This is a genomic window from Mesorhizobium sp. M0894 (assembly GCF_040319725.1).
In the GTDB taxonomy this organism is placed as follows: Bacteria; Pseudomonadota; Alphaproteobacteria; order Rhizobiales; family Rhizobiaceae; genus Mesorhizobium.
Window position 1 is genome coordinate 395,986 of record NZ_JAMYOG010000002.1, and the last position, 57,671, is coordinate 453,656.

Annotated in this window: 49 protein-coding genes (2 of these 49 only partly in view); 18 read left to right on the plus strand and 31 right to left on the minus strand. The window is 62.7% G+C overall.

The window, feature by feature from the left end; genetic code table 11:
- From urtC to urtA, 3 genes are all read right to left on the minus strand, one after another.
- Window positions 1–978, minus strand: partial view of an urea ABC transporter permease subunit UrtC gene (gene urtC / locus NKH91_RS05285; protein WP_352844128.1) — the 5' portion only. 255 nt of this gene lie to the left of the window's left edge; 978 of the gene's 1,233 nt are visible here — the first part of the coding sequence; its start codon is at window positions 976–978; its stop codon lies beyond the left edge, outside the window.
- Window positions 975–2,591 (minus strand): urea ABC transporter permease subunit UrtB, encoded by a 1,617-nt coding sequence (urtB, locus tag NKH91_RS05290; protein ID WP_352494573.1) that lies wholly within the window; start codon window positions 2,589–2,591, stop codon window positions 975–977. The genes urtC and urtB overlap by 4 nt, the downstream gene beginning before the upstream one ends.
- A 100-nt stretch (window positions 2,592–2,691) precedes the next feature.
- Window positions 2,692–4,002: an urea ABC transporter substrate-binding protein gene (gene urtA / locus NKH91_RS05295; RefSeq protein WP_352448748.1), complete on the minus strand. Its 1,311-nt coding sequence runs from the start codon at window positions 4,000–4,002 to the stop codon at window positions 2,692–2,694.
- A gap of 301 nt (window positions 4,003–4,303) precedes the next feature.
- On the opposite strand from urtA, the gene NKH91_RS05300 reads away from it, so the two are divergent.
- On the plus strand, window positions 4,304–4,699 hold the full coding sequence (locus NKH91_RS05300) for a hypothetical protein (protein ID WP_352844130.1): 396 nt from the start codon (window positions 4,304–4,306) through the stop codon (window positions 4,697–4,699).
- Window positions 4,700–4,749: 50 nt separating this feature from the next.
- Here the strand turns inward: NKH91_RS05300 and NKH91_RS05305 are convergent, their stop codons facing one another.
- Window positions 4,750–5,460: a purine-nucleoside phosphorylase gene (locus NKH91_RS05305; RefSeq protein WP_352844132.1), complete on the minus strand. Its 711-nt coding sequence runs from the start codon at window positions 5,458–5,460 to the stop codon at window positions 4,750–4,752.
- An 83-nt stretch (window positions 5,461–5,543) separates the two neighbouring features.
- Window positions 5,544–8,117: a cell cycle histidine kinase CckA gene (cckA, locus tag NKH91_RS05310; protein ID WP_352844134.1), complete on the minus strand. Its 2,574-nt coding sequence runs from the start codon at window positions 8,115–8,117 to the stop codon at window positions 5,544–5,546.
- A 202-nt stretch (window positions 8,118–8,319) separates the two neighbouring features.
- On the opposite strand from cckA, the gene NKH91_RS05315 reads away from it, so the two are divergent.
- Window positions 8,320–9,072 carry a hypothetical protein gene (locus NKH91_RS05315; RefSeq protein ID WP_352482239.1) on the plus strand — a complete coding sequence of 251 codons (753 nt, stop codon included), beginning with the start codon at window positions 8,320–8,322 and terminating at the stop codon, window positions 9,070–9,072.
- Between the two features lie 85 nt (window positions 9,073–9,157).
- On the opposite strand, the gene dksA is transcribed toward NKH91_RS05315, so the two are convergent.
- Window positions 9,158–9,574 carry an RNA polymerase-binding protein DksA gene (dksA, locus tag NKH91_RS05320; RefSeq protein WP_023717816.1) on the minus strand — a complete coding sequence of 139 codons (417 nt, stop codon included), beginning with the start codon at window positions 9,572–9,574 and terminating at the stop codon, window positions 9,158–9,160.
- Between the two features lie 259 nt (window positions 9,575–9,833).
- On the opposite strand from dksA, the gene NKH91_RS05325 reads away from it, so the two are divergent.
- The 4 genes from NKH91_RS05325 (at window position 9,834) to NKH91_RS05340 (ending at window position 13,613) form a co-directional block, all read left to right on the plus strand.
- On the plus strand, window positions 9,834–10,337 hold the full coding sequence (locus NKH91_RS05325; protein ID WP_352844136.1) for a SixA phosphatase family protein: 504 nt from the start codon (window positions 9,834–9,836) through the stop codon (window positions 10,335–10,337).
- Between the two features lie 64 nt (window positions 10,338–10,401).
- A complete protein-coding gene (locus tag NKH91_RS05330) occupies window positions 10,402–11,880 on the plus strand; it encodes a YcjX family GTP-binding protein (RefSeq protein ID WP_352844138.1) in 1,479 nt (492 codons plus the stop codon).
- Window positions 11,877–12,971, plus strand: a complete 1,095-nt coding sequence (locus NKH91_RS05335; RefSeq protein ID WP_352482235.1) for a YcjF family protein — start codon at window positions 11,877–11,879, stop codon at window positions 12,969–12,971. Before NKH91_RS05330 ends, NKH91_RS05335 begins: the two co-directional genes overlap by 4 nt.
- Before the next feature lie 87 nt (window positions 12,972–13,058).
- Complete coding sequence (locus tag NKH91_RS05340) at window positions 13,059–13,613, plus strand: hypothetical protein (protein WP_352844140.1); 555 nt, start codon at window positions 13,059–13,061, stop codon at window positions 13,611–13,613.
- A 62-nt stretch (window positions 13,614–13,675) separates the two neighbouring features.
- Here the strand turns inward: NKH91_RS05340 and NKH91_RS05345 are convergent, their stop codons facing one another.
- The gene (locus NKH91_RS05345; RefSeq protein WP_352844142.1) at window positions 13,676–13,942 is read right to left on the minus strand and encodes a hypothetical protein; all 267 of its coding nucleotides are present in this window, start codon (window positions 13,940–13,942) and stop codon (window positions 13,676–13,678) included.
- Between the two features lie 230 nt (window positions 13,943–14,172).
- On the opposite strand from NKH91_RS05345, the gene NKH91_RS05350 reads away from it, so the two are divergent.
- Window positions 14,173–16,008, plus strand: coding sequence for a monovalent cation:proton antiporter-2 (CPA2) family protein (locus tag NKH91_RS05350; RefSeq protein ID WP_352844144.1), 1,836 nt, complete (start codon window positions 14,173–14,175; stop codon window positions 16,006–16,008).
- 20 nt (window positions 16,009–16,028) lie between these two features.
- A complete protein-coding gene (locus tag NKH91_RS05355; protein WP_031193615.1) occupies window positions 16,029–16,577 on the plus strand; it encodes a DUF924 family protein in 549 nt (182 codons plus the stop codon).
- A gap of 25 nt (window positions 16,578–16,602) precedes the next feature.
- On the opposite strand, the gene folK is transcribed toward NKH91_RS05355, so the two are convergent.
- The 3 genes from folK to folP are packed head-to-tail and all read right to left on the minus strand — an operon-like array spanning window position 16,603 to window position 18,316.
- The gene (gene folK / locus NKH91_RS05360) at window positions 16,603–17,124 is read right to left on the minus strand and encodes a 2-amino-4-hydroxy-6-hydroxymethyldihydropteridine diphosphokinase (RefSeq protein ID WP_023717824.1); all 522 of its coding nucleotides are present in this window, start codon (window positions 17,122–17,124) and stop codon (window positions 16,603–16,605) included.
- A complete protein-coding gene (gene folB, locus NKH91_RS05365) occupies window positions 17,108–17,467 on the minus strand; it encodes a dihydroneopterin aldolase (RefSeq protein ID WP_023717825.1) in 360 nt (119 codons plus the stop codon). Before folB ends, folK begins: the two co-directional genes overlap by 17 nt.
- 3 nt (window positions 17,468–17,470) lie before the next feature.
- The gene (gene folP / locus NKH91_RS05370) at window positions 17,471–18,316 is read right to left on the minus strand and encodes a dihydropteroate synthase (RefSeq protein WP_023717826.1); all 846 of its coding nucleotides are present in this window, start codon (window positions 18,314–18,316) and stop codon (window positions 17,471–17,473) included.
- A 96-nt stretch (window positions 18,317–18,412) separates the two neighbouring features.
- Here folP and NKH91_RS05375 point away from each other — a divergent pair, with 96 nt between their 5' ends.
- Window positions 18,413–19,030, plus strand: coding sequence for a DUF922 domain-containing Zn-dependent protease (locus NKH91_RS05375; protein ID WP_352844146.1), 618 nt, complete (start codon window positions 18,413–18,415; stop codon window positions 19,028–19,030).
- A gap of 201 nt (window positions 19,031–19,231) precedes the next feature.
- Entirely contained in the window at window positions 19,232–20,713 is a 1,482-nt protein-coding gene (locus NKH91_RS05380) for an MDR family MFS transporter (protein WP_352883684.1), read from the plus strand.
- Window positions 20,714–20,739: 26 nt separating this feature from the next.
- Here NKH91_RS05380 and NKH91_RS05385 read toward each other — a convergent pair whose 3' ends face one another.
- From NKH91_RS05385 to NKH91_RS05395, 3 genes are all read right to left on the minus strand, one after another.
- Entirely contained in the window at window positions 20,740–21,768 is a 1,029-nt protein-coding gene (locus NKH91_RS05385) for an NAD(P)/FAD-dependent oxidoreductase (RefSeq protein WP_023717829.1), read from the minus strand.
- Between the two features lie 82 nt (window positions 21,769–21,850).
- Entirely contained in the window at window positions 21,851–22,171 is a 321-nt protein-coding gene (locus tag NKH91_RS05390; RefSeq protein WP_006334837.1) for a 2Fe-2S iron-sulfur cluster-binding protein, read from the minus strand.
- 97 nt (window positions 22,172–22,268) lie between these two features.
- Entirely contained in the window at window positions 22,269–22,637 is a 369-nt protein-coding gene (locus NKH91_RS05395; protein ID WP_023717831.1) for an Hpt domain-containing protein, read from the minus strand.
- A gap of 285 nt (window positions 22,638–22,922) precedes the next feature.
- On the opposite strand from NKH91_RS05395, the gene NKH91_RS05400 reads away from it, so the two are divergent.
- Entirely contained in the window at window positions 22,923–29,309 is a 6,387-nt protein-coding gene (locus NKH91_RS05400; protein WP_352844148.1) for an apolipoprotein A-IV repeat region-like domain-containing protein, read from the plus strand.
- A gap of 319 nt (window positions 29,310–29,628) precedes the next feature.
- On the opposite strand, the gene NKH91_RS05405 is transcribed toward NKH91_RS05400, so the two are convergent.
- The 5 genes from NKH91_RS05405 to NKH91_RS05425 all read right to left on the minus strand — a co-directional run bounded on the left by NKH91_RS05405 (window position 29,629) and on the right by NKH91_RS05425 (window position 34,576).
- Complete coding sequence (locus NKH91_RS05405) at window positions 29,629–30,156, minus strand: c-type cytochrome (RefSeq protein ID WP_502895844.1); 528 nt, start codon at window positions 30,154–30,156, stop codon at window positions 29,629–29,631.
- A gap of 334 nt (window positions 30,157–30,490) precedes the next feature.
- Window positions 30,491–31,057 (minus strand): ABC-type transport auxiliary lipoprotein family protein, encoded by a 567-nt coding sequence (locus tag NKH91_RS05410; RefSeq protein ID WP_502895843.1) that lies wholly within the window; start codon window positions 31,055–31,057, stop codon window positions 30,491–30,493.
- 127 nt (window positions 31,058–31,184) lie between these two features.
- A complete protein-coding gene (locus NKH91_RS05415; protein WP_023720067.1) occupies window positions 31,185–32,558 on the minus strand; it encodes an MlaD family protein in 1,374 nt (457 codons plus the stop codon).
- Between the two features lie 13 nt (window positions 32,559–32,571).
- The gene (locus NKH91_RS05420; protein WP_023720068.1) at window positions 32,572–33,390 is read right to left on the minus strand and encodes an ABC transporter ATP-binding protein; all 819 of its coding nucleotides are present in this window, start codon (window positions 33,388–33,390) and stop codon (window positions 32,572–32,574) included.
- Window position 33,391: 1 nt separating this feature from the next.
- On the minus strand, window positions 33,392–34,576 hold the full coding sequence (locus NKH91_RS05425; RefSeq protein WP_023720069.1) for an ABC transporter permease: 1,185 nt from the start codon (window positions 34,574–34,576) through the stop codon (window positions 33,392–33,394).
- 78 nt (window positions 34,577–34,654) lie between these two features.
- Here NKH91_RS05425 and dgcA point away from each other — a divergent pair, with 78 nt between their 5' ends.
- On the plus strand, window positions 34,655–35,638 hold the full coding sequence (gene dgcA, locus NKH91_RS05430) for an N-acetyl-D-Glu racemase DgcA (protein ID WP_352494569.1): 984 nt from the start codon (window positions 34,655–34,657) through the stop codon (window positions 35,636–35,638).
- Here dgcA and NKH91_RS05435 read toward each other — a convergent pair.
- Together NKH91_RS05435 and NKH91_RS05440 are read right to left on the minus strand one after the other, a co-directional pair.
- Window positions 35,609–36,826: an MFS transporter gene (locus NKH91_RS05435; RefSeq protein WP_352844150.1), complete on the minus strand. Its 1,218-nt coding sequence runs from the start codon at window positions 36,824–36,826 to the stop codon at window positions 35,609–35,611. The genes dgcA and NKH91_RS05435 overlap by 30 nt on opposite strands.
- A gap of 128 nt (window positions 36,827–36,954) precedes the next feature.
- Window positions 36,955–37,743: a UDP-2,3-diacylglucosamine diphosphatase gene (locus NKH91_RS05440; RefSeq protein ID WP_502896861.1), complete on the minus strand. Its 789-nt coding sequence runs from the start codon at window positions 37,741–37,743 to the stop codon at window positions 36,955–36,957.
- Between the two features lie 153 nt (window positions 37,744–37,896).
- Between NKH91_RS05440 and NKH91_RS05445 the strand changes: the two genes are divergently transcribed.
- Together NKH91_RS05445 and NKH91_RS05450 are read left to right on the plus strand one after the other, a co-directional pair.
- Window positions 37,897–38,676, plus strand: coding sequence for an SDR family oxidoreductase (locus tag NKH91_RS05445; protein ID WP_352844152.1), 780 nt, complete (start codon window positions 37,897–37,899; stop codon window positions 38,674–38,676).
- A 174-nt stretch (window positions 38,677–38,850) separates the two neighbouring features.
- On the plus strand, window positions 38,851–41,175 hold the full coding sequence (locus NKH91_RS05450) for an NADP-dependent malic enzyme (RefSeq protein WP_352844154.1): 2,325 nt from the start codon (window positions 38,851–38,853) through the stop codon (window positions 41,173–41,175).
- A 12-nt stretch (window positions 41,176–41,187) separates the two neighbouring features.
- Here NKH91_RS05450 and NKH91_RS05455 read toward each other — a convergent pair whose 3' ends face one another.
- Window positions 41,188–41,808, minus strand: a complete 621-nt coding sequence (locus NKH91_RS05455; RefSeq protein WP_051409694.1) for a DUF1287 domain-containing protein — start codon at window positions 41,806–41,808, stop codon at window positions 41,188–41,190.
- Between the two features lie 37 nt (window positions 41,809–41,845).
- Here NKH91_RS05455 and NKH91_RS05460 point away from each other — a divergent pair, with 37 nt between their 5' ends.
- On the plus strand, window positions 41,846–41,989 hold the full coding sequence (locus NKH91_RS05460) for a hypothetical protein (protein WP_352844156.1): 144 nt from the start codon (window positions 41,846–41,848) through the stop codon (window positions 41,987–41,989).
- Window positions 41,990–42,074: 85 nt separating this feature from the next.
- Window positions 42,075–43,277 carry a DUF2865 domain-containing protein gene (locus NKH91_RS05465; protein ID WP_352587032.1) on the plus strand — a complete coding sequence of 401 codons (1,203 nt, stop codon included), beginning with the start codon at window positions 42,075–42,077 and terminating at the stop codon, window positions 43,275–43,277.
- Here the strand turns inward: NKH91_RS05465 and gltX are convergent.
- The 5 genes from gltX to NKH91_RS05490 all read right to left on the minus strand — a co-directional run bounded on the left by gltX (window position 43,195) and on the right by NKH91_RS05490 (window position 49,798).
- Window positions 43,195–44,568, minus strand: a complete 1,374-nt coding sequence (gene gltX, locus NKH91_RS05470) for a glutamate--tRNA ligase (protein WP_352482218.1) — start codon at window positions 44,566–44,568, stop codon at window positions 43,195–43,197. The two genes, NKH91_RS05465 and gltX, sit on opposite strands and share 83 nt — an antisense overlap.
- A 133-nt stretch (window positions 44,569–44,701) precedes the next feature.
- A complete protein-coding gene (locus NKH91_RS05475; RefSeq protein WP_352844159.1) occupies window positions 44,702–46,507 on the minus strand; it encodes an ABC transporter ATP-binding protein in 1,806 nt (601 codons plus the stop codon).
- A 389-nt stretch (window positions 46,508–46,896) separates the two neighbouring features.
- Window positions 46,897–47,310 (minus strand): GNAT family N-acetyltransferase, encoded by a 414-nt coding sequence (locus NKH91_RS05480; protein ID WP_352844161.1) that lies wholly within the window; start codon window positions 47,308–47,310, stop codon window positions 46,897–46,899.
- A gap of 26 nt (window positions 47,311–47,336) precedes the next feature.
- The gene (locus NKH91_RS05485; RefSeq protein WP_352844163.1) at window positions 47,337–49,019 is read right to left on the minus strand and encodes an NAD+ synthase; all 1,683 of its coding nucleotides are present in this window, start codon (window positions 49,017–49,019) and stop codon (window positions 47,337–47,339) included.
- A 65-nt stretch (window positions 49,020–49,084) separates the two neighbouring features.
- Window positions 49,085–49,798 carry a DNA-3-methyladenine glycosylase I gene (locus NKH91_RS05490; RefSeq protein WP_023720085.1) on the minus strand — a complete coding sequence of 238 codons (714 nt, stop codon included), beginning with the start codon at window positions 49,796–49,798 and terminating at the stop codon, window positions 49,085–49,087.
- 84 nt (window positions 49,799–49,882) lie between these two features.
- Between NKH91_RS05490 and NKH91_RS05495 the strand changes: the two genes are divergently transcribed.
- Together NKH91_RS05495 and NKH91_RS05500 are read left to right on the plus strand one after the other, a co-directional pair.
- A complete protein-coding gene (locus NKH91_RS05495) occupies window positions 49,883–50,446 on the plus strand; it encodes a DUF1003 domain-containing protein (protein ID WP_023720086.1) in 564 nt (187 codons plus the stop codon).
- On the plus strand, window positions 50,443–51,030 hold the full coding sequence (locus NKH91_RS05500) for a DedA family protein (RefSeq protein ID WP_023720087.1): 588 nt from the start codon (window positions 50,443–50,445) through the stop codon (window positions 51,028–51,030). Before NKH91_RS05495 ends, NKH91_RS05500 begins: the two co-directional genes overlap by 4 nt.
- 3 nt (window positions 51,031–51,033) lie before the next feature.
- Here NKH91_RS05500 and NKH91_RS05505 read toward each other — a convergent pair whose 3' ends face one another.
- From NKH91_RS05505 to mfd, 5 genes are all read right to left on the minus strand, one after another.
- Window positions 51,034–51,621, minus strand: coding sequence for a hemerythrin domain-containing protein (locus NKH91_RS05505; protein WP_023720088.1), 588 nt, complete (start codon window positions 51,619–51,621; stop codon window positions 51,034–51,036).
- Between the two features lie 40 nt (window positions 51,622–51,661).
- Entirely contained in the window at window positions 51,662–52,021 is a 360-nt protein-coding gene (locus NKH91_RS05510; protein WP_352844824.1) for a diacylglycerol kinase, read from the minus strand.
- Window positions 52,022–52,097: 76 nt separating this feature from the next.
- Complete coding sequence (locus NKH91_RS05515) at window positions 52,098–52,517, minus strand: GFA family protein (RefSeq protein WP_352482212.1); 420 nt, start codon at window positions 52,515–52,517, stop codon at window positions 52,098–52,100.
- Window positions 52,518–52,664: 147 nt separating this feature from the next.
- Window positions 52,665–54,038 (minus strand): class II 3-deoxy-7-phosphoheptulonate synthase, encoded by a 1,374-nt coding sequence (locus NKH91_RS05520; protein ID WP_352482211.1) that lies wholly within the window; start codon window positions 54,036–54,038, stop codon window positions 52,665–52,667.
- Between the two features lie 179 nt (window positions 54,039–54,217).
- Window positions 54,218–57,671 carry the 3' portion of a transcription-repair coupling factor gene (gene mfd / locus NKH91_RS05525; RefSeq protein ID WP_352495352.1) on the minus strand. The gene runs 47 nt beyond the window's last position, so 3,454 of the gene's 3,501 nt are visible here — the last part of the coding sequence; its start codon lies off the right edge, out of view; the stop codon is at window positions 54,218–54,220.

Genomic DNA, 57,671 nt, shown 5'->3' on the forward strand with positions numbered 1-57,671 from the left:
GAACCAGGACTTACCGGCATTGACCAGAAGCGCGCCAATGATCGGTCCGACGATGGTGCCGCGCCCGCCGACGGCCGCCCACACCACCACCTCGATCGAATTGGACGGCTCGAACTCGCCAGGGTTGATGATGCCGACTTGCGGCACGTAAAGCGCACCGGCGATGCCGGCCATCACCGCCGACACGGTGAAGGCGAACAGTTTGACGTTCTCCGCCCGCCAGCCGAGAAAGCGCGTGCGGCTTTCGGCGTCGCGCACCGCCATCAAAAGCTTGCCGTATTTGGAACCGACGATCGCCCAGGTGACGAAGACGGCAAACGCGAGCATGACGGCGCTGGCCGCGAACAGCGCCGAGCGTGTCATGTCGGCCTGCACGTTGAAGCCTAGAATGTCCTTGAAATCGGTCAGGCCGTTATTGCCGCCGAAACCCATGTCGTTGCGGAAAAAGGCAAGCAGCAGCGCATAGGTCATCGCCTGGGTGATGATCGACAGATAGACGCCGGTGACGCGGCTGCGGAAGGCAAACCAGCCGAAGACGAAGGCGAGCAGGCCGGGCACCGCAAGCACCATGACCGCCGCGAACCAGAAATGGTCGAAGCCATACCAGAACCACGGCAATTCCTTGTAGTTCAGGAACACCATGAAGTCGGGCAGCAGCGGATTGCCGTAGACGCCTCGCGAGCCGATCTGGCGCATCAGGTACATGCCCATCGCATAGCCGCCGAGCGCGAAGAAGGCGCCGTGGCCGAGTGAGAGGATGCCGCAATAGCCCCAGACGAGATCGAGCGCCAAGGCGAGCAGTGCGTAGCAGAGATATTTGCCGGTGAGCGCCACGATATAAGACGGCACGTAGAAGGAACTTGTCGGCGAGACCGCAAGGTTGAGCAGCGGCACGACGATGCCGGCCGCCAGCAGGACGAAGATGGTGATGGCGACGCGACGATCGGCGCCGGCGGCAAAGAAACGTCCCGTGATCATGCTTCCACCGACCTGCCCTTGAGCGCAAACAAGCCGCGCGGGCGTTTCTGGATGAACAGGATGATCAGCACCAGGACGACGATCTTGCCGAGCACCGCTCCGGCATAAGGTTCGAGGAACTTGTTGACGATGCCGAGCGAGAAGGCGCCGACCAGCGTGCCCCAGAGATTGCCGACACCGCCGAAGACGACGACCATGAAGCTGTCGATGATGTAGCCGCGACCGAGATTGGGCGAGACGTTGTCGATCTGGCTGAGCGCGACACCGGCTATGCCGGCAATGCCGGAGCCGAGTGCAAACGTCAGGGCGTCGACCCACGGCGTCCTGATGCCCATCGAGGCGGCCATGCGGCGGTTGGCGGTGACGGCACGCATCTGCAGCCCCCAAGGCGTGCGCTTCATCACGTAGAGCAGCACCGCGAACACGCCAAGCGCGAATACCAGGATCCAGAGCCGGTTCCATGTCACGGCAAGCTGGCCGATATTGAACGAGCCGGACATCCATGACGGGTTGCCTACCTCCTGGTTGGTCGGCCCGAAGATGGTGCGTACGGCCTGCTGCAGGATCAGCGACACACCCCATGTCGCCAGCAGCGTCTCCAGCGGCCGGCCGTAGAGGAAGCGGATCAGCCCGCGCTCGATGACAAGGCCGACGAGCGCCGCCACTAGGAAGGCCAGCGGCAAGGCGATGACCAGCGACCAGTCGAACAGACCGGGAAAGGAATTCCGGATCACCTCCTGCACGACGAAGGTCGTGTAGGCACCGAGCATGACCATCTCGCCATGCGCCATGTTGATGACGCCCATGACGCCGAAGGTGATGGCCAGGCCAATCGCCGCCAGCAGCAGCACCGATCCGAGCGATATGCCGTACCAGATATTCTGGCCGGCATCCCACAGCGCCAGCGTCGAATTGATATTGGCGATCGCAGCCGTCGCCGCGTCCTTCACCGCACCTTCGGAATTGGCCTCTACAGACGTGAGCAGCGACACCGCATCGCGGTCGCCGCGCGCGCCGATGAGAGCGATAGCCGCCAGTTTGTCGGCCTCCGGCCTGTCGGAAACGAGAACCGACGCGGCGCGGGCATGTTCGAGCAGCGCCTTGACGCTTGCCACGCTCTCATTGGCGATGGCGGTGTCGAGCGGCTCGATGTTTGCCGCGTCCGGCGTCTTGAACATGGTGTCGGCGGCGGCAATGCGCACGGCCGGGTCCTTGGAGCCAAGCGTCAGTGTGCCCAGCGCGTCGCGGATGACGCGGCGCAGCGTGTTGTTGACTTTGATCTTGGTGATGTCGGCCTTGGCAGCTTCGCCCGATTTTTCGCCGGTGAGCGCATCGAGCAGCTCAATACCGTCGCCGCTCTCCTTGCCGACAAAGACCAGTGAATCGGCCTTGCGGACGTAAAGGCTGCCCTCCGCAAGCGCGGCAAGCGGCCGTTCGACGGCCGGATCGCCGGAAGCCGCAAGCTCGCGCACGACGGCTTCGATCGCCGGAAAATTGGCGGCAGTGGCGAATTTGGCGATGACGGCGCGCAGATCTGCTTCGCTGGCGTTCGACGGCAGCAGCGCCCCCAGGAGGAGCAGCAGCATCAGGCCAATCGCGCGGATCAGGATCATCGGTTTCTGGTGGCTCTTGGAGGTTGAATGTCGCCTCCGGGCAGGCTGGAGAAGGAGCCCGCCCGGAGGCTTTGCGGTCTGGGAGGACAGACCGGGAGGATTAGTTGGTTCCCTTGCCGCCGCATTTGCCGGTGGCAACGTTGAAGTTGCCGCAGGATAGAGGCGCGCGCCAATCGGAGATCAGGTCCTTGGAATCAGGCAGGTAGTCGGACCACTCGTCGCCCATCACCAGGCCCGGCGTCTGCGAGACGGTTTCGAACTGGCCGTCGGCCTGGATTTCGCCGATCAGCACCGGCTTGGTGATATGATGGTTCGGCATCATGGTCGAATAACCGCCGGTCAGGTTCGGCACCGAGACACCGACCATGGCGTCGATGACTTTGTCCGGATCGGTGGTACCGGCCTTCTCTACCGCCTTCACCCACATGTTGAAGCCGATATAGTGGGCTTCCATTGGGTCGTTGGTGGTGCGCTTGTCGTTCTTGATGAATTTGTGCCAATCGGCGATGAACTTCGCGTTCTCGGGCGTGTCGACGCTCTCGAAATAATTCCAGGCGGCGAGATGGCCGACGAGCGGCGCGGTGTCGAGACCGGCAAGCTCTTCCTCACCAACCGAGAAGGCCATGACCGGAATATCCTCGGCCTTGATGCCCTGATTGCCGAGTTCCTTGTAGAACGGCACGTTGGCGTCGCCGTTGACGGTCGAGACGACAGCGGTCTTCTTGCCAGCCGAGCCGAACTTCTTGATTGCCGAGACTTCGGTCTGCCAGTCGGAGAAGCCGAACGGCGTATAGTTGACCATGATGTCTTCGGCAGCAACGCCCTTCGCCTTCAGATAGGCTTCAAGAATTTTGTTGGTGGTGCGCGGATAGACATAGTCGGTGCCTTCGAGCACCCAGCGCTTCACCGAACCGCCATCCTCGCTCATCAGATAGTCGACCGCGGGAATGGCTTGCTGGTTCGGCGCCGCACCGGTGTAGAACACGTTGCGCTCGCTCTCCTCGCCCTCATATTGAACCGGGTAGAACAGGATGTTGTCGAGTTCGCTGAACACCGGCAGCACCGATTTGCGCGACACCGAGGTCCAGCAGCCGAACACCGCCGCGACCTTGTCCTTCGAGATCAGCTCGCGCGCTTTTTCTGCGAACAGCGGCCAGTTGGAAGCCGGATCGACGACCACCGCCTCGAGCTTCTTGCCGAGCAGGCCACCCTTGGCATTCTGCTCTTCGATGAGCATCAGCATGGCGTCCTTTAGCGTCGTCTCCGAGATCGCCATGGTTCCCGACAGCGAATGGAGGATGCCGACCTTGATGGTGTCGTCGGCCGCCTTGGCGGGAATGCTCATCAGCAGGCCGGCGGTGACCACGCCGGCCGAAAACATTTTTGTTATTGTCGAGAAACTGCCCCTCATACTTTTAAACTCCCAAGCTGGTTAACTGCATCGGAACAGACCATGCAACGGCTGTGCCAATTACCGGAGCAAGATCGGAAGATCTGAGATTTCCCAGCTCTGTCAGTCGGTTAATGTATTAGGCGCAGGAGATGAACCTCGCCTGCCAGGTTCGAACTGAGAAAAGATCACCCGTATCAGCCTAAGTTTTACTCATGTACGGGCCAATGCCCGAATTTTGAGCAGCATCACAAGAGCACTGGCGAGGATTGCAGCGCCGCAGCGAAATGGGGCAAGTTCGAACCCTTAAACGAGCGACGCCATGGCCTTCCGAACGTCTTGCATTTTCATCACCATGCTTCTGCTGGCGACGACGACTGTAGCGCGCGCCGGCTTCAGCGACGGCAAGCTGCCGGACGGCCCCTATCATTGCGAAGTCTATCTGCTTGGCATGTTCCTCAGCCTCGGCGACATCACCATCAAGGGAAACGTCTATAGCGGTCCGGTGAGCTTCGGCACCGCGCGGCAGAGTTATAACTACCAGATGGATGCAGACGGGGTGATCACTTGGCTGGGTCCGCTGGGCGGCTACACCAGCGGCGGCAACTCGATCTCGCTTACGCAAGCGACGCTGGAAAGCGGAACCACCCCCTCCTTCGACGTTATCATGAAGCAGCCGGACGGTGCCTTTACCGCCTCGACCTGCACCAAACGTTGAAAAAAATATGCGCAACCTCGTGAGAATTAGCACCGGAAGGCAGAAAGCCGCTAGCTCTCCGCCGCCACGTCGAGCGCCAGCCGGGTCATATTGGTGAAAAGCCCCTGGCGTTCGGAATAATCGGTCTGCTCGCCGGTTGCCACATTGTCGACGACGGTCAGGATCGACAGTGCCCGGGCACCGAAATCGGCCGCGATGCGGTAGAGCGCGCTGGTTTCCATGTCCACGGCGAGCGCGCCCTGTGCCTGCGCTTCGGCAAAGCGCTCGCGCCCCTGCGGATGATAAAAAATATCGCTGCAGATGGTCAGGCCGGCCCGCTGGTCGATGCCGAGTTCGGCGGCCCGGGTCAACGCCTGGGCCAACAATGCCGGATCGGGGCTGGCGTTGGCACGATAGAGCCCGAAACTCTGAACGCTTTCTGAGCTTTCACCGCGCACCGATTGCGCGATCACCAGACTGCGCAGCGCCAGCTCGGCGGTCAGCCCGCCGCAGGTGCCGGTGCGGATCAGTGTTTTCGCACCATAGAAATCCAGCAGCTCGTGCACGTAGACCAGGAATGACGGGACGCCGATGCCGGTGGACTGGATGCTGATAGGCTTGCCGCGAAACAGGCCGGTAAAACCAAGCGCGCCGCGGCGGCGGTTGACGCAGCGCGGCGCCTCCAGAAAAGTCTGCGCCATCCATTCTGCGCGCTGCGGATCGCCCGGCAGCAGCACCGTGCTTGCGTAGTCGCCCTTGCTGGCCTCGTTGTGTGGCGTCACGGCATGCTTTCCAAAACCCGTCGCCCGTTTCGCCTGCAATCATGGCAGTCTCACGGCATTGCGCAAGCGGAGCATTGGAAGGGTCAGGATTCCAGCATGTCCTTGACGATCGTGGCCAATTGCTTGAGCGAAAACGGCTTGGGCAAAAAGCCGAAATGTGCGTCGGCCGGCAAGTTCTTGGCGAATGCGTCTTCCGCATATCCGGACACGAAGATGAACTTGATGTCGGGCTGCCGCTTGCGCAATTCGCCAAGCAGCGTCGGGCCGTCCATTTCCGGCATCACCACGTCTGAGACCACGATGTCGACCTTGCCGCCGAGCGCTTCGTAGACTTCAAGCGCCTCGACGCCCGACGACGCCTCGTGGACGGTGTAGCCGCGCGACTTTAGTGCACGCATGCCGCCCATGCGTACGGCGTCCTCGTCCTCGACCAGCAGCACCGTGGCCGAGCCCGACAGATCCTTGGCTGAGTCGGCGATCTTGGCAGGTGCGGCCGGCACTTCTCCAGCCTCGCCCGCCTTCCTTGCCTCCGCAATGTGCCGCGGCAGGAAGATGCGGAACAGGGATCCCTTGCCGACTTCGGAATCGCAGAAGATGAAGCCGCCTGTCTGCTTGATGATGCCATAGACCATGGACAGGCCGAGGCCCGTTCCCTTGCCAACCTCCTTTGTCGTGAAGAAGGGCTCAAAGATCTTTTTCAGCACATCAGGCGCGATACCGCTGCCGCTGTCCTCAACCTCGACCAGCACATAGTCGGCCGGAGTAAGTTCGCGATAGGAAAAGGTCTTGCATTCCCCGGCGCTGACGTTGCGGGTGCGAACGGTGAGGTCGCCGCCGGCCGGCATCGCATCGCGCGCATTGACCGCCAGATTGACCACCACTTGCTCGAACTGCCCGATATCGACCCTGACCGGCCACAGGTCGCGGCCATGGTCGATCCTGAGCTTGATATCGTTGCCGACCAGACGGGCAAGCAGCATTCTTAGGTCGGCGAGCACGTCGGTCAGGTTGAGCACTTCCGGCCGCAACGTCTGCTTGCGCGAGAAGGCCAGCAACTGCCGCACCAGCGAGGCCGCCCGGTTGGCATTCTGCTTGATGTTCATGATATCCGGGAACGACGGATCGGACGGCCGGTGGTTGGTCAAAAGCAGGTCCGAAGCCATGATGATGGCGGTCAGCACATTGTTGAAATCATGCGCGATGCCGCCGGCGAGCTGGCCGACCGCCTGCATCTTCTGGCTTTGCGCCATCTGGCCCTCGAGGGCCTTTTGCTCGGTGGTCTCGACGGCATAGACGATGGCCGATTCCTCGGCGCCCTCGCCGCCGGTGCCGTCTGCGACCGCATTGACGTAGAAGCGTATGTGGCGCTCCTCATTGCCGGGCAGCACCGTATCGATCGGCTCGATATCAGCCTGTTGCTGGCGTGCCTTTTCGAACGCCGCGGCGAAAGCCGGCCGGTCGCGCTCGTGGATCACCGTATCCAGCCGCACACGCCGATCGACCGCGTCGCGGTCGACGACCGAGGAAAACAGCGACAGGAACGGCGCATTGGTGCGCAGGATGCGGCCGGCATGGTCGACGCCGGCAATCGCCATCGGCGTCGAGTTGAAGAATCGCGTGAAGCGTATTTCCGAGGCGCGAAGGTCGGCCGAAGCGTCTTCGCCTTGCGTCCGGTTGAGCACGATGGTGCGAGTCGGGCCGTTGAGCCCCTCTCGGCTGGCCGAAACACGATGCATGAAGCGCACCGGCAGCGCCTCACCGGTCATCGTCGTCAGATCGAGATCGATAACGGCATTGCGCGTGGTACCCGCGTCGGCCTTGACCGAACGGACCAGCGCCATGCCGTCGCCGGCGACGATCTCCGGCAGCGTGATGGCGCCGGGGGTGAAGCTGGCCAGGTCGATGCCCAGCCACTCCGCAAGGGTCGCGTTGATATAGGTGACGCGGCCTTCCTGGTCGGCCGAAAAGAAACCGGCCGGCGCGTGGTCGAGGTGATCGATGGCCTTTTGCAGGTCGAGAAAGAACCGCTCCTGCTCGGCCCGTTCCTGCGAGATATCAGCAAGCTGCCAAGCAAGCATGGGCAGCCGCTGGCCTGGCACGCTGAACGCGCGGGCCCGGACGCGGTACCAGCGCGCGCCCGGTTCGGCGCCTGGCCGAATGGACTGCGCGAGCCGAAACTCGCCGTCGCCCGGCTGGCCGTCGCGCAGGCCTGACGCCAGCCGGTATATGGTCACCGAGGCCTCGGGAACGTCTGAAAGCAAACCTTCGACCGTCTTGAGGTCGGCGGCCGATTCGGCACCCGTCATGTCGGCATAGGTCCGGTTGGCGTAGATGATCCGGCCTTTGGTATCGGTGACCAGGAGGCCTTGCGACATCGAATCGACGAAAGCTTTCGACAGTTCGTCGCTTGTCGAGCGCGGCGTGACGTGCACGAAGCCGATCGCAGTGGCGAACAGAAAGCCGACGCCGATCATCGCCAACACGCCAAGCATGCCGAGCAGGAATGGGTCGCCAAGTCGCTCGCGGAAAAGGCCGAAGACGATCGCTGCCCCCGTCAGGACGACGATGAAGACGATGAGCCGGGTGACCGCGCCCGGTCGCGTGTTCTGGTCGACGATAGGTACCGGATAGAAATCGCCGCGCGCTTCCTTGGCCATGTTCCCCCTGCTCGTGAATTCCGGTGTCGGTTGAATCATATTCTCAGGGTCGGGAAAAGGCCCGGCGGCAAATGTCCGCTAAAAAGACGCCGTTCCGCTTCCGGTGTTTCAAGCTGTTCACGAAGCGTGAAAGGCAACTTGCGGTGGCCTGCCGCAACAGTCTAGTGTCGCCTCTCTTCGAAAGCTGATTTTGGGGGAACCAATGCTGCAATGGCTGGATGGCGTGGCGGGTCCTGGTTATGCCGCGGCAATCCTGTGGACGTTTGCAGTACTTGTCCTTCTGCTCATCATTCTTCTCATCATCAGGCTGGTCCGCAGCCTGACCTTCGGAACATTCGTCGCCGGCGGCAGGAACCGCAAGACGCGGCTGGCGGTCATGGATGCCACAGCGGTCGACAGTCACCGGCGGCTGGTGCTGGTGCGCCGCGACGATATCGAGCACCTGCTCTTGATCGGTGGTCCGACCGACGTCGTCGTCGAGCGCGACATCAGGCTCTCGGCGCTGCGCCGCCCGGCATTGACCGGAGATAACAGCCACCAGCCGGCAGCAAGATCGGCTCAGACCACAGCCGCGCCGGTGAGGCAAGCGCCGCCGCAGGCGGCAAGCGTAGCCGCAACCCCTGTCCGAGCCCGCCAGACGGCGACAATGCCGGCAACAATGCCGGCACCGGCGCCGAAACCGGCATCGAACGTCACACCGTTGCCAAATTATGGATCCGTCAACGCCAATGCTTCACGGCATACGCCGCCGCCGGCAAGACAGGACTCCCCGGCAAGATACGAGCCGCCGGCACAGCACGAGTCGATCGACGATGCGCTGATGAAGGAGCTGGAGGTTTCCCTCGACGAGCCACGCTTCAGCCAAACGCCGAGCAAGCCGGTGGCGAAGGCATCGCCCTCTCTCGACGACGAGATGACGAAGCTCCTCGGCGAGTTGTCCAATCAGAAAAGATAGGCTGATAGCGAACGGCCAATGAAAATGGCCGGAAAACCGGCCATTTTGAACGCTTTACCGATGCCGCTCTGTTTTTCCCGCCGACTCAGTCGTCGCGGTACACCTTCTCGCGCCGCTCATGGCGCTCCTGTGCCTCGATCGACAAGGTCGCGATCGGGCGCGCGTCGAGCCGCTTCAGCGCGATCGGCTCGCCTGTTTCCTCGCAATAGCCGTAGGTGCCTTCGTCAAGGCGCTGGAGGGCGGAATCGATCTTCGAGATGAGTTTTCGCTGGCGATCGCGGGCGCGAAGTTCGATGGCGCGGTCGGTTTCCGAGGAAGCCCGATCGGCGAGATCGGGATGGTTGGCGTTTTCCTGCTGCAGGATTTCGAGAGTTTCGCGCGCTTCACGCAAGATGTCGTTCTTCCAGGTGACGAGCTTCAGGCGAAAGTAGGATTTCTGCCGCTCGTTCATGAACGGCTCGTCTTCGGAGGGTACGTAATCGGCGGTAACGATGTCGTTCATTCGACTCACCCAACAAACCCCAAATTTGGCGCCTATATATTCGCGGACCGAAAACTGCACAAGGTCAATCGACGACTGTTTCACGCAATTGTTAGTCCCGGACAAACGGCATCCGCGATGCCCTTTTTGCGAAGAATACGACCGAATTCATACATGATTCGCTATGCTTGAAGGACGCTTGCCATTGCGCACGGAGCTCTTCTGATGGCAAATCCTGCGGCGTATTGACGGGTTCGGTGCCCGGCACAACGGGGATCCGGTGACCAGACTTTACCTGCTGAGGCATGCGAAGGCCGGCTGGGCGCTGCCCGGCGTCGCCGACTTCGACCGCCCGCTCGATACATCTGGCTTCGCCGATGCCGAAGCGATGGGCGTGCTGATGCGTTCTCGCAAATACGTACCGGGCCTCACCCTGTGCTCAAGCGCCAGGCGTGCCCGCCAGACGCTGGAAAGCTTAGCTGGCCATACGGACACGGGCCGGGTGCTGTTCTTTGACGCGCTCTACAACGACGATGCCGCCGCGTACCTCGCTGCCGTCCGGCAGAATGGCGGGCTGGACGCCCTGCTCGTCATTGGCCACAATCCGATGATTGAGGATCTCGCCATGGCGCTCTCAGGCGACGGCAACGAGACCGCGCGGGCCATGCTGAACCACGGCTTCCCGACCTCCGCACTTGCGGTGGTCCGGTTCAACGGCAGTCTTGCGGAGGCTGCGCCTGGCGCCGGCTATCTCGAAGCCTTCCTGACGCCTGCCGATATCTGAGGCCATTTCAAAGCCGCGCCTCAAAGCCTATATCGGTGGCTGACCGGCCCCGCGAGAACAGATTTTGGCATCATCGCTGACGACTTTCACCGACGAGGCGAAGATCGCCTTGGATACGTTGTCAGGCCGCGCTGCCGGGCTTTTCGCTCCGTCGCTGCGTCTTGGCGTGACCGGGCTGTCCCGCGCCGGCAAGACGGTGTTCATCTCGGCCCTTGTGCACAATCTGGTCCATGGCGGACGCTTGCCGCTGTTTGAGGCACAAAAATCGGGGCGCATCGCCAGGGCCTTTCTCGAAGAGCAGCCGGACGACGCCGTACCACGCTTCCAGTACGAGGATCACATCGCGGCTCTTGTCGACGACCGTGTCTGGCCGGACTCGACGCGTGCGATTTCCGAACTGAGGCTCACCATCGAATACGAATCGGCCTCCGGTTGGAGCCGCATGTTTTCCGCCGGCAAATTGTCCGTCGACGTCGTCGATTATCCCGGCGAATGGCTGCTCGACCTGCCGCTGCTCGGCAAGTCCTACGCCGATTTTTCGCGTGAGGCCTTCGAGATGGCCGTGTTGCCGGTGCGTGTCGATCTTTCGCGGGAATGGCAGGCGCTCTCTGCCTCCGTCGACCCCAACGCCGACGCCGACGAGATGACGGCGCGCCGTCTCGCCGAGAGCTTCGCCGCCTACCTCAAGGCCTGCAAGCTTGACGAGCGGGCGCTTTCGACCCTACCGCCCGGCCGCTTCCTGATGCCCGGCGATCTTGAAGGATCGCCGGCGCTGACCTTTGCGCCGCTGCCGAAACTCGGCCTCGGGCGCGCCCGCTACGGATCGCTGCAGGCGATGATGGAGCGGCGCTACGAGGCTTACAAGACGTATGTCGTCAAACCGTTCTTTCGCGAACACATCACGCGCCTCGACCGGCAGATCGTGCTCATCGACGCCTTACAGGCATTGAACGCCGGCCCCGGTGCGATGGCCGATCTGGAACGCGCGGTCACCGAAATCCTGTCCTGTTTCCGGCCCGGCCGGGGCAACTTCCTGACCGACCTGTTTTCAAGACGCATCGACCGCATATTGGTGGCCGCGACCAAGGCCGACCATCTGCACCACGAAAGCCACGACCGGCTGCAGGCGATCGTGCGGCGGCTTGCCGACCGCGCCGTGGCGCGGGCGAATTTCACTGGTGCCGACGTCGACGTCGTCGCCATGGCGGCCATGCGCGCGACTCGGGAAGGCACGGTCAAGCAGGGCCGTGAGACTTTGCCGGTCATTATCGGCACGCCATTGCGTGGCGAAAAAATCAATGGCGAAACCTTTGACGGAAAGACCGAAACAGCCATATTTCCCGGTGATTTGCCGGAGAAAGTTGATGCGGTGTTCGATGGTTTCGAATCGAAGCACCAGCAGAACGATGACGACCCGGCGATCCGCTTCGTGCGCTTTCGCCCGCCGAAACTCGAGCGCACGGCCGAGGGCGTGACGCTGTCGCTGCCGCATATCAGGCTCGACCGCGCGGTGCAGTTCCTGATCGGAGATCATCTCGCATGAGCGCGCCCCGCAGACCGGCGGCCTTTCGCATCGAGCCGGAGCCCCAGCCGAAGGTAGATCCGACGGCTCGCCATTCCGGGGCCGAGGCCGCGCCGGCGCGAAAGCCGCGTAACGTGAAGGCGGATCTTGCCGTGGTCACACCGGCGGAGATCGACGTCTTCGACGAGCCTGATGTCGTCGCTGCCGAACCGCCGCCGGCGATTGCGCCGCGAAAACGTTCGCTGCTTGGCAGCCTGTTCTTCGGCGCGCTGGGCGTTCTGGTTTCGCTCGCCCTTGGCCTCTGGACCGACCAGCTGATTCGCGACCTGTTCGAGCGCGCCGAGTGGCTGGGCTGGCTGGCGGCCGGAATGGCATTGATCGCCATCCTGGCGCTTGTGGTCATCCTTATCCGCGAATTCGTGGCGATTGCTCGCCTCGCCGAGGTCGAAAAGTTGCAGAAGCGGGCGCTCGATGCGATTGCCCGCGATGATCCGAAGGCCGCCCGCGCCGTGGTCGACGAGTTGTCGGCATTTGTCGCGGCCAAGCCCGAAACCGCGGCCGGCAGGCGCTCGCTGGCCGAATTGCGCGGCGAGATCATCGATGGCGGCAATCTGGTGCGGCTGGCCGAGACCGAGATCCTCGGCCCGCTCGATGCCCGCGCCAAGATGATGATCCTCGAAGCGGCGAAGCGCGTGTCCCTGGTGACCGCGGTCAGTCCGCGCGCGCTGGTCGACGTCGCTTATGTCGTGTTCGAAGCCGGCCGGCTGATTCGCCGTCTGTCGGAGCTCTATGGCGGCCGCCCCGGCACGCTTGGCTTTTTTCGCCTGGCGCGCAGCGTTCTCGCCCATCTCGCGGTCACTGGGTCGATCGCCGTCGGCGACAGTTTCGTCCAGCAGATCGTCGGCCATGGCCTTGCGGCTCGGCTCTCGGCCAAGCTCGGCGAAGGCGTCGTCAACGGCATGATGACGGCGCGCATCGGCATTGCAGCGATGGAAACGGCAAGGCCCCTGCCCTTTAACGCCGTCAGGCGTCCAGGATTGGGCGATTTCCTTTCCGCGCTGACCTCCTTTGCGGCAAAGAAAGAAAAAGAAACATCCGCTTCCGAGACGTGACTATCGCCTTGGGGTGACAAAGCATTAACCAATCTTGTTCATGGTCGGAAGCGTCCAAACCAGTCTCTTTGTTGCCGGGTGTCGTCGATGAAAAGCGTTATTTTGTCCAGCGTGCTGCCCGTGGCGCTCGCCCTTGTCGCAACCATCGGCATTGCCGGAAAGGCTTCGGCGGCGGAACCGGACAAGCAGTTCTTTCGATCGGTCGAGGGCAAATGGGTCGGCCCCGGAGAAATCGTTGCCGGCAAATACAAGGGCACGAAATTCACCTGCAGCTTCATTGGCTCGACGCCTGACGGCAAGGTCGGCATGTCGCTCGACGGCGGCTGCCGGGTCGGTATGTTCACCCAGCAGATGTCGGCAACGATCGAACACAAGGGCCGGCAGGGCTACAAGGGCAGCTTCATGGGCGGGGCCGCTGGCTCCGGCCTCGACATTATCGGTGGCAATGTCGTCGATGCGCACAAGGTGGTTTTCACCATTAATCGCAATCAGTTGCGCGGCGTGATGCAGGCGCTTGTCCCCGACGACAATTCGATGACGGTGACCGTTGCCGTGCGCGTCGACCAGCAGCTGGTCCCGGTCATCGGCATGAAGTTGAAGCGGATCGATGCAGTCGAGGTCGGCTCCATAACTCCGAACTGAGCTTTCGGCGTGAAAAGGCGGCAACCAAACGCCGCCGCCCTCCTTGACATGCAGATGGGTGCTCAGCCCTTGATCGCTGCAATCAGCTCGTCATAGGCCTTGCAGGCCTCGGCTGCTGTCGTGCCGCCCTGATACTTGGTTGTGACCGCCTGGACCTTGGCTGTGAGGTCGGCTGCCTTGGCCGGATCCTTGGTAATCGCAGCCTGAAGTGCCGCAGTCATGTCCTGAGCCTTCGTGGTCAGCATCTCGGTCGTGCACTCGGGTGCCTTCGAACAGGCAGAGCCGGCAAGTGCCGCGATGCCAACGGCAACCAGCAAGAACTTCTTCATGTCAGTCATCTCCTCAAAAAGGGCCGCGACTTGATCGTCGCTCACCCTCCACTGGCCGAAGCCGGGCGTCCTTAGCGCCGGATTGCGAAAACAAGCAACGCCCGGAGGCCCATTATCCTGTGCAGTGCGCCTGCAATAACGCCTGCACAATGCGCCGGATTCACACTGTTCGATCCGCTCCGAAGCCCCTATCTTGGCCGCTTGACTCCCAGGCGAGCGGAAGGGCAGGCATGGCGGCAGAGGCATCGAACAGCGATCTGATCCAGGTGGTGGCGCTGCTTGCCGCCGGCGTCGTTGCGGTGCCGATCTTCAGGCGCATGGGACTTGGCTCCATCCTCGGCTATTTGGCGGCCGGCGTCGTGATCGGCCCATTCGGGCTGCGCGTCTTTTCCGAATCGGAAGCCATTCTTCATGTCGCCGAACTCGGCGTCGTCATGTTCCTGTTCATCATCGGGCTGGAGATGCAGCCGTCACGCCTATGGGGCCTGCGCCGCGAGATTTTCGGGCTTGGTGCGCTGCAGGTCGGCGTCTGCGCGGTTCTGCTGACCGGCGTCGGCCTGGCGGGAGGTTTCCCGATCGCGCAATCCTTCGTCGCTGGCGCCGGTTTCGTACTCACCTCGACGGCAATCGTCATGCAATTGCTGGAAGAACGCGGCGACCTGGCAACGCCCAAGGGCCAGCGCATCGTCTCGGTCCTGCTTTTGGAAGATCTGGCCATCGTGCCGCTGCTGGCGCTGATCGCCTTCCTCGCGCCGGGCGGCGCCGATATGAGCCTGTCGGATAGGTTGACGGAGGTCGGCATCGGCCTTGCCGCGATCGTCGGGCTGGTGGTTGCCGGGCGCTATCTGCTCAATCCGTTCTTCCGTATCCTGGCGGATGCGCGCGCCCGTGAGGTGATGACCGCAGCTGCCCTTCTGGTCGTTCTCGGGTCAGCGCTCGCCATGCAGCTTTCCGGCCTGTCGATGGCCATGGGCGCCTTCCTGGCCGGCGTGCTTTTGTCGGAATCGACCTTCCGCCACCAGCTGGAGGCCGACATCGAACCGTTCCGCGGCATTCTGCTAGGGCTGTTCTTCCTCGCCGTCGGCATGTCGCTCGACCTGCATGTGGTCGTCGTCAACTGGCAGCTCATTGCCATTTATGTCGTCGCCTACATGGTGATGAAGGCGATCGGCATCTATATTGTTGCCCGCGTCCTCAAAACGGGCCATCGGGAAGCGCTCGAGCGCGCCGTCTTCATGGCGCAAGGCGGCGAATTCGCCTTCGTCCTCTATTCCGCGGCGGCTGCGGTGGGCATTATCGACGGCCAAGCCAATGCGATGCTGACCGCCATTGTCATCATTTCCATGGTACTGACGCCGTTGGCGATCATTGCACTACGGTATCTGACGCCGCGCGACGAGCAGTCGCTTGAAGGCGTCGATGTCGCCAACGGCCTGACCGGCAGCGTGCTGATCATAGGCTTTGGCCGGTTCGGCCAAATCGCCAGCCAGCCGCTTTTGTTGCGCGGCATCGACGTGTCGATCATCGACAACGAGGTCGAAATGATCCAGGCAGCGGCCGATTTCGGCTTCAAGGTCTATTACGGCGACGGCACGCGGCTGGACATCCTGCGAGCCGCGGGAGCCGGGCGGGCACGCGCCGTGCTGATCTGCGTTGACAAGCCCGATGCCGCCGTGCGCATCGCGGAACTGATCAAGGCGGAGTTTCCCTTGCTGACAGTGCTGGCACGGGCGTTCGACCGCGGCACCGCGTTGCAGCTCATTCGTGCCGGCGTTGACTATCAGCTCCGCGAGACGTTCGAATCGGCGCTTGTCTTCGGCGGCTCGACGCTGGAAGCCCTCGGCGTCGACCCGGAAGAGGTCGCCGAGGTAGTCGAGGACGTCCGCCGCCGCGACGCTGCCCGTTTCGAGCTTCAACAGGCCGAAGGCATCCGCGCCGGACGGCGCTTCCTCAAAGGCAATATTGGCACCCCCATCCCGACGCCGCTCAGCACACCACGCCGCGCGGGTCAGGCGCTCAATGAGGAAACCGCCGGCGTGCTGCAGAAATCCGAGCCGGCCGATTAATCCTTGGGAAGATGCTAATGATGGATGAACTGGACGAACGCGCGCTCTCCGTCACCAGATTCTGGCGCCACGCCGGGGAGGACGCATGGTTCGAGAAGAACGACGCTTTTGATGCCGACTTCCGCACCCGGTTTCTCGATCTGCACTTCGCCGCCGCCCGCCGCGAATGCGACGGCTGGTCCGAACACGCCGAAGGGTCGCTGGCACTGATGATCCTGCTCGACCAGTTTCCGCGAAACTGCTTTCGCGGCACTGGCCACATGTACGCCACGGACCCGCTGGCGCGGCATTTTGCCGGGAAGGCGATCGCTGCCGGCCATGACTTGGCGCTCGACGAAGAGCTCCGCGTCTTTCTTTATCTGCCCTATGAGCATTCGGAGGATCTCGCCGATCAGCTCAAATCGATGGAGCTTACCGCCGCCAAAGCCCCGTCCTATCTGAAATATGCCGTAGAACACCGCGACATCATCCAGCGCTTCGGCCGCTTTCCACACCGAAACAGGATGCTTGGCCGGGAGACGACACCGGACGAACAAATGTTCCTCGACGGTGGTGGGTTTTCCGGCTGATTTTCGGCCACCGATGGCGGCAGCGTCAGGTCTTCCACCATTTCCGGCCTGACGGCAGCCGTTCAATACCCGACGTGTCGACGGCGGCCAGTCGCTCCGACACGCTCTTGCCGTCGACCACAAGCTTCGGTGCAATTTCTGCCAGCGGTGCCAGCACGAAGGCGCGCTCCAGCATGCGCGGATGCGGCACCTCCAGTCCGGTCTCGTGGATGATGCGGTCACCGAACACCAGAATGTCGATGTCGATCAGGCGCGGACCCCAGCGCTCCTCCCGCACCCGCTTCAGTTTTCGCTCGGCGTCGAGGCAAAGGTCGAGCAAAGCCCGCGGCGCAAGCGCGGTCGAGATCTCGGCCGCCGCATTGAGGAAATCCGGCTGATCGAGCTTGCCCCAGGGCGGCGTTCGGTAGAGCGACGAAACGGCAACGACGCGCGTGCTCTCGTCGGCATCCAGAATGCCCAGTGCCGCAGCCATCGACTTCGCCGGATCACCGAGATTGCCGCCAAGGCTGAGATAGACGGTGTTGTTGTTACTATTCTGGCCAGACAACGGTCACCTCGACATGATCGAGCACACCCGGCACCGGGGCGTTCGGCTTGCGCACGGTGATCTCGGCCTTTTTGATCTGCGGAAACCGCGCCGTCAGCGCCCTCGCCACTTCGAGCGCCAGCGCTTCGATCAGAAAGCGCCGCTCGCCGGTAATGATCTTTTCGATGACCGCAAAGGCGATGCCGTAATTGACGGTGTCCTCGATAGAATCGTCGACCAGCGCCCGCCCGGGGTCTACCGTGAGCGCCGCATCGACATAAAAGCGCTGGCCGAGCGTCTCCTCTTCGTCCAGCACACCGTGCCGGGCGAAGAAGGCGCAGTTCTTCATGCGGATGACATACATGGCTCAGCTTTCCCCGATCTCACGTGCCAGCATAGCATCGGCAATAGCCAACGCATCCACGTTGATTGCGACATCGTGGACGCGAAAAAGATGCGCGCCTTTGAGCCTCAGGATGACGCTTGTGGCGGCGGTTCCGGCGCCCCTTGCCGCTGCGTCGCGGCCGGTGACGGTGCCGATAAAGCGCTTTCGCGATGTGCCGGCCATCAGCGGAAAGCCCAGCGCACGAAGCTCGGAAAACCGTGCCATCAGGTCAAGGTTTTCCGCGGCTGTCTCCTTGGCGAAGCCGAAGCCCGGATCGAGCACGATGTGGTCGTCGGCAACACCGCTCCGTTGCGCGATTTCCAGCGACTTCCTGAGGAAGAAGAGCTGATCGGCAATCACGTCGGGCAGTTTCTGCCGGTCCCGTCCCGTGTGCATGATGACAAGGCCGGCGCCGGTTTCGGCAGCGACGCTGGCAATGCCCGGCTCGCGCTGCAGGCCCCAGACGTCGTTGACGATATGTGCACCGGCTTGGACGGCAAGCCGCGCCGTATCCTGGCGATAGGTATCGACCGAGATCAGCGTTCCGCCAGACGTCGCGAGCGCCTCGATGATGGGCACTATGCGGGCCTGCTCTTCCTTTGCAGACACCGGAGAGGCACCGGGACGCGTCGATTCTCCGCCGATGTCGATGACGGAGGCTCCCTCCTCCACCATACGGCGCGCCTGGTCCACCGCTTTTTCCGGGGCATCGAACAGCCCGCCGTCGGAAAAACTGTCCGGCGTGACATTGAGGATGCCGACGACGATGGCCTTGCCGCCAAGGTCAAGATGGCGCCCATGCGCCAGCTGCCATCGCCCTGTCATCATTGCCCATCAACCATGTTCGATCCCACGTCATGACCGGGGATCAATTCCGTTGCGCCGGAGACGGCGGTAAAGCAAGGTGGGCAAAGAGGCAACACGATGAAACGATCCCTCCTCTGCGCCCTGATGCTCGCTCTGACCGCATTCCCGGCCGGCGCTACGACTCTCGTCAAGACATATAGTTATTTCCCGATCGGCGGCAGGACGCTCGACGACATCGGGACCCAGCTGTCGAAACTCGGGCCTCAGGTGAAAAGCACCGGGTCGCGGCATCCCGGCGCCACCCAGATGGCGTTCACCACCCGCGTCAGTTATGCGCAAAAGCCGGGCTCGTGCTGGATTGCCGACGCTGCCGTTACCGTCAAGGTCAAGGTTATCCTTCCCGAGTGGCGCCGCCCGCGCAAAGCCGATGCAGGCGTCAAGCTGTTCTGGGAGACTTTGTCCGCCGACATCAAGCGCCATGAGGAACGCCACGTCGAGATTGCCAAGAACCATGGCCGCGAACTAGAAGACGCCTTGAAGGCGAGCTACCCGGAAAAGACCTGCGAACTGGCTAAGGCCAAGGCCGCGAAAATTACAGCGGCCATGCTTGCCAAGCACGACCAGGACCAGGTGCGCTTCGATCGTGTGGAAAGCGTCAATTTCCAAAGCCGCATCCTGCGGCTTTTGCACTATCGCATCGAGCGCATTGAGAACGGACGGCTCGCTCCCGGCTGAACTCCGGGTCGCCGGACAAAGCCAATTTTGCCGAAACATAGTGCCAGCTTCGGAAAACTTTCGAGCCGCTGTCGAAATCGGCCTATAGCGAACGACATATGCCAGGTTCGCAGGGATCAGCCTCCGGCAAACGCCAATCGGCGTACTAGATGCTTCCCAGCCCGTCGCGGAAGTGCACGCAGGCATAATGGATGAACAGATATGGACCAGGCTATCGACAAGCAAGCGATGGTGGAAACCAGCACGCCGCTGACCGAAACCGAGAAAAACGCCATCATCGGCGGCGTGCTTTTGTCAATGCTGCTGGCGGCGCTCGACCAGACCATCGTCGCGCCGGCGATGCCGACGATGGCACGTCTGCTCGGGCATGCCGAATATCTGCCGTGGATCGTAACCGGCTATCTTCTGACCGCGACCGCAGTGGCGCCGCTCTACGGCAAGATCTCCGATATATATGGCCGCCGGCCGACCGTCTATGCGGCAATCCTGATCTTTCTCGCCGGGTCGCTGGTCAGCGCCACGGCCCCCAACATGCTGGTCCTGGTTGTCGGCCGGGCGATCCAGGGCGCCGGCGGCGGCGGGCTGTTCGCCCTGACGCAGACCGTGATCGGCGACCTCGTGCCGCCGCGCGAGCGGGCTCGCTACGCCGCCTGGATTTCGGGCACCTGGGCCGTCGCCAGCATCGCCGGGCCGCTGCTCGGCGGCACCTTCGCCGAACATCTGCATTGGTCGCTGATCTTCTGGATCAACATTCCGCTCGGCCTGCTGGCGATGGCGATCATTAACAATCCGCTCAAGAAGCTGCCGATCGCCGCAAAACATCACCGCATCGACGGCCTCGGCGCGCTGCTTCTGGTCGCGGCCACCTCGCTGCTGCTGCTTGCCTTGAACTGGGGCGGCAGCGAGTATCCGTGGCTGTCGCGTGAAATCCTTGGACTGCTCGCCTGCTCAGCGGTGTTCTGGAGCGCGTTCGCGCTGCGGCTGATGCGCGCGGCCGAACCGCTGATCTCGCTGGAAGTGCTCGGCAATCCGATCGTTCTCGCCGGCACGTTGTCGATGTTCCTGCTGCAGGCCGCCAATGTCGGCTTGTCGGTCTATCTGCCGGTCTACCTGCAATCGGTCGTCGGCCTGTCAGTCAGCGAATCTGGCACCGCGTTGCTTGGGCTGATGCTCGGCACGGTGGCCGGTGCGACATTCAGCGCGCGAATGATCCCACGCTTTTCCCACTACAAGCGCATTGCCATGGTCGGAACTGTTTTCTCGATCCTGTGCCTCGGCGTGCTCAGCCTGGTCGCCGGGCATGCCTCGCTATTGCTTGTCGAGGTGTTGACGACCTGCATAGGCCTGGGCACAGGCACGACCTTTCCGGTTGCCACTGTCTCGGTCCAGAACGCCGTCGATCGCATGCACCTTGGCGTGGCGACCGGCGTTCTCACCTTCCTCCGCTCGCTGGGTAGTGCGCTTGGCGTCGCCATGCTTGGTGCCGTCGCCCTTGGTTACGGGCTGCCGCTGGCCAGCGAAGGCACGCAGACGGCCGGCCATATCGCCTCAGCCACGCCGTTCGTGATGATCTTTCTTGCCGCCGCCGCGACCTTGCTGCTGTCGTTCATCACGCTCTGGCTGATGCCGGAGAAAACGCTTCGCGGCCATGCCGAGGCTTCGGCCCCAGCCCTGGCGGAGTAGACCGGCCTGGTGAAATCCGGCGAGCTTCAGTCGACCACGCCGAGCTTCTTCTGCAGGCTGGTCGACGAAGTCGTATACTGGAACACGATGCGCTCGCCGGGGCTGATGATGCGCTTGGCTGCCTGTGCCATTAGAGCGACCTCATGGAAGCCCGACAGGATCAGCTTCAGCTTGCCGGGGTACCAGTTGATGTCGCCGACGGCGAAGATGCCGGGCACCGACGTCTGGAATTTTTCGGTGTCGACCGGGATCAGGTTTTCGTGGAGATTGAGGCCCCATTCGGCGATTGGGCCGAGCTTCATCGTCAGGCCGAAAAATGGCAGCATCCGCGTGCACGGCACTTCGACATCGCCCTCCGGCCCCTTGATCGTGGCGGAGGCTAGCTGGCCGTCGCTGCCGGTCAGGCCCGTCACCTGTCCGACTTGGAATTCCAGCTGCTTCATCTCTTGCATGGCATACATCTTGTTGACGCTGTCGGGCGCTGCCCGGAATTCGGGCCGCCGATGCACCAGCGTCACGCTCTTGGCCACCGGCTGCAGGTTCAGCGTCCAGTCGAGCGCCGAATCGCCGCCGCCGACGATGACGAGGTCATGGCCGCGAAAGTCCTCCATCCGGCGCACCGAGTAGAACACGCTCTTGCCTTCATAGGGTTCGATGCCTGGAATCGGCGGCCGCTTCGGCTGGAAAGAGCCGCCGCCGGCGGCAATCACCACAATTTTGGCTTCGAACACCTCGTTTTCGTCGGTAGTGACGCGGAAGCTGCCGTCCTCCAGCCTTTCCAGGCTCGAAACCATGCGGTTATAGGTGAATTCGGGCTTGAACGGCGCGATCTGCTCAAGCAGCTTGTCGACCAGACCTTGCGCCGAGATCGAGGGCCAACCCGGAATGTCGTAGATCGGCTTTTCCGGGTAGAGTTCGGCGCACTGCCCGCCGGGCCGGTCGAGTATGTCGATCAGATGGCACTTCATGTCGAAGAGGCCGAGCTCGAATACGGCAAACAGGCCGACAGGCCCTGCCCCGACAATGAGTACGTCCGTCTTGGTGATAGCGGTCATGAAGCATGCGCCTTTATGGGAAAACGGCGCGACACTGCATGACCATTGGTCCGCTGCCAAGCGGCAGCGGCAAAAATCGGCTTCAGCCTTGGCGGGCCGGCACGCGCACGACCAGCCCATCGAGGGCGTCGCGCACCTTGATCTGGCATGACAGCCGCGAATTCGGCTGGACGTCGTAGGCGAAGTCCAGCATGTCTTCTTCCATGGCTTCCGGCTCGCCGACCTCCGCCGTCCAGGCTTCGTCGACATAGACATGGCAGGTCGCGCAGGCGCAGGCGCCGCCGCATTCCGCTTCTATTCCCGGCACCGCATTGCGGATCGCATTTTCCATGACGGTCGAGCCGTTTTCGGCATCCACGTCAAAATGCGTGCCGTCATGGGCGATGAAGGTCAGCTTGGTCATTTGTCACCTGAAGGGAGTCTGAGCCGACATAATCACTCTGCCAGACAAGTCAACTGCGGCGCGAAAGCGCCGCTGCGTGGCGTTTTGGGAATAAGTTCTATCGGCTGATGGCGGCGACGAAGTCGCGCACTTCTTCGATCAGTGAGCCAAGGCGCTTCAGCGTGCTGGCGTCGTCGGGCCGGCATTCGATCGCACTGGCGCAATCGGCAATGGCGAAGGCGCCGACCCCGCGCGCCGAGCCTTTGAGCCCGTGCGCGAGTAGCAGCCGCTGCCTGACATCCGCATCGACGATCTTGTCGCGCACCGATAGCGCCTGCTGCACGAACAGTGCCAGCACCTCTTGCTCGAGGCTCCGATCGCCCATCGTCTGGCGCGCAAGATGCGCCAGATCGATCGGCCGCGCCCCAGCTGTCCCTGACACGTCACCGCCGGGCATCGAGAAGGCAATGCCGTTTTCGCCACGTATCACTTTGAGACTCCGTTCTTCGACCGCCGCAAAAAATAGGCGTATCCGGTGGACAACGGGTTAATGATTGACCCGGAAAAATGTCGCGATAACGGCGCCGGAATCACGGCTGTGTTAACCTTATATTTAAAGTTTTACGTATCGGACGGAATGCATGTTTTCTTTACCCCGCTGTGTCATTACGATACGACAGGTCCATTTTCAGCCTCCTGCGCGGGACACGCTAGGCAGAATCAATAAGCACAACCATAAGTCCCGCGGCAGCTTGTACAGGGTAGCGAAGGCATGGCGAAGAAACCAACGACGACAAAAACGCTCGACAGCGACGTAGCCAGGGAACTCGAAAAGGCACTTGATATCGATCTGAGCGGCGATGCCGGCGGCGACTTCGACATCGCGGCATCCATGGAAGATCTGGAAGCGCAGATATCGCAAGCCGCCGACGAACTGGCGCGCGAAGGCCGCAGCCAGAACGAGGCGCCTGCCCCCGACCAGGCCCAGAATGCAGCACCCGCCGCCAATCAAAGCCAGAACCTAAATCCCGCGCCAAAAGCCAAGCCGGCTGAGTTGCGTCCTGTCGCAACGCGCAATGGCTCGCAGCCGCCAGCTTTCTCGCCGGCCAACGACGATCGTCAAAAAGACTATAAGACGCTCCTGCACACCCTCAACCGGCGCGCCTCGAACACGATCTATTGGGTCGTGGCTTTTGTTTCGCTGGCCTGGATCGCCGGCGCCGGTGGCCTCGCGAACCTGTTGTTCGGACCTGGCATCTGGAACATCCGCACCTTCGATCAGTTTTTCGCCCGTCCCGAGCTGATCGGCCTGGCGGTCGCGGCAATCGTGCCCGTCATCCTGTTCTGGGCATTCGCAGTGATGATTCGCCGCGCTCAGGAGATGCGCCTTGCCGCGCAGTCGATGACCGAGGTGGCCTTCCGTCTGGCCGAGCCGGAAAATCTTGCCCAGGATCGCGTCATGATGATCGGCCAAGCGGTTCGCCGCGAGGTGGCGGCCATGGGCGAAGGCATCGAACGCACGCTTGCGCGCGCCGTCGAGCTCGAAACGCTGGTTCACAGCGAGGTGAACCAGATCGAGCGCTCCTATTCGGAAAACGAGTCCCGCATCCGCTCGCTGGTCGACGGGCTGGGCAGCGAGCGCGAAGCGGTCGTCACCCATGCCGAGCGTGTGCGCGCCTCGATCACCGGTGCCCACGAGACGCTGAAGGACGAGATCAACGCCGCCAGCGATATCATTCGCGACAGCATTCTCAACGCCTCGACCAAGCTGTCGATGACGATCAACGAATCCGGCGACACGCTGATCGACAGGATCAACGGGAGCTCGATGTCGATCTTCGATTCGGTGGAAGGCCGGCTCGAATCGATCACCGACCGGCTGTCGACGTCGGGCGAGGCCTTCGCCAGCCTGCTCGACACCCGCATCGCCAAGCTGACGGACACCACCGATGGCCTGACGCGGTCGCTGACCGACCTGCTCGACGACCGCACGACCGGCATGGTGTCGCTGCTCGGCGGTGCCGCGCGCACACTCAATTCCGAATTCGAAGCCAGCCTCAACGGCATCGAGCGGACGCTTGCCGAACGTGGCCAGGCGCTGATCAGCGAGTTCCAGACCCGCGCCGAGGCGCTCGACACCGGTACGCAGAAGCTCAACGCCGCGCTGGAGGCTCGCGCACGCCAGATCAACGAGACGCTGGTCGAGCGCGCGCGCGAAATCGCCCACACCTTCCAGGATAGCAAGGAGACGCTGTCGGCGATGATCGATCAGGGCAAGACCCAGATCGGCGCCGACATGGCCGACATCATCTCATCGACCTCGACCATGCTCGAAGCCCGCGCCGGCGATTTCGCCGGGCGCATGGAAGCGGCGCGCCATGTCGTATCGCGATCGTTCGATACGGACATCCAGCGGCTTGCGGATGCTCGCGCCGGCATCGAGGAAGCCGTCGAAAACCACAGCCGCAAACTTTCCGAAAGCCGCGACCGGATGGCGGCGGCAATGCAGGCCGATCTGGCGAAGTTCGCCGAGGGCCGCGCCGAAATCGATGCGGCGGTGACCAACCAGGTGCAGAAGCTTGCCGAAGGCCGCGGCCTGATCTCGCGCGCCCTTGAAGAGGATCTGCGCAAGGTCAACGAATCGCGTGCAGCGATCGACGCTTCGCTGGGCAGCCATCTAGAAAGCCTTGAAGAGGGCCGCAACCGGCTCGCCCAGGCCTTGAACGAAGACTCTGGAAAACTCGTACAAGCCCGCACGATCATTGATGAAATGGTTGCCGGGCACGTCGGAAAGCTCGCCGAAGGCCGCAGCATTCTTTCGCGCGCGCTCGAGGCCGACCTCGGCAAGCTGGCAGACAGTCGCGCCAGCATCGACGGCCTTGTCGCCGGTCAAGTCGAAAAGATCGCCGAGGGTCGCGCCATACTCGCCAGTGCGCTGGAATCCGACATCGCCGGCATCAATGGCCTCATCGAGGCCCATTCGGCGAAATTGGCGCAAGACCGCAGCGGTCTTTCCCAGTCGCTCGAGAACGACCTGTCCGACATCAGAGGTCTGATCGCCGATCATTCGGGCAGGCTCGCCGATGATCGCAGCCTGCTTTCGAAGACGCTTGAAGACGATCTTGCCAAGCTGGCCGAAAGCCGGTCGAGCATCGACGGGCTGGTTGCCGGCCAGGTCGAGAAGCTTGCCGAAGGCCGCGATATCCTCAAGCGCGCGCTGGAATCGGACCTGAACGCGATCAAGGGCGTCATCGCTGGCCAGTCCGAAAAGCTGGCGGAAGACCGTGGCCAGCTGTCACGGGCACTGGAGAGCGACTTGGAGGCTGTGCGCGGCGTTGTCTCCGATCACATGAACAAGCTCGCGGAAGACCGTTCGACGCTGTCGAAGGCGCTCGAAGACGATCTCGCCAAGTTGGCCGAAAGCCGCTCGAGCATCGATGTGATGGTTGCCGGCCAGGTCGAAAAACTGGCAGAGGGCCGCGACATCCTCAAACGCGCTCTGGAAGCCGATCTGAGCACCGTCAAGGGCGTCATCGCCAGTCAATCCGAGAAGCTGGCGGAGGATCGCGGTCAGCTGTCGCGCGCACTGGAGACCGATCTCGAGACCGTGCGGGGCGTCGTCTCCGAACATATGAACAAGCTCGCCGAGGACCGTTCGGCCCTGTCGAAGGCGCTCGAGGACGATCTCGCCAGGCTGGCAGAAAGCCGGTCGAGCATCGACGGGCTGGTTTCCGGTCAGGTCGAGAAGCTGGCCGAGGGCCGCGACATCCTCAAGCGCGCGCTGGAAGACGATCTCGCCAAGCTGGCCGAAAGCCGCTCGAGCATCGACGGGCTGGTTTCCGGCCAGGTCGAGAAACTGGCCGAAGGCCGCGACATCCTCAAACGCGCTTTGGAGGCCGATCTCAACACGATCAGGGGCGCCATCGCCGACCAGTCGCAGCTATTAACCGACAATCGCGCACAGTTTTCGCGCGCCCTAGAGGCCGATCTCGGCAACGTCAACAGCCTTGTCGCTACCCACGCGGAGAAGCTCGTCCAGGACCGCTCGACCCTGTCGAAGGCGCTCGAGGACGATCTCGCCAAGCTGGCCGAAAGCCGCTCGAGCATCGATGGGCTGGTTGCCGGCCAGGTCGAGAAGCTTGCCGAAGGCCGCGACATCCTCAGGCGCGCTCTGGAAGCCGATCTGGAGAGGCTTGCATTGAGCCGCAGCGAGGTCGACGAGATTGTCGCCGGTCATGTCGGCAAGCTGACCGAGGGCCGCGACATGCTGACCCGCGCATTGCAGGACGATCTCTCCAGGCTCGCCGACACGCGCAAGGATGTCGACCGTTCGCTGTCCGGCCATATCGACCAGATCGCCGCCAGGAGCACCGACATCTCCGATGCCATCGCTGCCGACGTGGAAAAGATCGAGCAGGCGTTCAGCCGGCAGACAGGCATCATCGAGGAGCGCGCCAGCACCATGGAGCGGGCGCTGTCGACGGGTGTCGACAACGTTCGCAGTGTGCTCGAAAGAAGCGCGGTCTTCGTCGCCGGGGCGCTGCGCGAGAAGGTCATGGAAGTCACCAGCGCTCTGCATGAGCAGGCGGGCGCTGCATTCAGCGATGCCGACCGCAAGATCGCCGAGCGCGCCGAGCAGACCTCGGCCGCTCTGCTCGCCAGGGCGGAGGACATCGCCCGCACCTTCGAGGAGGCGGATCGTCGCCTCGCCGCCCGCGCCGAGGATACGTCGAGCGCACTGATTGCCCGCGCCGACGACACGTCGAACACCTTGCTCGCGCGCGCCCAGGAGACGGCCGATCAGCTGGCAACCCGAGCAAGTGAGATTGCCGGTACCTTCGACGCGGCGGACCACAGGCTGGTCTCTCGCGCCATCGAAACGGCCCAGTCGCTGGCTGCACGTGCCGGCGACATCTTGCGCAATTTCGAAACAGCTGACGAGCGGCTGGGCGTGCGCATCGGCGAATCCGCCGAAGCTCTCGCGGCACGTGCGTCGGATCTCGGCCGCATTTTCGATGCCGCCGACCAGCAACTTATTTCGCGCATTGCCGAAGGCTCCGAAGCACTTTCGGCACGTGCGTCCGAGATCGGCCGCATCTTCGAGGAGGCCGATCATCGCCTGGTGTCCCGTATCGCCCACAGCAGCACCGCAATCGGCGAACATGCCGACAACATTGTCGGTGCCTTCACCAGCACCGAGCAGCGGGTTGCCGAACGCGCCAGGCAGACTGGCCAGGAACTCGCCGTCCATGCCCGTGAAATCGAGCAGCTGCTTGCCGGTGCCGACGAACGCCTGGCATCGAGTGCTGCCGCCACAGCGGCCCGCGTCGAGGAGCAGGTCGCCAGCGTCGAGAACCGCCTCGCCTACACTGCCGAGACAATGGGCCAAAAGCTCAACGAACAGGTCTCGAACGCCGAGGCGCAGTTAGTCTCGCGTGCCAACACGATCGCCGAAACCTTCACCGCGGTCGGCCAGCATATCGGCCAGAGCACCAACGACGCTGCAAAGACCATCGGTGCCAATACTCGCGAGCTCAGTACGATGCTTGCGGCACGTTCGGCCGAAATATCGAAAATCCTGGACGAGACGGCACGGCCTCTGGTCGAGCGCTTCGCCCAGGGCGGCTCCGAGCTGCAAAAGAGCATGGAAGAGGTCACCGAACGTGCGACAGAGAAGCTGCGCACTCAAAACGCCGCCCTCGTCGACGCCCTCGCCAGCCGCACGGCCGAAACTCTGTCGGCCGTCGAAGGCGCGCGCTCGACGCTTGCCGACAGCGTTGCCGACCTCATCGGCCGCATGACCACCTCCAGCTCGCAGCTCGGTCAATTGATCGAGCAGGCGGCGACCAATCTCGGCCAGGTCGACGAACGCCTGACTGGGAGCACGCAAAGCTTCGCGGCGACCACGGAAAAGACCGCCCAGACTTTCGCCAGCTCGGCGCGCCTTGTCGATTCGAACACGACGCGGCTCACCGAGCTGTCGTCCTCGACCTTGCGCGAGGTTGCCTCTATCGCCACCAAGTTCGACGAGCACAGCCGGTTGCTGTCCAGCGCCTCGGATCTGCTGAGCTCGGCCCAGAGCAACCTCGAGCACACGCTCGAAAGGCAATCGTCGCTGGAGGACCTCGCCGTCGGCCTTGTTAAGAAGTCGGAAGATCTCGAAAGGGTCATGCGCTCGTTCGAGAATCTGGTCGGCCAGACGCTGCAGAACGCCGAAGGCAAGACGCTGGAATCCGCCGACAAGATCCGTGCCGCGATTTCCGAAGTGGTCGATTCGGCTACCAAGCGCTTTGCCGATGCGACCGAGGAAATGCGGCGCACCGCCGGCTCGATCAAGAGCGAGCTCGACCTCACCCGAGCCGAGCTCAAGAAAGGCGTCATCGAGATGCCGGAAGAGGCAAAGGAATCAACCACGGCTATCCGCCGTGCCGTTTCCGAGCAGATCAACGCGCTGAAGGAACTTTCTGAAATCGTTGCCAAATCTGGCCGCAGCGCCGACAGTTCGGAACAGCGCAACCTGCGTCCGGCGCCGCAAGCGCCTGCCGCACGCGCCGCCGAGCCGCCACGCCGCCCGGCTCCGGCTCCGGAACAGCGCCATGCACCGCAGGCGCCTTCGGGCGAGACGGCGCTGCGCGGCACGCTCGACCTCGAACGTCCCGCAGACACAGCGCTGCGCCAGCGCGACCCCAACGGCCGCACGCCGCAAGGCGGCTGGGTGCGCGACCTCCTGACCGGTGCATCGCGCGAAGACGACGCCAAGCCGGCGGCGCCTGCCGAAGCGCCGCGCCCGGCTCCCGCTCCGCGTTCGCCGCTTCATGTCGTGGAATCGCTGAACTCGCTCTCCGTCGATATCGCCCGAGCCATCGATCACGATGCCTCGATCGAGCTGTGGAACCGATACCGGCGCGGCGAGCGCGACGTCTTCACGCGCCGTCTTTACACGCTGAAGGGCCAGCAGACGTTCGACGAGATCCGCCGCAAATATCAGTCGGAGGCGGAGTTCCGCGCTGCTGTCGATCGTTACTGCGACGATTTCGAAAAGCTGCTCAAAGACGTGTCGCGCAACGACCGCGACAATATCATGGCGCAGACCTACCTGACGTCGGATACCGGCAAGGTCTACACCATGCTGGCCCACGCCAGCGGCCGCTTGCATTGATCAGACGACAATGGAACATGAAAAAGGCGGGAAATTCCCGCCTTTTTCGCGCCGTGCTGATCTTGATCCTATCAACGCATGAAGCGACAGCCCAGGATGCGTTCAAATGACGAGGCATCCTGCTCTATCTGTTGTTTAGCCGCATTTCTGCGGTGCCAAGTAACACCATTGGGCAGAATGCTCTAGGGTCAAAAACCAAACACTCTGAACGACCGAATTCGACCCATTTTTGCCGTTCCGATATCGGGCCTCACCATCTCCAAGGCGGTACATTCACCCACTATTCGGCGAGAAAAATCTCGTTCCGATCAAAGCCGCCCTACTTCGTTGCAGCGGCTGCGGCTTCCCCCGGCGGCATAATCCGCATCATGAAAGCCGACACCGTTTCCCCGGGTTTGAACGGGCCGGGAACCTGATGGCTGACCGGCTTCACACTTTGGAGGAATGCCGCGATAGCCATGGCGTCATCCGCGGTGAGATGCGCAAAATCGCGCCAAGGCATGATCGGCGCCAGCATACGGCCGTCCGGCCGTTCGCCGGTCTGGATCGCGGTGACGATCTGCTCCGGGGTCCAGCTTCCGATACCGGTCTCCTTGTCAGGCGTGATATTGCGGGCGACAAAGACACCAAGACCAGGAATCTCGAAGCCCACATCTGAACCGCCAAGAAAGCGCGACATGTCGGGCTTCCCGAAGAAGTAACCGGGTGTGTGGCAGTCGCTGCAGCCGGCAATCGTAGCCAGATATTCGCCGCGCGCAATCTGTGTGTCGTCGGCCATAGCCGCGTAAGATGGCAGGGCAACAATTGACGCTGTCAAGAATGCAAGATGAATTAGTGTCCGAAACATTGCTTCCTCCCTGTGGTCTGTTCGTGGTTTGTCCGTCGACCTCCCGCGTCGTCAACTGGTCGCAATTCCCCGATTTGGCGACGTCGGGGACGTTAAATTTTAGCATGGCCAGGACGGATTACCATCAGCGATCAATTGGACCGTCGGCACTTGTCGTGTCCGGTTGAGCAACTGTTACGAAGCTCGCTAGCCGACGCACAACGCCTTCGCCTTCTTTGGCGCAACGTGCTCGTCCTGGCAGATGAGCCGAACGGCAACCTACCACCCATCTCGGCCATTGGGGCAGTCAGATGATTGAGTTTGATCCTAGCTGCGCCCGGCAGTTCCGGCCGCGTCAGATCACAGTGTCCGTCCAGCGGACGATTTGCCCGGCCGCATCACCGAACGCCGCGTCGAGCGCGCCGACATAGGCCTGGTTGCCGCTGCCCGAAACGGGCGCGATGGCGCTAAACGTCTTCGAAGCGCGCACTTCGCCGTTGCGGTCGTTCAACAGGCGCACGAACAGCTCGACCTCGGCATGTTGGCCGCCATCGACACGCACCTCGAACGAGCGGATCTCGACGATCACCTGATAGTCGATTGCCAGCCCCTCGCCCGGCTTACCGACGCCGGTGAAGCTGCCCGAGCGCTGGAACGTCTCTGCCAGCCGCGCTTGTACGATCATCGGCAGCCGGTCGGCCCATTGCGCGCCCTTGAGATACTGGATCGATCGCGGCGATGGCTTGATGACGATGTTCTGGCTGTCCAGCGCCTTGAGCGCCGACGGCTGGGCGATGAGGATCTGGCGACGGCTGTGGGCACGCGCTTCCAGCGACGGCGCCGAAAGCTCGAACGTGTCCAGCGGTGCCGGTCCGCCGCCAGGCAAGGCCGCGCAGCTTGCAAGCGCAAGCGCCAGCAACACCGCCCCGCTCTTCAACCCACTCGATCTGATGCTGCCTGAACTGATCGACTTCAAACGCGATCCCCCCCGGATCGTGGAAACAACGCGTATCTACAAGCTATGTTCTTGCTGTGGGCGGAGGCCGAAGTCAACGGCGCACCCTGCCGTCGAACTGCCGGACCTCGCCCTCGCCGCCGGACAGGATCCGCTGCGGGTTGCGGCTCAGATCGGTTACCGCCTCCTCGATGCGGGTGATCGAACGACGGCTGTCCTGGACCAGCGCTTCGACGTTTTGCAGCCCCTGTCCCGAGAATCGCGCCAGATTGTCGGTGATGGTACCGAGACGGGCGTTCAGCGTGTCGGCGACCTGCTTGAACGATTTCAGCGTCGCTCTCGCGTCGGCCATGACGCCGTCGGCCTGGCCGGAGCCGAGCAGTTTGTCGACCTTGGCAAGAATACCGTCGACTCGCACCGAGGCATCGTTGAGGCGTCCTGCGAGCTGGTGCGCGTCTTTGATGGTTTCATCGATGTCGTCGGCTCGGTTGGCGAACTTGTTGGTCACCTTGGCGATGTCGGCGGCAGCCTCGTTGGCGTTTTCGCTGGCCTTCTGGATGTTGGCCAGCGCGGTGCGAACCTCAGCCGGATCGATGCCGTCGAGAACGCCGTCGACCTTGGCCAGCGTGCCTTGCGTCTTCTGGGCGAAGTCGTTGATCGAGCCGACCGCAGTGTCGACGTTCTTGATGACCGTGTCGAACTGCTTGCTGGTTTCCTTGAGGTTGGAAGTGACCGTGTCGACATTGGCGACGATGCTCTTGATCTGGTCCTTGTCGACGGCGTTGAGTAGCCCTTCCGCCGCCTTCAGAGTGCCGTCGAGCTTGCCCGAAACACCCTTCAATTCGTCCGCCAGCGAGCTGACGCTGGCCAGGAACTTGTCGACCCCGTCCGAATTCCTGGCCAGTGCATCGGAGAAGGTCTGGACATTGTTGACCGTCTGCGTCAGCGGCCCGCGAACGTCCTTGGTGAAGCCTTCGAGCTCCGAAAGGACCTTGTCGGCGCGGGTGAAGATGTTCTGCGCCGTCTGCAGCAGATTGGTGACCGCCGACGGGTTGGCAACGATCTCAGCGACACGGCCTTCCTTTTCCGCCTCGTCGAGGAGTTTTGGCTCCTTGGGGTCGGCGCCCTTGAGCTCGATATTGGCCTGCCCGGTGAGGCCGGCAAGCCCGATATCGGCCTGCGTCGACTTGGTGATCGGCGTATTGCGGTCTATTTCGGTGTCGGCGATGGCAGCGGTCGGATTGTCGACGTCGATATAGACACGGCGCACGTCGCCGACCTTGACGCCGTTGAACAGTACGAAGCTGCCACGGCCGAGTCCCGAAGCCGACCCTGGAATGCGCACGCGCAATATGGTCGTCTCACCCTTGTCGCCGATCGCCGCCGTCCAATAGACGAAAGCGAAAGCCGCGAGGATGGCGGCCAGCGTGAAAATGCCGACAATGACGTAGTTGGCCCTGGTTTCCATTGCTCACTTATGGCTATGCGCGCGCCGCAAGATCAAGTTGCCGGGCGCGTTTTCCGCGGAAATAGGATTTTACCCAGGGTTCCTCGCTCCTGAGCATGTCGTCGATCGTGCCCTCGACCAGCACTTTCTTTTTGCCAAGCACCGCCACGCGGTCGCACGCGGTAAACAGCGTGTCGAGATCGTGCGTGACCATATACACGGTCAAATCCATCGTATCGCGCAGCTTGACGACCAATTCGTCGAACTCAGCCGCGCTGATCGGGTCAAGGCCGGAAGTCGGTTCGTCGAGGAAGACGATATCCGGGTCGAGCGCCAGAGCGCGCGCCAGCGCAGCACGCTTGATCATGCCGCCGGAAAGCTCGGAAGGGAATTTCTGCGCCGCGTCCGGCGGCAGTCCGACCAGCTCGACCTTGAGCATGGCCAGTTCGTCCATCAGCTTCTTCGGCAAATCGAGATATTCGCGCATCGGCACCTGGACGTTTTCGAGGACGGTCAGCGCCGAAAAAAGCGCGCCGTGCTGGAACAGCACGCCAAGCCGCATGTCGATGCGAAGGCGCTCCCTTTCGCTTGCCTTCTCGACGTCGACGCCGAACAGTTTGATTGTTCCCGATTGCTTGCGCGTCAGGCCAAGGATGGTGCGCAAGAGAACAGATTTGCCGGCACCGGAGGCACCGACGAAGCCGAGAATCTCCCCGCGCCAGATGTCGAGCGACAATTTGTCGAGAACGACTTGGTCGGCGAACGACACCGTGACGTCGTGCGCCGACAGCACGATCTCGTCCTCTTTGGCTTTCTCCGCCACCTTGGTCGTGTTTGTGCCCGGCAGCGCCATGTCAGAACTCGATCGCTGCATAGAACATGGCGAAAAGCCCATCGAGGATAATGACCACGAAGATCGACTTCACCACTGAGGCGGTCACATGCTGGCCAAGCGATTCGGCGCTGCCGCCAACCTTCATGCCCTCGACCGAGGCAATTATGCCGATGATCATGGCCATGAAAGGCGCCTTGATCAGGCCGGCAAAGATGGTGCTGAGGTCGATTGCGACACGCAGCCGGTCAATGAACGCTGCCGGTGCAATATCGGAGTAGAGCCATGCAGCCAAAATGCCGCCGCCCAGCGCGGCAAAGTTGGCGATGATCGTCAGGCAAGGTAGCGCGACGACCAGCGCGACCAGCCGCGGAAACACCAGCACGCCGATTGGATTGAGGCCGATCACTTTCAGCGCATCGACCTCCTCGCGCATCTTCATCGAGCCGATCTCGGCGGTGATCGCGCTACCGGAGCGGCCGGCGATCATGATCGCCGTCATCAGCACGCCGAGCTCGCGCAGGATCAGCACGCCGACCAGGTCGACGACGAAGATATCGGCGCCGAAATAGCTGAGCTGATAGGCGCCTTGCTGGGCGACGATCGCACCGACAATGGCCGACATCAGCACAACCACCGGTATGGCGCCAACGCCCATGCGATCGATCTGGTTGAAGATCGCCGCCATGTTGACGGCATGGCCGCGGCCAAGCTTCATCTGCGAGCCGCGTATCGTGGCGCCGAGGATGTTCATTGCGGCCAGGAAATCGTCGCGCATCTCATAAACGCGCCGGCCAACCGCCTCGAGCCCGCGAATGATGAAGTTGGGCGGCTTTGCCGGACCTGATTCGGGCTCGCGTCGAACGGCGTCCCCGACGGCGCCAAGCAGGATCGAGGCGATCTCGCTCTGCCCCTGCATCGTGATCTCGACGCCCTTCTTTTCGAAGCTGCTGACCAGGCGGTCGATCAGCCATGCTCCGGCAGTGTCCATCTTCTCGATTTGTGAGAGGTCGAGCGCCAGCGTCTTGAAGCCGCTGCGCTGCTCGATCTTGCGCATCTCGGCATCGACCAGCGCCACGGTGCGTGTCGTCCAGCTTCCCGAGAAAGCGCAGCCGAGAACGCCGCCCTCCTCGCCGATCGCGATGCGCGGCTGGTGGTCGGGCTCCTTGGCAGGGCCGCTTGCGTCGCGTTTGCGGATGGTCAACATGGCGTCCTGTTTAGCCTGACGGGGCCGACCTGTCGATTTGCCGATATCCTCCTTGTTGCACAGCCGGAGCAGAAAAATATGGCGCGTGTCATTTCGGTCGAGGCCGAGCGCTTTCCTATTGCCGGGACCTTCACCATTTCGCGCGGCTCGAAGACCGAGGCTGAGGTGATTTCCTGCGCCATCAGCGAAGACGGCCATACCGGGCGCGGCGAATGTGTCCCTTACAAGCGCTATGGCGAGACCGTGGAGGGTGTGCGCGACGCGATCGAGGCGATGCGCGGTGAGATCGCGGGCGGCATCAGCCGCACCGCCCTGCTCGGTGCCATGCCTGCGGGTGCGGCACGCAATGCCATCGATTGCGCGCTCTGGGACCTGGAATCGAAGATCAGCGGAACACCGGTGGCGCATATGATACGAACCGTTCCGTTACGGGCGCTTGAGACGGCGTACACACTGTCGCTCGCCGAGCCCGAGGCGATGGCGGCGCAAGCCCGCGCCAACGCCCAGCGCCCGCTGCTCAAGGTCAAGATCGGCGGCGACAACGACATCGCCCGCATCCGTGCAGTGACGGCGGCGGCACCCGACAGCCGAATCATTCTCGACGCCAATGAGGGCTGGAATGACGACAATATCGTCGCAAACCTCGCCTTTGCCGCCGAGCACGGTATCGCCTTGATCGAACAGCCGCTGCGGGCGGGACATGACGGTATTCTTCGCCACATCGCGCATCCGGTGCCGATCTGCGCCGACGAAAGCGTGCACGAGGCGAAGGACCTCGACGCGCTTGTCGGCCTCTACGACGCCATCAACATCAAGCTCGACAAATCGGGTGGCCTGACCGCAGCACTCGTGCTTCGCGACCGCGCCCGCGAACTGGGTCTTGGCGTCATGGTCGGCTGCATGGTCGGCACATCGCTTGCGATGGCGCCGGCCGTGCTGTTGGCGCAGGATGCCGATTTCGTCGATCTCGACGGTCCGTTGCTGCTAGCCTGCGACCGCGTTCCAGGTCTCGTCTACCAAGGTTCGCTGGTGTCACCGCCCGAGCCAGCGCTGTGGGGCTGAACGCGCGGCAAGCCCGATCAGCGCCAGGCCCGTCAGGGCGATGGGGATCATCGCAAAGAAGCCATTCGCGCCGAAGCGATCGTAAAGAGGACCTGAAATCAGCGTTGCCACCGCCATGAAGAAGCCGTTGGAGAAATAGGCGATGCCTTGCGCCGCCCCGGTGCGTTCTTCCGCGATTGTCTCACCGATCATCTTTTGCAGGCCGATCAGCACCAGCGCCACCGAGACGGCGTGCAGTGTCTGGATCGCGAAGAACCCGCCAACGCCAAGCCCGAGCGGCCAGATCAGGGGGAAGGCAATCCAGCGCACGATCGCGCCTATCCCGGCAATCAGCATGATCGAGACGACCGAGAAGGAGGCGAAAGCCCGGGTGAAGACGACGAACATGCATATCTCGGCGACGACGCCCCAGCCCCACAGCAGCCCGACAACCGAATCGCTGATGCCGATCGACTTCCAGTAGATCGACACGAAGCCGTAGAGAAATGCGTGGCTGGCGGTGATGACGCCGACGCCCGTCGAAAAATAGAGGAAGTACCGGTTGAGGAGTTTCGGTGCCGATTGCTGGATATCGGCGGCCGAAAGCGGCGAGGCGCGGCGCGGACGGCCGAGGCGCGGCGCAATCAGTCCGGCGGCTAGCGCGGCGCATAACGACACGAAGATGATCACCGGGACAGCCTGGGCACCGCTCGCCGACAGGATGAAACCGCCGGCGAGATTGGCGCAGAGATAGGAGATGGAGCCCCATTTGCGCATGCCGGCGTAGTTCGAGCCGAAGCGGCGAACACCTGAAAGGGCGAGCGAATCGGCAATCGGCGAATGCGGCGTCCAGACGACCGCCAGCGCCAACGATACGGCAAGTACCATTGCGTAGGTCGGCGGCAGGAAGTAACCGGTCGACAAGATCAGCGATGCGGCGACCAGCGCAACATAGACATTGGCGCGGTCGCTCGCTTTGTCTGCCAGAGCGGTAAGAAAAGGCGTCGTCGCCACGCGCAGGAACATCGGCGCGGCGAGGATCACGGCTATCTGCTCGGCGTGGAACCCCTTCGCCTGCAGCCACAGCGGGAAATACGGCACATGCGTCCCGAGCGGCACGAAGAGCGCGAAGAAGATCAAGCTCATGCGCAGTTCGAAATGGCGTGGCTTGACGAGCTGTTCGGGCGAAAGCGGCGGCAGCGAGGACATTAACAGGCGATCCGTCGGCACGGCATTTTGGCCGGGTCGGCCCACAACACCAGCCGCTGCATAACACGGCGAAAAAGTCGATGAAACCGTTGGACTAACCGATTAAAGCGAGGTGAGGCCGGGTTTGGTCAAGCCGCCTGGACTGCCCTGCCCTTGATGTCGATTGGCACGAGCACCTCGCTGCCGACCGGAGTCTCCGGCAGGACATGCGCCCAATGCAGTATCTCCATCCGGCCGTCAAAATGCTCGACCACCGCCGTGCAGCTCTCCACCCAATCGCCGGTGTTGATGTACTGCACGTCCTCGTAGCTTTCGATCGCCGCATGGTGGATGTGCCCGCAGATCACGCCGTCGACATGCGAGCGGCGCGCCTCCTCGCTCAGCACGGTTTGGAACGAGCCGATGAAATTCACTGCCTTCTTGACCTTGACCTTGGCCCAGGACGAGAACGACCAGTAAGGCAGGCCGAGCACTTGGCGCAGGCGCGTGATGACGCGATTGACCAGCATCGCCGCGTCATAGGCATAGTCGCCTAGATAGGCCAGCCAGCGCGCATTGTGGACGACTGTGTCGAACTGGTCGCCATGGATGACAAGAAGGCGTTTGCCATCGGCGGTCTCGTGGACGGCGCGATCGGCGACGACAATGCCGCCGAAATGCACACCTTGAAACTGCCGCGCGAACTCGTCATGGTTGCCGGCGATGTAGGTGATGCTGGCGCCCTTGCGCGCCTTGCGCAGCAATTTCTGGACCACGTCATTGTGGCTCTGCGGCCAGTGCCAGCTCCGTCTCAAGCGCCAGCCGTCGACGATATCGCCGACGAGATAGATGATATCGGCATCGTGATGGCGCAGGAAATCGATCAGGAACTCGGCCTTCGCCGCCTTCGATCCGAGATGGACGTCGGAGATGAACATGCTGCGGAAAGTGCGGGGCTCTGCGCCGGACATCATTTGTCACCGTTGCTTTCGCGTGAGGCTATGCCCCGATTCATGCAACAACCGTATGACGGTTGCGATTGGTCCAGCCATACGGGTAGGTTGCCGCGGCAATCAGAGGAGAAAATCACCATGGATCTCGGCATTCGCGGCAAGAAGGCCATCGTCTGCGCCTCGAGCAAGGGGCTGGGACGCGGTTGCGCCATGGCTCTGGCAGAGGCAGGCTGCGATCTGGTCGTCAACGGCCGCAACGCCGACGTGCTGGCCAAAACCGCCGCCGAACTGCGCGAGAAATTCGGCGTCAAGGTGACCGAGATCGTCGGCGACGTATCGAAGCCCGACGTCCAGAAGGCGCTGCTTGCCGCCTGCCCCGATCCCGACATCCTCGTCAACAACAATGGCGGTCCGCCGTTCCGCGATTTCCGCGCGCTCGACCGCGAAAAGATCCTCGAAGGCGTCACCCAGAACATGGTGACCCCTGTCGAGCTGGTTCAGGCCGTGATCGACGGCATGGCGGCGCGCGGTTTCGGCCGCATCGTCAACATCACCTCGCTGTCGGTCTATGTTCCTATCCCCGGCCTCGACCTGTCGTCCGGAGCCCGCGCCGGCCTCACCTCGTTCCTGGCCGGCGTCGCGCGGACGGTGATCGACCGCAATGTGACGATCAACAACATGCTGCCGGGAAAACTCGATACCGACCGGCTGCGCGACCCGCACGAGGCCGGCACGCCCGAAGATCCGGCCGCCGCCGCCGCGCGCAAGGCCAAGGCCGCGGCCAATGTTCCGGCCAAGCGACTCGGCACGCCGGAGGAATTCGGCCAGATCTGCGCCTTCCTGTGCTCGGTCCATGCCGGCTACCTGACCGGACAGAACATACCGGTCGACGGCGGCCTCTACGTCAGCGCGTTCTGAACAGCGGAGAGGAAAAGACCTGAATAGCGCGGCAGGATTTTAGCACAACTAACTGAAACAAATCGATTTTACTCGTTTCGCAAGGCAAAATGGCGGTTGCGTCATTTGGCATCGTGAAAAACCAATTCTGCATGTTAAAAGGCTTCAAGGCAGGATCGCAGGGAGGCGGCCGTCATGACAGGCGAAAGCAAGAAGGCGGCGCGATCCGACCTGGACGAAGCAGCGCTCTACTTCCACAAGCACCCCCGGCCCGGAAAGCTTGAAATCCAGGCGACGAAGCCGCTCGGCAATCAGCGCGACCTGGCGCTTGCCTATTCGCCCGGGGTCGCCGCCCCCTGCCTTGAAATCCGCGACGATCCGGCAACCGCCGCCGACTATACAGCCCGCGCCAATCTTGTTGGCGTCGTCACCAACGGTTCGGCGGTGCTGGGCCTCGGCAATATCGGACCGCTCGCCTCCAAGCCCGTGATGGAAGGCAAGGCCGTACTGTTCAAGAAGTTCGCCGGCATCGACGTCTTCGACATCGAGATCGATGCACCGGGCATCGAGCGCATGGTCGAGACGATCTCCGCTCTGGAGCCGACCTTCGGCGGCATCAACCTTGAGGACATCAAGGCGCCTGAGTGCTTCGAGGTCGAGGAGCAGTTGAAAGCGCGCATGGGCATACCGGTCTTCCATGACGACCAGCACGGCACCGCCATCATCGTCGCCGCCGCCGTGCTCAATGGGTTGGAATTCGCCGGCAAGTCCATCTCCGACATCAAGATCGTCACGTCGGGTGCAGGTGCTGCGGCGCTTGCGTGCCTCAACCTTCTGGTCTCACTCGGCGCGCGGGTCGAAAACATCTGGGTCACCGACCGGTTCGGCGTCGCCCATAAGGGCCGCGTCGAGGAGATGGACCGCTGGAAAGACCCCTATGTGAAGGATACCGAAGCGCGCACGCTGGCCGACGTTCTGCCCGGCGCCGACGTGTTTCTCGGCCTGTCTGCCGCCGGCGTGCTGAAGCCGGAATTGCTCCACCACATGGCGCCCAAGCCGCTGATCCTGGCGCTGGCCAACCCTAATCCCGAGATCATGCCGGAAGCGGCACGGGCAGCACGGCCCGACGCGATGATCTGCACGGGCCGCTCCGATTTCCCCAATCAAGTCAATAACGTACTGTGTTTTCCTTACATCTTCCGTGGCGCGCTGGATTGCGGCGCAAGCGCCATCAACGAAGAAATGAAGATGGCCGCGGTGCGAGCGATTGCAGCGCTTGCCCGCGAAGAGCCGTCCGACGTTGCCGCGCGCGCCTATTCCGGCGAGACGCCGATCTTCGGCCCGGAGTTCCTGATCCCCTCACCTTTCGATCCGCGGCTGATCCTGCGCATTGCCCCTGCCGTCGCCAAGGCAGCCTGCGAGACCGGCGTCGCGACCCGGCCGATCACCGATTTCGCCGCCTATGTCGACAAGCTGAACCGCTTCGTCTTCCGCTCCGGCCTGGTCATGAAGCCGGTATTCTCGATGGCCAAGACGTCGAGCGCCAAGCGCGTCATCTATGCCGATGGCGAGGACGAGCGCGTGCTTCGCGCCGCGCAAGTCGTGCTCGAGGAAGGCATTGCCGAACCGATCCTGATCGGCCGCCCGCATGTCATCGAGGTGCGGCTGAAGCGCTACGGGCTACGCATCAAGCCGGGCGTCGATTTCGGCTTGATCAACCCGGAAGACGATCCGCGTTACCGCCACTATGTCGACCTTTTGATCGAGCTTGCCGGCCGGCGTGGGGTGACGACGGAAGCGGCGCGCACCATGGTGCGCACCGACAATACGGTGATCGCCGCCCTTGCCCTGAAGCGCGGCGACGCCGACGCCATGGTCTGCGGCCTTGAGGGCCGTTTCGAGCGTCATTTGCGCAACGTGACGCTGATCATCGGGCCGCGCGCCGGCATCAAGGATCGCGACCTGTCGACGCTTTCCATGCTGATTTCGCAGCGCGGCATCATTTTCCTCACCGACACCCATGTCTCCGTCGATCCGACCGCCGAGGAGATTGCTGAGATGACCGTTTTGGCGGCCGAGGAGATTCAGCGTTTCGGCATCGAGCCCAAGGCAGCGCTGCTGTCGCATTCGGATTTCGGCTCCCGCGATTCGCCAAGCGCCATGAAGATGCGACAGGCGGCAGCGATCCTGGCGCGCATCGCGCCCGACCTGCAATGCGACGGCGAGATGCATGCCGACTCGGCGCTATCGGAACAGCTGCGCCAGCGCGTCTATCCGCATTCGCGGCTGAAGGGCGAAGCCAATCTGCTGGTGTTCCCCAATCTCGATTCGGCGAACATCACGCTGACCGCGCTGCGCACGATGATGGACGCGCTGCATGTCGGCCCGATCCTGCTCGGCACCGACAGCCCGGCGCACATATTGACGCCGTCGGTCACCTCGCGCGGCGTCGTCAATATGACGGCACTGGCCGTGGTCGAAGCCGCGCATAAGGCGCAAGCCATCGTCGATCTGGGCTAGCCGTGGGCTTTCTCAGATTGGCCCGAACCGGAAATGCCCTGTCTGCCTGAAGGCAAACAAAGTGTCCTCTTCCCTGGCGCCGCCACCGATATTGTGAATGACCAGCCCTCTTGTCGGCACCACAGTGGAGCGATTGGACGACACGATGGCAATATGCGACAGATTGCCGGGCAGCATCTGGGCGACGAGATCCCCAGGCCGATAGTCGGCGGGGTCTTGGCTGACGGGCAAGGCAGCACCGCGCCGCTCAAAATAGACCGCAAGATTGGGCACACGGCGGTGGTCGATGTTGCGGTCGGGCGCTTTCAGGCCCCAAGCCTTCGGATAGGCGGCAAAATTGGCCCGCATATCCTCATGCACCAATTCTTGCAGATCGAGATCGAAGGCGCGGCGATAGGCACGGATCACGACATCCGTGCACACACCCCGCTCCGGCTCAACGTCCCCGCCCGGATAGGCCAGGCGTGTATAGGTCGGATCGTAGAGCGTGGTGACGCCGATCTGCTCACGGGCGGCTTCGACCAATTTGGTGCCCCAATCCGGCGTGATGGGCTTTTCCTGCGCCATGGCAACCGGCATCGCCAGGCACAAAAGACCAAATTGCACTGCGGCTCGACGGGTAATCGCGGTCATGCCAAGCCTCCGGGCATTGCTGGATCCAGGCATTCTTTTGGGCGAATACGCCTTTTTCGTGCAACGCCAGGGTGTCGCGGTCCTGACAATGTCCGAGTATGCCGTGCGGCGTGGTCGATATGACGCGCTGGTTGTGGTCGAAGCCGCGCACAAGGCGCAAGCCATCGCCGATTTGGGCTGAAGCCGGAATCAGCGATATGCTAAACAAACGCTTAACCGCAAGCGCGGTAGCTTTCAGAACGGCAGACAGGCGGAGTTCCGGAGCGATGACGGGCGCACGTTGGAAGCTGACGCGGGCCGCCGCGCTGCTCGGTGCCCTGCTACTGTGCGACATCGCCGTCACTCAGGCGCAGGCCGCCTCCCGCCTCTGCCGCCAGCTTGAAACCGATCTTGCTGCCGCTTCTCGTGGTGGCGGCGGCAAACCGGCCTTGCTCAGGAAATATGACGACGCGATCGCCCGGCAGCGCCAGCAGATTTCAAAGGCCGTCAGCCAATCCAGCAGCGCCGGCTGCGGCTTTTCGCTGTCTCGCCGCAACGCCAACGTATGCGCGGCACTCGACGCCACCATCGATCGCATGGCTGCCAATCTCGACGACTTGCAGGCCAAGCGCGCTGAGCTTGACAGCGGTGGTTCGCGACGCGATCGCGCGCGCATATTGACCTCGCTTGACGCCAATGGCTGCCGCGACGAAGCGGCGCCATCAAAGCCCGCACCGGTTCGCGAAGCCAGCGATGAAAACGGCAACGGAAACCTGCTCGAGCAGCTTTTGGGCAGTGAATCCGATGCGCCCGACCAGCGTGAAGAGCCCAGCCAGGCTGAAGAGCTAAGTCAGCCGGGCAACATCCGCACCCTGCTCAACAACGCCGACATGGGCCAGCCGCGAGGAGAATTCCGCACCATGTGTGTGCGGACCTGCGACGGTTATTTCTTCCCGATGTCGAATGCTGCCTCGCTCGGCGATTTCGAGCGCGACCAGAAGAATTGCGAATCGAGCTGCCCCGGCACCGAGATGCAGGTTTTCTACACGCGCGGCATGAACAGCGATTCGGCGTCCATGACGTCTTCGGTGACCGGCAGGCCTTATATCGAACTGCCGACGGCCTACCTCTACAAGCAGTCCGACATGCCACGGCCGCCGGCATGCGGCTGCAATGCCGCGCAGAATTTCGAAATCATCGCCGGCAACCCGCCCAGCCCGGAACGATCCGAAGCGAACGTGGAGACCACTCCGTTCATTCCGGTGCCGGTTGCCAGGCCTGATCCGGGCGCCGACCCGGAGACCTTGGCCAACGCGGAAGGCGGCCTCGACCGTGAGGCGATCAGACGCCTTGCCGTCAAACCCGTGCCTTCGCTGACGTCCCTGCCGCCGCCCGAACAGCGCAAGGTCAGGGTCGTCGGGCCAACGTTCCTTCCCGACCCAGCAGCGGCAACAGATCTGCAAGCTCCGGACCCGAAGGCTGTCCCGTAAGCGCCAGCCTCAGCGGCATGAACAGCGCCTTGCCCTTACGGCCGCTCGCCGCTCGGATTTTGCCGGTCCAGTCTTTCCAGACGGTGCCGTTCCAAGGCTCCTCCGGCAGCAGTTCGAACGCCTGGCGAAGAAAGTCGCGGTCATCGTCGGAAAACTCCGCCGGCTCCTCTGGACCGTCGCGAAGTGTGCGCCACCAGATCGCCGCATCGGCCAGCCTGTCGAGATTGCCGCGCACCGCCAGCCAGAAAGGCTCGGCCTGTTCGCCAGAGATGCCGAGCACGATCAGCCGGTCGCGCGCCTCGGAAAAGGGCATGTGGTGCAGCAGCGTGCGGTTGAGCACGAAGAGCTCGTCCGGATCGAATTTGGCGGCGGATTTCGATGTTGCCGCCGGATCGAAGCGCTCGGCAAGTTCAGCCATCGTCGGCACCGCCACGACGTTTTCCGAGGTACCGACGAGTACCGCCAGCGAAGCGACCGCCATTGGCTCTATGCCGCTCTCACGCAGGCTCTGTATGGACAGCGCGCCGGTGCGCTTGGAAAGCCCCTCGCCTGATGCTGTTGTCAGAAGATTGTGGTGGCCGAACACCGGCGGCTCGGCGCTGAGCGCCCGGAACAGGGCTATCTGGACGCCGGTATTGGTGACGTGGTCGTCGCCACGAATGACATGGCTGACGCCCATGTCGATGTCGTCGATCACCGAAGGCAGTGTGTAGAGATAGGTGCCGTCCTCGCGCCGCAGAACGGGATCTGAAAGCGAGGCGAGGTCGACGGTCTCCTCGCCGCGCACCAGGTCGTTCCAGTGGATTTCGGTGCGCTCCGGCTGCAGCGGATCGCTGCTGAAGTTGGGCAGCAGAAAGCGCCAGTGCGGCCGCCGGCCATCGGCCTCATATTCCGCGACCTGCTCGGGTGCCAGCGTCAGCGCCTCGCGGCCATAGACTGGCGGCAGGCCACGCGTGCGGCGCACCTTGCGCCTCAGGTCGAGCTCTTCAGGCGTCTCATAGCAGGCATAGACGAGGCGGGCCTCCTTCAGCCTTTCCAGTGCGGCATCATAGATTTCGACCCGCCGCGACTGATACTCCGTGGCATCGGGGAAGATGCCCAACCAATGCAGATCATAAAGGATGGCGTCGGAAAATTCCTGCGTCGAACGGGCAACGTCGGTATCGTCGAAGCGCTGGATGAAGCGGCCCTTGTTCTTGATGGCGAACAGCCAGTTGAACAAAGCGGTGCGCGCATTGCCGATATGGATGCGGCCGGTCGGTGACGGGGCGAAACGGACGGTAACTGTCATGAGCGGGGCGTACCGGATGGTTTTGCTGTTGACAAGACGCGCCCCCGCGCTCTGCGGCAGACATAGAACATGACGAAGACGAAGAAAAGACGGCAGCGCCGCGCGTCCATTAAGACGCGCCGCGCCGTAACCGTCAGATCACCAGGCCTTTGGTCAGCTCAAGCGCCTGACGTTCGAACAGCCGGCGGTAGATGCCGCCTTGCAGCCGGATCAGTTGGTCATGCGATCCCTCCTCGACAATGCGGCCGCGATCGAACACCAGAAGCCTGTCCAGCGCGCGCACGGTCGACAGCCGGTGGGCGATGACCAGCGTCGTGCGGCCGACCATCAAGCGCTCCATCGCCTGCTGGATCAGCACCTCCGATTCCGAATCGAGGCTCGACGTTGCCTCGTCCAGGATGAGGATGCGCGCATCGGCGAGGAAGGCGCGTGCGATTGCAACACGCTGACGCTCGCCGCCCGACAGCTTTACGCCACGCTCGCCGACCAACGTGCCATAGCCTTTCGGCAAATCGGCGATGAAGTCATGCGCGCTGGCCAAGCGCGCCGCGTGCTCGATCTCGGCCTGCGTGGCGCTCGGCCGGGCATAGGCGATGTTTTCAGCCAGCGACCGGTGGAACAGGATCGGCTCCTGCTGGACAATCGCGATCTGTGCGCGCAGCGACGCCTGCGCGACATTGGCAATATCCTGGCCGTCGATCAGGATATTGCCCGCAGTCACGTCATAGAGGCGCTGGATCAGCTTGACGAACGTGGTCTTGCCGGAGCCCGAATGGCCAACCAGCCCGACCCGCCCGCCCGGAGCGATATCCACCGAAAAGTCCCGATAAAGCGGCAAGCGGTGGCTACCGTAGTGGAACGTGACATTGTCGAAGGTGATACGGCCATCGGTGATCCGGATCGGCTTGGCTCCGGGCCGATCCTCGATGCCGAGTGGTTCGGACTGGAAGTCGACCAGTTCCTCCATGTCATTGATCGAGCGCTGCAGATTGCGGATATGCGTGCCGATGTCACGCAGATAGCCTTGCAGCACGAAGAATGAGGTCAGCACGAAGGCGACGTCGCCGGCGCTCGCCTGCCCCCACGACCACAAAAGCAGGGAAAAGCCGATGACCGCTGCCCTCAAAAGCAGCAGCATCGTGCCTTGCGTGGTGCCGTTGACGGTGCCGCGCACCCAGGTGCGCCGCGTGCGTGCGCGCCATTTGGCGACGACGTCGGCAAGCCGTGTCTCCTCGCGCTCCTCGGCGCCAAAACCCTTGACCACGGCGTTGCAGCTCACCGCATCGGCCAGCGAGCCGCCAAGCCGCGTATCCCACGCATTGGCAAGCCTTGCCGCGGGGGCGACATAGCCGAGCGACAGCATCGTCGTTACGCCGATGAACAGCACCGAGCCCGTCGCGACGACCGCGCCCATCAGCGGCCAGAACCAGCCGAGCAACAGCGTCGAGCCGACAAGCATGACGACCGACGGCAGCAGCGCGATCAGGATCGTGTCGTTGAGCAGGTCGAGCGCCCACATGCCGCGCGTTATCTTGCGCACCGTCGATCCGGCGAAGCTGTTTGCGTGCCAGTCGGTGGAGAAGCGCTGGACGCGGTAGAAGGCATCGGCGGCGATGTCGGCCATCATCTTCAGGGTCAGTTCGACGATGGCCATGAAGGCGAGATTGCGCAGCACGACACCGGTGAGCGCCAGGGCCACCAGCATCGAAAAGGCAGCCGTCGCGGCATTCCATGCGACATCGTCGGCAGTGGCACTGCTGGCAACGGCGTCGACCAGCCGGCCGGAATAGAGCGGCGTCAGCACGTCGGCCAGGGTCGACAGCAGGAATGTGGCCATGATCAGCGAAAGCCGCCACGGCTGGCGCCGCCAATGACTGAGCGTAAAACCAAGAACGCTGCGAAAGGCGCCCGCGCGCAAATCTATTCGAAAACGAGCCATGATGTCATTCGGGCGCAAACGAGCCCGATCCCGGAAAGGTCGAAATTGAAAAAACCGCGTCGGGCGAATTAGCACCCAAGGAAAGCGGAGGTTCGGCACATTTGGCGGCTCGCCCGAATACGGGCGGCGACCGGCATCGACGAACGCCTGTTCTCAGCTCGGCTTCGCCGCAAAGGTAAGAACCTTCGGGCTCACCGATTGGGACCTAGGCTTCGCGGCCTCGCATAACGATGTCAAATCCTGGCATTTCGGTCCTCCCCAAGGGGATCGCGGAAAGGCGTTTATAGAGACGCCTCAACGCCGCGCCAAGTCAGTAGATGGTCGAAAGCGCATCTGGTCCAACCAGTGAGACGATTTTGCAACAACGGTCGGTTGTGCGCTGCCTCTGTTCAGGCTGCCGGGATACGGTCGAAGCGCATATAGCGGCCGTCGGTGGAAGGCCTGAAGCCGAGCTTCTCGTAGACCGCGTGGGCATCGTTGGTAGACAGGCTCCAGTGGGTGACAGTCTTGCAATCCGGGTGGTCGATAAGCGCCTGGACAAGCCGGGTCCCGATGCCTTGCCCGCGATACCCGGGCCAGACAATGATGTCGGCGAGATAGGCAAATACCGTACGGTCGGTGATCGCCCGGCCAAAGCCGACCTGATTGCCGCCGACATAGGCGCCGACGCACAGTGAGTTGGCAAAGGCGCGGCGGTGCAGTTCATCGCTGCGGCCGCTGCCCCAATAGCTCTCCTTCAAAATGTCGGACGTCGCCCGGAAGTCGATCTGCGACAGGTCGAAGCTGATTTCAAAGTTGGCCATGGCTAAACCGTTATGCAGCCAATCGCCTACCCGCCATCCCTGAACCGGTTGGTAATAGGATAGCGGCGGTCGCGGCCAAAATTCTTCCTGGTGATCTTCACGCCGGGCGCTGCCTGCCGGCGCTTGTATTCGGCGACGTAAAGCAGGTGCTCGACGCGCGTCACCGTCGCCCGGTCATGGCCGCGCGCAACGATCTCGTCGACACCCATCTCGTTCTCGACCAGACACTCCAATATGTCGTCGAGCACTGGATAGGGCGGCAGCGAATCCTGGTCGGTCTGGTTCTCGCGCAGTTCCGCCGAGGGCGCCTTGTCGATGATATTGTTCGGGATCACCTCGCCGGACGGGCCTAGCGCGCCCGGCGGCACATGCGCGTTGCGCCAGCGCGACAACGCATAGACCTGCATCTTGTAGAGGTCCTTTATCGGGTTGAAGCCGCCATTCATGTCGCCATAGAGCGTGGCGTAGCCTACCGACATCTCGCTCTTGTTGCCGGTAGTGACCACCATCGAGCCGAACTTGTTGGAAATCGACATCAGGATGGTGCCACGGGCCCGGCTCTGCAGGTTTTCCTCGGTGATGCCTTCCTTGGTGCCCTCGAAAAGCTGCGTCAGTGTGTGCAGGAAGCCCTCGACCGGCTCGAAGATCGGCACGATATCGTAGCGGCAGCCGAGCGCGCGGGCGCAGTCCTCGGCGTCCTTGAGCGAGTCCGTCGAAGTGTAGCGGTAAGGCATCATCACGGCGCGCAGCCGTTCCTCGCCGAGCGCATCGACGGCAAGTGCCGCGCAGATCGCCGAATCGATGCCGCCGGAAAGGCCGAGCACGACATTCTTGAAGCCGTTCTTGTTGACGTAGTCGCGCAGGCCCAACATGCAGGCGCGATAGTCGGCCTCCTCCTTCTCCGGGATTTTCGACATCGGTCCGTCAGAGCAGACCCAGACGTCATTCTTTCGCTTCCAGGTGGTGACGTTGACCGTCTCCTCGAACTGGCTCATCTGGAAGGCCAGCGTCTTGTCAGAGCCTATGGCAAACGACGCGCCGTCGAAGATCAGCTCGTCCTGGCCGCCAAGCTGGTTGGCATAGATAATCGGCAGTCCGCATTCGATGACCTGGCGGATGACGATCTGGTGGCGGACGTCGACCTTGCCGCGGTAATAGGGCGAGCCGTTCGGGACCAGCAGGATTTCCGCGCCGCTTTCGGCCAGCGTCTCGCAGACGGCAATCTCGCCCCAGATATCTTCACAGATCGGCACTCCCACCCGCACGCCGCGGAAATTGACCGGCCCTTGGATCTCGGGTCCGGCCTGGAAGACGCGCTTCTCGTCGAACTCACCGTAATTCGGCAGATCGAGCTTGTAGCGTTCGGCAAGGATCTTGCCGCCATCGGCAAAGATGATCGAATTGTGCGTGCCGGTCTTGCGCTTCAGCGGCGTGCCGATGATGACGCCCGGGCCGCCATCGGCGGTATCGCCGGCGAAGTCCTCGGCAGCCCGCTCGCAGGCCTTCAGGAAGGCGGGCTTCAGCACCAGATCCTCAGGCGGATAGCCGGCCAGGAAAAGCTCGGTGAACAGCACGAGATCGGCGCCCTGGCGGGCGGCATCCGCCCTCGCCTCGCGCGCCTTGGCAAGATTGCCGGCGACGTCGCCGACCGTCGGATTGAGCTGGGCGACGGCGATGCGCAATATGTCTGGAGCGGTCTTGTCGATCATGCCTGTGGGTTTAGCGCGGCAAAATTCGTCGGGCAATGGCGTTCGTTTGGACCAAACAATCGGTCCTATTCGCCCATATATTCGCGTAGCGCCTCCGGCGGATGGTTCTCGCCGATCGACATTGCCAGAATGCGCGAAATGTGTCGGCGCGGCAGCTCGGTCTCCGCCGCCCAGGCGTTGATCTGCACCTGGATCTTGTCTAGGTCCTTCTTCGATGTCGGGCTCTGCGCGATGTCGAGCCCGGCGTCGCGCAGCGCTGCCGCCATGTCGGCCGAGACGATGAAGGCGTCCCACTCCAGCCAGCGCAGAAAATACTGGCCGGTATTGCCGCCGAGCCGGCTCCCGTGCTTGCCGAGATAAGCCATCAGCCCGACCTGATCGCCGGCCGGCCAGTCGGCGAGGAACTTGCCGAAGCTGCCATGCTCCTTCGACACGCGCTCGACGAAGGCTGCGTTGTCGCGTACCGACTTGATCTTCTGCGGATTGCGCACGATGCGCTTGTCGGCGGTGAGATCGTGCCAGAAATCGTCAGGCTGGAACAGCAGCCGCTTCGGCTCGAAGCCAAGAAATGCTTCCTCGAAACCTGGCCATTTCTGCTCGATGACGCGCCAGACGAAGCCGGCGGCAAAGACCCGTTCGGCCATGGTCGACAGGATCCGGTCATCCGCAATCTTTGCCAGCGCGGCATTGTCGGGCGTAGGGCCCAGCAGCGACGTCAGCGCTGCCTCACCGCCTTTGCGTTTCGCCGCACGGGCGCGAATCTTCTGAAAATCCACCATTGTTTCCTGACCCCATCGCGTCAATCTACCACTTCCCGTATGAACCGGCAGCTTCTACCTCTATCGCTGACGACGGAGGCGACGATGAACAAAACGATCGAGGACCTGGCAAACCGCTGGCTGAAGCGAAAGCCGGACGGCCTCAGCGCGCTCGAAAGCCGGGTGCTGCAATCAACGCTCGAGCGCACCACGATCTCCAAGGACACCAACAAGGCCGTCGCCTTTCACCAGACGTTTGGCGACCGCCTGGCTGACACCATCGCCCGGATCGGCGGTTCGTGGTCCTTCATCCTGACATTCATTGGCTTCCTGATCCTGTGGACGGCAGGCAATGTCTGGCTCTTGTCGCGCGCCGCCTTCGATCCCTATCCTTTCATCTTCCTCAATCTCGTGCTTTCCATGGTTGCTGCCCTGCAGGCGCCAGTGATCATGATGGCGCAGAACCGCCAGACCGAGCGCGATCGTATCGACGCCGCCCACGACTATGAGGTTAATCTCAAGGCCGAGATCGAGATCATGGCGTTGCATGAAAAGCTCGACGAACTGCGCCACAGCCAGATCATCGGCATGCGAGACGAGATCGCCCGGCTGGCCGAGCAGGTGAAGCGCATCGACGAGATTCTGTCGAAGCAGCGGACGTCTTCATGACGGAAGCCATTCATCGTCTCATTGAGCAATATGGGCTGGTCGCGGTTTTTCTGGGCTGCGTCGCCGAGGGCGAAAGCGCCGCCATCCTTGGCGGTTTCTTTGCGCATCAGCATGTCTTCGTCCCGTGGCAGGCCTTCCTCGCGGCGGCGCTCGGCGCCTTCGGTGGCGACACGTTCTTTTTCATCCTGGGACGGAGCTTCGCCGACCATAAATTCGTGATCGGACTCCGAGCCCGGCCAGGGTTCAGCCACGCCTACCGCCTTGTCACCTCTCATCCCAACATTTTCGTGCTGTCGAACCGCTACATCTATGGCCTGCGCCTGGTCGGTGGTATCGCAGCCGGGCTGTCGGGCATCGCCGCAGCGCGCTTCGTCATCCTCAACGCCATCTCGTCGGTAGTCTGGGCGGCACTGTTCTGCACTGTCGGTTATGTCTTCGGGCTGGGCGCGGAGCGCATCGTCGGCCAGGCGCTGGCCCGCCACGAGCGGTTGCTGATCGCCCTGGTCATCGGTCTCGTTGTGGCCATCCTCGGCTGGCTGGCGTCGCACGTCCTCGCCAAGAAGGAGCTTCGCAAGGGAAGCTGATCGTCAATCAATGCCGAGCGCGCGGTCGCCCTTCTCGAGGATCAGCGGAATGATCAGGTCTTCCTCGTCGGCAAGATGCCGGGTCAACATGGCGATCAGCCGGCTGTTCTCGTCGGCATAGGCATCGGCGGCGAAGCGCTGTTTGTCCTCGCTCTCCTGAAGCGTGCCGATGAAGGCATTTGCCGCCTCGGCATTGCGCTCCAGTCCCTCATGGATTGTGTGGTGATCGGCATCCAGGATTTCGAAGCCGCGCTTCAGACGAGTCTCGGCCCTGGCGAAGACCGGGAAATAGTGATGGTCCTCGACATTGTGGTGGCCATCGAGATTGCCGAGGAAATGATTGAGGCGCGGCGCGAACCAGCGTGCGAATTCCGGCGCGTTCAGCCTGCCCTCACGATAATCGCCAATGCCGTTGGTGAGCATGCCGCCAAGGTCGCGGAACATGTCGTGCCGCTGCAGCCACATATTGGCCATGCCGTGGATGTTGGCATGCGCCTGCCAGTCCTCGCGCGGATATTTTTCCACCAGCCAGCGCAGATCGTCCGGCAGGCCCTCACGTTCAAGCAGCAGAAATCCGGCGGTATCGGCCATATCGGTCTCCTCGATTAACCGGCATGTGGTGCCTGAAACCTCAGATCGGTACCCCAACGATGCGCTCGATGACTGCGACGCCCCAGACGCCGGCGACGATCACCACCGAAATCAGCACCGCCAGCGAACCGCAATCCTTGGCTAGCTGGATGTCGATGTTGAATTCGCGGCTGAACGCGTCGCATGCCGCCTCAATGCCGGTGTTCAGCACTTCGATCATGATCATGAGCAGCACCGCACCGATCAGCAGGGCATAGCCGCGCCACGATTCTGAAAGGAACCAGCCGAGCGGCAGCGCAAGCACAAGCAGGACCAGTTCCAGCTGGAAGGCCTCCTCGTCGGCGGCCAGTTTGCGAAACGCCCGCACCGAATTGTAAAAAGCGTCGATCAGCCGCTGCATGCCAAAACCCTTCGGAATCACCGGCAGGGGATAGCGCAATGGCTGGATCAAGGGAATAAGGCGGCCTCTTCAAAAATCAGCCGTCTGCTACCTTGATCGACGGCGTCGACTTCTCGAACTGCGGCAGCCCATCGTCGATCGCGTAGTAATCGCCCTTGTCGCCGACGAAGATATGACATTCCCCTTGAAGTCCGGTTGGCGCGTCGAACAGGCCGGCCATGACCGAAACGTAGCCACCCTCCATCGGTTTCCAGAACAGCAGCGATCCGCATGTCTTGCAAAAACCGCGCCTGGCAAACGAAGATGCCTCGTACCAGGTGACGTTCTCTGCGCCGGCGATTGTGATGTCGCGATCGGCGACGTTGGTCGCGGCATAAAAATGCCCGCTCTGCTTTCGGCACTGCGAGCAATGGCAGTAGATAACGCCGCGTAGCGGTCCTCGCGTCTGCAACCGCACTGCCCCGCACAAGCATGATCCGCTGTGACTGTCAGCCATCTCGGCCTCCCAATGCAATTGCCATCGCTTGGCAGGATTCCAGTTTTGCGCGCGTTACGCACGAGCAAATGCGACACCCGCCGGATTGAATACAAAAAGCGCCGGATTTCTCCGGCGCTTTTTCAATATATCAAAGTTCAGATCGCATCAGCCGTTGACGGCCTGCTTGTGCTGGACCGGATGGCTCTTCTTGAGCAGATCGGACACCAGGAAGGCCAGCTCGATCGCCTGGTCGGCATTGAGGCGCGGGTCGCAATGGGTGTGGTAGCGATCCTGCAGCTCTTCGGCGGTGATGGCGCGGGCACCACCGGTGCACTCGGTGACGTTCTTGCCGGTCATCTCGATGTGGATGCCGCCGGGATGCGTGCCTTCGACGCGATGCACCTCGAAGAAGGTCTGCACCTCCTTCAGGATGCGGTCGAACGGCCGTGTCTTGTAGCCGGCGGCCTCGATGGTATTGCCATGCATCGGATCCGACGACCACACCACGCTGCGGCCTTCCTTCTGCACCGCGCGCACCAGTTTGGGCAGATGTTCGGCGACCTTATCGGAACCGAAGCGGGCAATCAGCGTCAGCCGGCCAGGCTCGTTCTCCGGATTGAGCAGGTCGATGAGCTGCAACAGGCCGTCCGGCGTCAGCGACGGGCCACATTTCAGGCCGAGCGGGTTCTTGATGCCACGGCAGTATTCGACATGCGCGTGGTCGGGTTGGCGCGTGCGATCGCCGATCCAGATCATGTGGCCGGAGGTGGCGTACCAGTCGCCCGAAGTCGAATCGACGCGGGTCAGCGCCTCTTCATAACCGAGCAGCAGCGCTTCGTGGCTGGTGTAGAAATCGGTCTCGCGTAGCGCGTAATTGGTCTCCGAGGTGATGCCGACGGCCTTCATGAAGTCCATCGTCTCGGTGATGCGGTTGGCGAGCGACTCGTATTTCTCGCCCTGCGGGCTGTCGGACACGAAGCCGAGCATCCATTGATGCACGTTCTCCAGGCTGGCGTAGCCGCCCTGGGCGAAGGCGCGCAACAGGTTGAGCGTCGCCGCCGACTGGCGGTACGCCATCTCCTGCCGCGCAGGATCGGGAATGCGCGACTTGGCATCGAACTCGATGCCATTGATGATGTCGCCGCGATAGCTGGGCAGCGTCACACCGCCCTTGGTCTCATTGTCGGACGAGCGCGGCTTGGCGAACTGGCCGGCGACACGGCCGACCTTCACCACCGGCTGCGCGCCGGCGAAGGTCAGTACCACCGACATCTGCAAAAAGACGCGGAAGAAGTCGCGGATATTGTCGGCGCCATGCTCGGCGAAGCTCTCGGCGCAATCGCCACCCTGCAGAAGGAATGCGTCCCCGGCAGCGACGGCTGCAAGCTGCTTCTTCAGCTTGCGCGCCTCACCTGCAAAAACCAACGGCGGAAAGGTGGCGAGCTGGGCTTCCGTGTTCCTCAGCGCGACAAGGTCCGGATAGGCAGGAACCTGCTGGATCGGCTTAGCTCTCCACGAATTCGGCGACCATTTCGTCATCGAAGCACCCAACGCTCTTTCGCACGGACGCCATCGCCCGCCAATCCGCCCAATATGGGGTCGCGGCTCCATACACGAAGCCGATTTCCTATTCTAGACCGGAATTGGCCGCGTGGCGAATGGGCACGGCACGGTGAAAGTGCCGGTGCGGCTGTGCCCAGAGCACCCGCGACACCCTGCTACGCCGCCGCCTTCTCCACCAGCCGCGCCAACTGCGTCATGACAACCGCCGAGCCTGCCAGCCGCTTTTCGGGGGTCGGCCAGTCGCGGCTGAAGACGACGCTCTGGTCGGGCCGGATCTTGGCCAGCGAGCCCTGTTCGCCGATGAGCTTGACCAGCCCGACCGGATTGGGGAATTCCCGCTTGCGGAAATGGATGACGACGCCTTTCGGCCCGGCGTCGAGCTTCTCGACGTTGGCCTTGCGGCAAAGCGCCTTGATGAAGACGATCTTCAACAGATGTTTTACCTCTTCCGGCAGCGTCCCGAACCGGTCGATCAGCTCGGCGCCGAAAGCATCGATCTCTTCCGTATTTTCGAGATCGCCAAGACGGCGATAGAGCGCCAGCCTGAGCTGCAGGTCCGGGACATAGCTTTCCGGGATCATCACCGCTGTGCCGACGGCGATCTGCGGCGACCAGCCGCCGTCCTGCACCTCGCCGGAATCCTTCACTTCGGCCACCGCCTCCTCCAGCATCTGTTGGTAGAGCTCGAAACCAACCTCCTTGATGTGGCCCGACTGCTCTTCGCCGAGCAGATTGCCGGCGCCGCGGATATCGAGGTCGTGGCTAGCCAGTTGGAAACCGGCGCCGAGCGTATCGAGCGACTGCAGCACTTTCAGCCGACGCTCGGCTGTATCGGTGAGCTTGCGGTTGGCGGGCAGTGTGAACAGCGCGTAGGCGCGCACCTTCGAACGGCCGACACGGCCGCGCAGCTGATAGAGCTGCGACAGTCCGAACATATCGGCGCGGTGCACTATCAGCGTGTTGGCGGTCGGGATATCGAGGCCGGATTCGACGATGGTGGTCGACAAAAGCACATCGTACTGGCCGTCATAGAAGGCGTTCATGATGTCGTCGAGTTCGCCCGGCGGCATCTGGCCATGCGCCACCGCCACTTTCAGCTCAGGCACGGATTCGCGCAGAAAATCATGGATTTCCGCGAGATCGCTGATGCGCGGCACGACATAGAAGGAATGGCCGCCACGGTAGCGCTCGCGCAGCAACGTTTCGCGGATGACCAGCGGATCGAAGGGCGAGATGAAGGTGCGCACTGCCATGCGGTCGACCGGCGGCGTAGCGATCAGCGACAGCTCGCGCACGCCGGTCAAGGCAAGCTGCAACGTTCGCGGGATCGGCGTCGCCGACAAAGTCAGGACGTGGACGTCGGTCTTCAGGTCTTTCAGCCGTTCCTTGTGCTTGACGCCGAAATGCTGCTCCTCGTCGATGATCAGCAGGCCGAGATTCTTGAACGAGATCGAGGAGCCGAGCAGCGCGTGCGTGCCGACGACAATGTCAACCTGACCTTCGGCGATGCCCTTCTTGGCCTCGGCCAGTTCCTTGGCGCCGACCAGCCGCGAGGCCTGGGCGACACGGATCGGCAGGCCCGAGAAGCGCTGCGAGAAGGTCTTGAAATGCTGGCGCGACAACAATGTCGTCGGCACCACCACCGCCACCTGAACGCCTTCCATCGCCGCGATGAAGGCGGCGCGAAGTGCAACTTCGGTCTTGCCGAAGCCGACATCGCCGCAGATCAGCCGGTCCATCGGCTTTCCGGCGCCTAGATCATCCATGACCGAATCGATCGCCGTCTGCTGGTCATCGGTCTCCTCATAGGGAAAACGCGCTGCAAACTCGCCATAGAGGCCTTCCGCCGGCACCAGCGCCGGTGCGGCCCGCATCTGCCGCTCGGCGGCGATGCGGATCAGCTGCCCGGCCATGTCGAGCAGGCGCTTCTTCAGCCGCGCCTTGCGCGATTGCCAGGCGCCGCCGCCAAGCTTGTCGAGCGTCGCCTCGGCCGAATCCGAGCCATAGCGCGACAGCAGCTCGATGTTTTCCACAGGCAGGAACAGCCGATCATCGCCGGCATAGTGGATTTCGAGGCAATCGTGAGGCGCACCAACCGCCTCGATGGTACGCAACCCGATGAAACGGCCAATGCCATGATCGGAATGGACGACAATATCGCCCGAGGACAACGCCGAAGCCTCGGCGATGAAGTCGGACGCGCGCTTCTTGCGCTTCGAGCGTCGGATCAGCCGGTCGCCGAGAATGTCCTGCTCGGCGACAACGACCAGTTTCTCCGTCTCGAAGCCGGATTCGAGCGGCAGCACGGCCAGTCCCGCCTGCCCCGGCTCAAGCCTTTCGGCTTCGGCAAGCGTCGCCACCGGCTTCAGATTGCCAAGATGATGCTCGGCCAGGATCTGACCAAGCCGGTCGAGCGAACCCTCGGTCCAGCCGGCGACGATGACGCGGCGGCGTGCAGCGCGCTCGTCGGAAATGTGTTTTACGACGACGTCGAAAACGTTGGCGCTAGGGTCGGCGCGTTCCTCGACGAAGCTGCGGCCGTGGCGCGAGCCGGCATGGAACACCTTTTTCGCACCGGCATCGGGCGCATCGAACGACGTGAAGTCTATTGCTTCGCGCGGGCCAAGCGAGGCAATCAGGTTCTCTGGCGACAGATAGAGCAGATCCGGCGGCACCGGCTTGTAGGGCACCGCGTCCTTCAAGGCGCCGTCGGCCTGCTTCTTGCGCGCTTCGTAGTGGTCGAGGATCAGAGTGTGGCGCTCGGCCAGTGCCTCATGCGCCAGATGGTCGAAAACCACAGGCGCGTCGGGTAGATAGTCGAAGACGGTTTCCAGCCGCTCATAGAAGAACGGCAGCCAGTGCTCCATGCCGGCAAACCGCCTGCCCTCGCTGACCGCCGCATAGAGCCCATCGTCGCGCGAGGGTGCGCCAAAGGCTTCGATATAGGCACGGCGGAAGCGGCTGATGGTTTCCGGCGTCAGCGCCACCTCGCTCATCGCCTGCAACGCCATCGACTTGCGCTGGCCGGTGGTTCTCTGTGTTGCGGTGTCGAAGACGCGGATCGATTCCAGCGTATCGCCGAAGAAATCGAGGCGCAGCGCCTCCGCCCATCCGGGCGCGAAGAGATCGAGGATGCCGCCCCGCACTGCAAATTCGCCGATGCCGCGCACCGTCGGTACCCGCTCGAAGCCGGAAGTCTCCAGCCGCGACACCAGTACGTTCATGTCGATCTGGTTACCGGGCTTGGCGTGAAAGGTCTGCGCCTCGACGAGTTCCGCCGGCGGAATGCGCTGAAGCAACGCATTCGCGGTGGTGAGAATGACGGCGCGGTGCGGCCTCTTCGCCAGCGCAATCATTGCTGCCAGCGCATCGAGCCGCCTTGCGGCGGCATCGGCGCCGGGCGAGACGCGGTCGTAAGGCAGGCAATCCCAGGCCGGCAGTTCCAGCACCGGCAGGCCCGGCGCGGCAAAGGCAAGCGCCTCGACGATCGCCGGCAGACGCTGGCCGTCGCGTGCCACGAAAAGCACCGGCTTGTCAGGGGCGATCTCGTGCGCAGCCTGCACCAGCGCAAAGGCTTCGTAGCCGTCGGCGACGCCATCGACAATGAAC

Excerpts from the sequence above, each read along its gene's own strand:
- urtB (WP_352494573.1), bottom strand. The coding sequence starts at position 2,591 with ATGATCCTGATCCGCGCGATTGGCCTGATGCTGCTGCTCCTCCTGGGG.
- urtA (WP_352448748.1), bottom strand. The coding sequence starts at position 4,002 with ATGAGGGGCAGTTTCTCGACAATAACAAAAATGTTTTCGGCCGGCGTG.
- NKH91_RS05300 (WP_352844130.1), top strand. The coding sequence starts at position 4,304 with ATGGCCTTCCGAACGTCTTGCATTTTCATCACCATGCTTCTGCTGGCG.
- cckA (WP_352844134.1), bottom strand. The coding sequence starts at position 8,117 with ATGGCCAAGGAAGCGCGCGGCGATTTCTATCCGGTACCTATCGTCGAC.
- NKH91_RS05315 (WP_352482239.1), top strand. The coding sequence starts at position 8,320 with ATGCTGCAATGGCTGGATGGCGTGGCGGGTCCTGGTTATGCCGCGGCA.
- dksA (WP_023717816.1), bottom strand. The coding sequence starts at position 9,574 with ATGAACGACATCGTTACCGCCGATTACGTACCCTCCGAAGACGAGCCG.
- NKH91_RS05335 (WP_352482235.1), top strand. The coding sequence starts at position 11,877 with ATGAGCGCGCCCCGCAGACCGGCGGCCTTTCGCATCGAGCCGGAGCCC.
- NKH91_RS05340 (WP_352844140.1), top strand. The coding sequence starts at position 13,059 with ATGAAAAGCGTTATTTTGTCCAGCGTGCTGCCCGTGGCGCTCGCCCTT.
- NKH91_RS05345 (WP_352844142.1), bottom strand. The coding sequence starts at position 13,942 with ATGAAGAAGTTCTTGCTGGTTGCCGTTGGCATCGCGGCACTTGCCGGC.
- NKH91_RS05350 (WP_352844144.1), top strand. The coding sequence starts at position 14,173 with ATGGCGGCAGAGGCATCGAACAGCGATCTGATCCAGGTGGTGGCGCTG.
- NKH91_RS05355 (WP_031193615.1), top strand. The coding sequence starts at position 16,029 with ATGGATGAACTGGACGAACGCGCGCTCTCCGTCACCAGATTCTGGCGC.
- folB (WP_023717825.1), bottom strand. The coding sequence starts at position 17,467 with ATGTATGTCATCCGCATGAAGAACTGCGCCTTCTTCGCCCGGCACGGT.
- folP (WP_023717826.1), bottom strand. The coding sequence starts at position 18,316 with ATGATGACAGGGCGATGGCAGCTGGCGCATGGGCGCCATCTTGACCTT.
- NKH91_RS05375 (WP_352844146.1), top strand. The coding sequence starts at position 18,413 with ATGAAACGATCCCTCCTCTGCGCCCTGATGCTCGCTCTGACCGCATTC.
- NKH91_RS05380 (WP_352883684.1), top strand. The coding sequence starts at position 19,232 with ATGGACCAGGCTATCGACAAGCAAGCGATGGTGGAAACCAGCACGCCG.
- NKH91_RS05385 (WP_023717829.1), bottom strand. The coding sequence starts at position 21,768 with ATGACCGCTATCACCAAGACGGACGTACTCATTGTCGGGGCAGGGCCT.
- NKH91_RS05390 (WP_006334837.1), bottom strand. The coding sequence starts at position 22,171 with ATGACCAAGCTGACCTTCATCGCCCATGACGGCACGCATTTTGACGTG.
- NKH91_RS05400 (WP_352844148.1), top strand. The coding sequence starts at position 22,923 with ATGGCGAAGAAACCAACGACGACAAAAACGCTCGACAGCGACGTAGCC.
- NKH91_RS05405 (WP_502895844.1), bottom strand. The coding sequence starts at position 30,156 with ATGTTTCGGACACTAATTCATCTTGCATTCTTGACAGCGTCAATTGTT.
- NKH91_RS05415 (WP_023720067.1), bottom strand. The coding sequence starts at position 32,558 with ATGGAAACCAGGGCCAACTACGTCATTGTCGGCATTTTCACGCTGGCC.
- NKH91_RS05420 (WP_023720068.1), bottom strand. The coding sequence starts at position 33,390 with ATGGCGCTGCCGGGCACAAACACGACCAAGGTGGCGGAGAAAGCCAAA.
- NKH91_RS05425 (WP_023720069.1), bottom strand. The coding sequence starts at position 34,576 with ATGTTGACCATCCGCAAACGCGACGCAAGCGGCCCTGCCAAGGAGCCC.
- dgcA (WP_352494569.1), top strand. The coding sequence starts at position 34,655 with ATGGCGCGTGTCATTTCGGTCGAGGCCGAGCGCTTTCCTATTGCCGGG.
- NKH91_RS05435 (WP_352844150.1), bottom strand. The coding sequence starts at position 36,826 with ATGTCCTCGCTGCCGCCGCTTTCGCCCGAACAGCTCGTCAAGCCACGC.
- NKH91_RS05440 (WP_502896861.1), bottom strand. The coding sequence starts at position 37,743 with ATGTTCATCTCCGACGTCCATCTCGGATCGAAGGCGGCGAAGGCCGAG.
- NKH91_RS05445 (WP_352844152.1), top strand. The coding sequence starts at position 37,897 with ATGGATCTCGGCATTCGCGGCAAGAAGGCCATCGTCTGCGCCTCGAGC.
- NKH91_RS05450 (WP_352844154.1), top strand. The coding sequence starts at position 38,851 with ATGACAGGCGAAAGCAAGAAGGCGGCGCGATCCGACCTGGACGAAGCA.
- NKH91_RS05455 (WP_051409694.1), bottom strand. The coding sequence starts at position 41,808 with ATGACCGCGATTACCCGTCGAGCCGCAGTGCAATTTGGTCTTTTGTGC.
- NKH91_RS05465 (WP_352587032.1), top strand. The coding sequence starts at position 42,075 with ATGACGGGCGCACGTTGGAAGCTGACGCGGGCCGCCGCGCTGCTCGGT.
- gltX (WP_352482218.1), bottom strand. The coding sequence starts at position 44,568 with ATGACAGTTACCGTCCGTTTCGCCCCGTCACCGACCGGCCGCATCCAT.
- NKH91_RS05475 (WP_352844159.1), bottom strand. The coding sequence starts at position 46,507 with ATGGCTCGTTTTCGAATAGATTTGCGCGCGGGCGCCTTTCGCAGCGTT.
- NKH91_RS05480 (WP_352844161.1), bottom strand. The coding sequence starts at position 47,310 with ATGGCCAACTTTGAAATCAGCTTCGACCTGTCGCAGATCGACTTCCGG.
- NKH91_RS05485 (WP_352844163.1), bottom strand. The coding sequence starts at position 49,019 with ATGATCGACAAGACCGCTCCAGACATATTGCGCATCGCCGTCGCCCAG.
- NKH91_RS05490 (WP_023720085.1), bottom strand. The coding sequence starts at position 49,798 with ATGGTGGATTTTCAGAAGATTCGCGCCCGTGCGGCGAAACGCAAAGGC.
- NKH91_RS05495 (WP_023720086.1), top strand. The coding sequence starts at position 49,883 with ATGAACAAAACGATCGAGGACCTGGCAAACCGCTGGCTGAAGCGAAAG.
- NKH91_RS05500 (WP_023720087.1), top strand. The coding sequence starts at position 50,443 with ATGACGGAAGCCATTCATCGTCTCATTGAGCAATATGGGCTGGTCGCG.
- NKH91_RS05505 (WP_023720088.1), bottom strand. The coding sequence starts at position 51,621 with ATGGCCGATACCGCCGGATTTCTGCTGCTTGAACGTGAGGGCCTGCCG.
- NKH91_RS05510 (WP_352844824.1), bottom strand. The coding sequence starts at position 52,021 with ATGCAGCGGCTGATCGACGCTTTTTACAATTCGGTGCGGGCGTTTCGC.
- NKH91_RS05515 (WP_352482212.1), bottom strand. The coding sequence starts at position 52,517 with ATGGCTGACAGTCACAGCGGATCATGCTTGTGCGGGGCAGTGCGGTTG.
- NKH91_RS05520 (WP_352482211.1), bottom strand. The coding sequence starts at position 54,038 with ATGACGAAATGGTCGCCGAATTCGTGGAGAGCTAAGCCGATCCAGCAG.